The sequence below is a fragment of the Bradyrhizobium sp. I71 genome, from assembly GCF_022354745.1.
Classification (GTDB): Bacteria; Pseudomonadota; Alphaproteobacteria; order Rhizobiales; family Xanthobacteraceae; genus Bradyrhizobium; species Bradyrhizobium liaoningense.
In genome coordinates this window covers 6,863,416-6,918,807 of the sequence record NZ_CP059398.1, presented here as the reverse complement: position 1 = coordinate 6,918,807, position 55,392 = coordinate 6,863,416, and the positions used below count along the sequence as shown (strand labels likewise).

Annotated in this window: 54 protein-coding genes and 1 tRNA gene (2 of these 55 cut by a window edge); 15 read left to right on the top strand and 40 right to left on the bottom strand. The window is 64.5% G+C overall.

Features of this window, described 5'->3' with window-relative positions; translation table 11 throughout:
• A protein-coding gene (locus FJV43_RS32770; RefSeq protein ID WP_194387847.1) for a multidrug efflux RND transporter permease subunit crosses the window boundary here: on the top strand, positions 1-78 show its end. Its footprint begins 3,069 nt before the window's first position; only the last 78 of its 3,147 coding nucleotides appear in the window; its start codon lies off the left edge, out of view; the stop codon is at positions 76-78.
• 64 nt (positions 79-142) lie between these two features.
• Positions 143-712 carry an invasion associated locus B family protein gene (locus FJV43_RS32765; RefSeq protein WP_239623107.1) on the top strand — a complete coding sequence of 190 codons (570 nt, stop codon included), beginning with the start codon at positions 143-145 and terminating at the stop codon, positions 710-712.
• Between the two features lie 13 nt (positions 713-725).
• Here the strand turns inward: FJV43_RS32765 and FJV43_RS32760 are convergent, their stop codons facing one another.
• Positions 726-3,014 carry an arylsulfatase gene (locus tag FJV43_RS32760; protein ID WP_239623106.1) on the bottom strand — a complete coding sequence of 763 codons (2,289 nt, stop codon included), beginning with the start codon at positions 3,012-3,014 and terminating at the stop codon, positions 726-728.
• 108 nt (positions 3,015-3,122) lie between these two features.
• On the opposite strand from FJV43_RS32760, the gene FJV43_RS32755 reads away from it, so the two are divergent.
• Positions 3,123-3,794: a TetR/AcrR family transcriptional regulator gene (locus FJV43_RS32755; protein ID WP_239623105.1), complete on the top strand. Its 672-nt coding sequence runs from the start codon at positions 3,123-3,125 to the stop codon at positions 3,792-3,794.
• A gap of 17 nt (positions 3,795-3,811) precedes the next feature.
• Here FJV43_RS32755 and FJV43_RS32750 read toward each other — a convergent pair whose 3' ends face one another.
• The 7 genes from FJV43_RS32750 to FJV43_RS32720 form a co-directional block, all read right to left on the bottom strand.
• On the bottom strand, positions 3,812-4,174 hold the full coding sequence (locus FJV43_RS32750; protein ID WP_239623104.1) for a DUF1428 domain-containing protein: 363 nt from the start codon (positions 4,172-4,174) through the stop codon (positions 3,812-3,814).
• Positions 4,175-4,343: 169 nt separating this feature from the next.
• Positions 4,344-4,417: transfer RNA gene (locus FJV43_RS32745), tRNA-Gln, on the bottom strand.
• A 231-nt stretch (positions 4,418-4,648) separates the two neighbouring features.
• Positions 4,649-5,551 (bottom strand): ribonuclease Z, encoded by a 903-nt coding sequence (gene rnz / locus FJV43_RS32740; RefSeq protein ID WP_239623103.1) that lies wholly within the window; start codon positions 5,549-5,551, stop codon positions 4,649-4,651.
• A 46-nt stretch (positions 5,552-5,597) separates the two neighbouring features.
• A complete protein-coding gene (locus FJV43_RS32735) occupies positions 5,598-6,581 on the bottom strand; it encodes an antibiotic biosynthesis monooxygenase (RefSeq protein WP_239623102.1) in 984 nt (327 codons plus the stop codon).
• Between the two features lie 15 nt (positions 6,582-6,596).
• Entirely contained in the window at positions 6,597-7,994 is a 1,398-nt protein-coding gene (guaD, locus tag FJV43_RS32730) for a guanine deaminase (RefSeq protein ID WP_239623101.1), read from the bottom strand.
• Between the two features lie 14 nt (positions 7,995-8,008).
• Positions 8,009-9,226, bottom strand: coding sequence for a multidrug effflux MFS transporter (locus FJV43_RS32725; RefSeq protein ID WP_239623100.1), 1,218 nt, complete (start codon positions 9,224-9,226; stop codon positions 8,009-8,011).
• Positions 9,227-9,618: 392 nt separating this feature from the next.
• A complete protein-coding gene (locus FJV43_RS32720; RefSeq protein WP_239623099.1) occupies positions 9,619-10,392 on the bottom strand; it encodes an alpha/beta fold hydrolase in 774 nt (257 codons plus the stop codon).
• 155 nt (positions 10,393-10,547) lie between these two features.
• Between FJV43_RS32720 and FJV43_RS32715 the strand changes: the two genes are divergently transcribed.
• From FJV43_RS32715 to FJV43_RS32705, 3 genes are all read left to right on the top strand, one after another.
• Positions 10,548-11,198 (top strand): GntR family transcriptional regulator, encoded by a 651-nt coding sequence (locus FJV43_RS32715; protein WP_239623098.1) that lies wholly within the window; start codon positions 10,548-10,550, stop codon positions 11,196-11,198.
• Positions 11,195-12,724 (top strand): aldehyde dehydrogenase, encoded by a 1,530-nt coding sequence (locus tag FJV43_RS32710; RefSeq protein WP_239623097.1) that lies wholly within the window; start codon positions 11,195-11,197, stop codon positions 12,722-12,724. Before FJV43_RS32715 ends, FJV43_RS32710 begins: the two co-directional genes overlap by 4 nt.
• Before the next feature lie 74 nt (positions 12,725-12,798).
• A complete protein-coding gene (locus tag FJV43_RS32705; protein ID WP_239623096.1) occupies positions 12,799-14,166 on the top strand; it encodes an MFS transporter in 1,368 nt (455 codons plus the stop codon).
• 190 nt (positions 14,167-14,356) lie between these two features.
• Here the strand turns inward: FJV43_RS32705 and FJV43_RS32700 are convergent, their stop codons facing one another.
• A complete protein-coding gene (locus tag FJV43_RS32700) occupies positions 14,357-14,962 on the bottom strand; it encodes a TetR/AcrR family transcriptional regulator (RefSeq protein WP_239623095.1) in 606 nt (201 codons plus the stop codon).
• A gap of 200 nt (positions 14,963-15,162) precedes the next feature.
• Between FJV43_RS32700 and FJV43_RS32695 the strand changes: the two genes are divergently transcribed.
• Together FJV43_RS32695 and FJV43_RS32690 are read left to right on the top strand one after the other, a co-directional pair.
• Entirely contained in the window at positions 15,163-16,407 is a 1,245-nt protein-coding gene (locus FJV43_RS32695) for an efflux RND transporter periplasmic adaptor subunit (RefSeq protein WP_239623094.1), read from the top strand.
• A 165-nt stretch (positions 16,408-16,572) separates the two neighbouring features.
• Positions 16,573-19,761, top strand: coding sequence for a multidrug efflux RND transporter permease subunit (locus tag FJV43_RS32690; protein WP_239623093.1), 3,189 nt, complete (start codon positions 16,573-16,575; stop codon positions 19,759-19,761).
• A 52-nt stretch (positions 19,762-19,813) separates the two neighbouring features.
• Here FJV43_RS32690 and FJV43_RS32685 read toward each other — a convergent pair whose 3' ends face one another.
• From FJV43_RS32685 to FJV43_RS32660, 6 genes are all read right to left on the bottom strand, one after another.
• Complete coding sequence (locus tag FJV43_RS32685; protein WP_239623092.1) at positions 19,814-20,311, bottom strand: hypothetical protein; 498 nt, start codon at positions 20,309-20,311, stop codon at positions 19,814-19,816.
• A 92-nt stretch (positions 20,312-20,403) separates the two neighbouring features.
• Positions 20,404-20,850 (bottom strand): MaoC family dehydratase, encoded by a 447-nt coding sequence (locus FJV43_RS32680; protein ID WP_239623091.1) that lies wholly within the window; start codon positions 20,848-20,850, stop codon positions 20,404-20,406.
• A gap of 388 nt (positions 20,851-21,238) precedes the next feature.
• Positions 21,239-21,661, bottom strand: coding sequence for a hypothetical protein (locus FJV43_RS32675; protein WP_239623090.1), 423 nt, complete (start codon positions 21,659-21,661; stop codon positions 21,239-21,241).
• Between the two features lie 12 nt (positions 21,662-21,673).
• Positions 21,674-21,895, bottom strand: coding sequence for a hypothetical protein (locus FJV43_RS32670; protein ID WP_007592399.1), 222 nt, complete (start codon positions 21,893-21,895; stop codon positions 21,674-21,676).
• A gap of 201 nt (positions 21,896-22,096) precedes the next feature.
• Entirely contained in the window at positions 22,097-22,915 is an 819-nt protein-coding gene (locus FJV43_RS32665) for a lytic murein transglycosylase (protein ID WP_239623089.1), read from the bottom strand.
• 37 nt (positions 22,916-22,952) lie between these two features.
• Positions 22,953-24,806, bottom strand: a complete 1,854-nt coding sequence (locus tag FJV43_RS32660; RefSeq protein ID WP_239623088.1) for an NAD(P)/FAD-dependent oxidoreductase — start codon at positions 24,804-24,806, stop codon at positions 22,953-22,955.
• Between the two features lie 179 nt (positions 24,807-24,985).
• Between FJV43_RS32660 and FJV43_RS32655 the strand changes: the two genes are divergently transcribed.
• Positions 24,986-26,611, top strand: a complete 1,626-nt coding sequence (locus FJV43_RS32655; RefSeq protein ID WP_239623087.1) for a long-chain fatty acid--CoA ligase — start codon at positions 24,986-24,988, stop codon at positions 26,609-26,611.
• Between the two features lie 54 nt (positions 26,612-26,665).
• Positions 26,666-27,877 carry an acyl-CoA dehydrogenase family protein gene (locus tag FJV43_RS32650; protein ID WP_239623086.1) on the top strand — a complete coding sequence of 404 codons (1,212 nt, stop codon included), beginning with the start codon at positions 26,666-26,668 and terminating at the stop codon, positions 27,875-27,877.
• 273 nt (positions 27,878-28,150) lie between these two features.
• Here FJV43_RS32650 and FJV43_RS32645 read toward each other — a convergent pair whose 3' ends face one another.
• From FJV43_RS32645 to FJV43_RS32625, 5 genes are all read right to left on the bottom strand, one after another.
• Positions 28,151-29,059 (bottom strand): amino acid ABC transporter substrate-binding protein, encoded by a 909-nt coding sequence (locus FJV43_RS32645; protein ID WP_239623085.1) that lies wholly within the window; start codon positions 29,057-29,059, stop codon positions 28,151-28,153.
• 137 nt (positions 29,060-29,196) lie between these two features.
• A complete protein-coding gene (locus FJV43_RS32640; RefSeq protein ID WP_239623084.1) occupies positions 29,197-30,630 on the bottom strand; it encodes an amidohydrolase family protein in 1,434 nt (477 codons plus the stop codon).
• A 16-nt stretch (positions 30,631-30,646) separates the two neighbouring features.
• Complete coding sequence (locus FJV43_RS32635; protein ID WP_028179218.1) at positions 30,647-31,672, bottom strand: ABC transporter substrate-binding protein; 1,026 nt, start codon at positions 31,670-31,672, stop codon at positions 30,647-30,649.
• A 38-nt stretch (positions 31,673-31,710) separates the two neighbouring features.
• The gene (locus FJV43_RS32630; protein ID WP_194387869.1) at positions 31,711-32,487 is read right to left on the bottom strand and encodes an ABC transporter permease; all 777 of its coding nucleotides are present in this window, start codon (positions 32,485-32,487) and stop codon (positions 31,711-31,713) included.
• Entirely contained in the window at positions 32,487-33,344 is an 858-nt protein-coding gene (locus FJV43_RS32625; RefSeq protein ID WP_239623083.1) for an ABC transporter ATP-binding protein, read from the bottom strand. The genes FJV43_RS32630 and FJV43_RS32625 overlap by 1 nt, the downstream gene beginning before the upstream one ends.
• A gap of 190 nt (positions 33,345-33,534) precedes the next feature.
• Here FJV43_RS32625 and FJV43_RS32620 point away from each other — a divergent pair, with 190 nt between their 5' ends.
• Positions 33,535-34,293, top strand: coding sequence for a GntR family transcriptional regulator (locus tag FJV43_RS32620; RefSeq protein ID WP_239623082.1), 759 nt, complete (start codon positions 33,535-33,537; stop codon positions 34,291-34,293).
• Here the strand turns inward: FJV43_RS32620 and FJV43_RS32615 are convergent.
• Positions 34,290-34,706, bottom strand: coding sequence for a nuclear transport factor 2 family protein (locus FJV43_RS32615; RefSeq protein ID WP_239623081.1), 417 nt, complete (start codon positions 34,704-34,706; stop codon positions 34,290-34,292). The genes FJV43_RS32620 and FJV43_RS32615 overlap by 4 nt on opposite strands.
• Before the next feature lie 150 nt (positions 34,707-34,856).
• Between FJV43_RS32615 and FJV43_RS32610 the strand changes: the two genes are divergently transcribed.
• The gene (locus FJV43_RS32610; RefSeq protein WP_239623080.1) at positions 34,857-36,113 is read left to right on the top strand and encodes an amidohydrolase family protein; all 1,257 of its coding nucleotides are present in this window, start codon (positions 34,857-34,859) and stop codon (positions 36,111-36,113) included.
• An 80-nt stretch (positions 36,114-36,193) separates the two neighbouring features.
• Here FJV43_RS32610 and FJV43_RS32605 read toward each other — a convergent pair whose 3' ends face one another.
• From FJV43_RS32605 to FJV43_RS32580, 6 genes are all read right to left on the bottom strand, one after another.
• Positions 36,194-37,117 carry an NAD(P)-dependent oxidoreductase gene (locus FJV43_RS32605; RefSeq protein ID WP_239623079.1) on the bottom strand — a complete coding sequence of 308 codons (924 nt, stop codon included), beginning with the start codon at positions 37,115-37,117 and terminating at the stop codon, positions 36,194-36,196.
• Positions 37,117-37,986, bottom strand: a complete 870-nt coding sequence (locus FJV43_RS32600) for a hypothetical protein (RefSeq protein ID WP_239623078.1) — start codon at positions 37,984-37,986, stop codon at positions 37,117-37,119. Before FJV43_RS32600 ends, FJV43_RS32605 begins: the two co-directional genes overlap by 1 nt.
• Before the next feature lie 84 nt (positions 37,987-38,070).
• Positions 38,071-38,754, bottom strand: a complete 684-nt coding sequence (locus FJV43_RS32595; RefSeq protein WP_239623077.1) for a 4-carboxy-4-hydroxy-2-oxoadipate aldolase/oxaloacetate decarboxylase — start codon at positions 38,752-38,754, stop codon at positions 38,071-38,073.
• Positions 38,751-39,464, bottom strand: a complete 714-nt coding sequence (locus FJV43_RS32590) for a PIG-L deacetylase family protein (protein WP_008552603.1) — start codon at positions 39,462-39,464, stop codon at positions 38,751-38,753. Before FJV43_RS32590 ends, FJV43_RS32595 begins: the two co-directional genes overlap by 4 nt.
• A gap of 51 nt (positions 39,465-39,515) precedes the next feature.
• A complete protein-coding gene (locus FJV43_RS32585; protein ID WP_239629715.1) occupies positions 39,516-40,400 on the bottom strand; it encodes an amidohydrolase family protein in 885 nt (294 codons plus the stop codon).
• Between the two features lie 32 nt (positions 40,401-40,432).
• A complete protein-coding gene (locus FJV43_RS32580) occupies positions 40,433-41,143 on the bottom strand; it encodes a TetR/AcrR family transcriptional regulator (protein WP_239623076.1) in 711 nt (236 codons plus the stop codon).
• Between the two features lie 117 nt (positions 41,144-41,260).
• On the opposite strand from FJV43_RS32580, the gene FJV43_RS32575 reads away from it, so the two are divergent.
• A complete protein-coding gene (locus tag FJV43_RS32575; protein WP_239623075.1) occupies positions 41,261-42,238 on the top strand; it encodes a tripartite tricarboxylate transporter substrate binding protein in 978 nt (325 codons plus the stop codon).
• Positions 42,239-42,463: 225 nt separating this feature from the next.
• Here FJV43_RS32575 and FJV43_RS32570 read toward each other — a convergent pair whose 3' ends face one another.
• A complete protein-coding gene (locus FJV43_RS32570) occupies positions 42,464-43,606 on the bottom strand; it encodes a mechanosensitive ion channel family protein (RefSeq protein WP_061877668.1) in 1,143 nt (380 codons plus the stop codon).
• 126 nt (positions 43,607-43,732) lie between these two features.
• On the opposite strand from FJV43_RS32570, the gene FJV43_RS32565 reads away from it, so the two are divergent.
• Complete coding sequence (locus FJV43_RS32565) at positions 43,733-44,983, top strand: DUF763 domain-containing protein (protein WP_239623074.1); 1,251 nt, start codon at positions 43,733-43,735, stop codon at positions 44,981-44,983.
• A 33-nt stretch (positions 44,984-45,016) separates the two neighbouring features.
• On the opposite strand, the gene FJV43_RS32560 is transcribed toward FJV43_RS32565, so the two are convergent.
• From FJV43_RS32560 to FJV43_RS32535, 6 genes are all read right to left on the bottom strand, one after another.
• Positions 45,017-45,259 (bottom strand): hypothetical protein, encoded by a 243-nt coding sequence (locus FJV43_RS32560; protein WP_239623073.1) that lies wholly within the window; start codon positions 45,257-45,259, stop codon positions 45,017-45,019.
• Positions 45,260-45,408: 149 nt separating this feature from the next.
• Positions 45,409-45,609: a hypothetical protein gene (locus tag FJV43_RS32555; protein WP_061877671.1), complete on the bottom strand. Its 201-nt coding sequence runs from the start codon at positions 45,607-45,609 to the stop codon at positions 45,409-45,411.
• Between the two features lie 15 nt (positions 45,610-45,624).
• Complete coding sequence (locus FJV43_RS32550; RefSeq protein WP_061877672.1) at positions 45,625-45,810, bottom strand: hypothetical protein; 186 nt, start codon at positions 45,808-45,810, stop codon at positions 45,625-45,627.
• A gap of 143 nt (positions 45,811-45,953) precedes the next feature.
• The gene (locus tag FJV43_RS32545) at positions 45,954-47,219 is read right to left on the bottom strand and encodes a cytochrome P450 (RefSeq protein ID WP_239623072.1); all 1,266 of its coding nucleotides are present in this window, start codon (positions 47,217-47,219) and stop codon (positions 45,954-45,956) included.
• 92 nt (positions 47,220-47,311) lie between these two features.
• On the bottom strand, positions 47,312-47,632 hold the full coding sequence (locus FJV43_RS32540; RefSeq protein WP_061877674.1) for a hypothetical protein: 321 nt from the start codon (positions 47,630-47,632) through the stop codon (positions 47,312-47,314).
• 106 nt (positions 47,633-47,738) lie between these two features.
• Positions 47,739-48,512, bottom strand: a complete 774-nt coding sequence (locus FJV43_RS32535) for a ferredoxin--NADP reductase (protein WP_061877675.1) — start codon at positions 48,510-48,512, stop codon at positions 47,739-47,741.
• Positions 48,513-48,669: 157 nt separating this feature from the next.
• On the opposite strand from FJV43_RS32535, the gene FJV43_RS32530 reads away from it, so the two are divergent.
• Positions 48,670-49,866 (top strand): amidohydrolase family protein, encoded by a 1,197-nt coding sequence (locus FJV43_RS32530; protein WP_197965871.1) that lies wholly within the window; start codon positions 48,670-48,672, stop codon positions 49,864-49,866.
• A 167-nt stretch (positions 49,867-50,033) separates the two neighbouring features.
• Here FJV43_RS32530 and FJV43_RS32525 read toward each other — a convergent pair whose 3' ends face one another.
• From FJV43_RS32525 to FJV43_RS32500, 6 genes are all read right to left on the bottom strand, one after another.
• Entirely contained in the window at positions 50,034-50,489 is a 456-nt protein-coding gene (locus FJV43_RS32525) for a MarR family transcriptional regulator (protein WP_239623071.1), read from the bottom strand.
• A gap of 13 nt (positions 50,490-50,502) precedes the next feature.
• A complete protein-coding gene (locus tag FJV43_RS32520) occupies positions 50,503-51,207 on the bottom strand; it encodes an ABC transporter ATP-binding protein (protein ID WP_239623070.1) in 705 nt (234 codons plus the stop codon).
• Positions 51,204-51,995, bottom strand: coding sequence for an ABC transporter ATP-binding protein (locus tag FJV43_RS32515; RefSeq protein WP_061877678.1), 792 nt, complete (start codon positions 51,993-51,995; stop codon positions 51,204-51,206). The genes FJV43_RS32520 and FJV43_RS32515 overlap by 4 nt, the downstream gene beginning before the upstream one ends.
• Positions 51,992-53,881, bottom strand: a complete 1,890-nt coding sequence (locus FJV43_RS32510) for an ABC transporter permease (protein WP_239623069.1) — start codon at positions 53,879-53,881, stop codon at positions 51,992-51,994. The genes FJV43_RS32515 and FJV43_RS32510 overlap by 4 nt, the downstream gene beginning before the upstream one ends.
• 150 nt (positions 53,882-54,031) lie before the next feature.
• The gene (locus tag FJV43_RS32505; protein WP_239623068.1) at positions 54,032-55,234 is read right to left on the bottom strand and encodes an ABC transporter substrate-binding protein; all 1,203 of its coding nucleotides are present in this window, start codon (positions 55,232-55,234) and stop codon (positions 54,032-54,034) included.
• 77 nt (positions 55,235-55,311) lie between these two features.
• Positions 55,312-55,392: the 3' portion of an amino acid synthesis family protein gene (locus FJV43_RS32500; RefSeq protein WP_024338309.1), read on the bottom strand. Its footprint extends 504 nt past the window's final position; the window shows 81 of its 585 coding nt (coding positions 505-585); its start codon lies beyond the right edge, outside the window; it ends in the stop codon at positions 55,312-55,314.

Genomic DNA, 55,392 nt, shown 5'->3' with positions numbered 1-55,392 from the left:
GCCACCTGGGGCCGTTCGGGCGACGGCGAAGGCGACGAGGCCCCCGAGCACGGCAGCGTCAAGGAAGCCGCCGAGTAAGCTTGCGCTGCGGCTTCCGCGACGCTACAGCGAGGCCCCCGTTTCACGCCAGCGCAGTTTCGCCATGCTCATGCAATCCAGACTTGTCGCCCTTGCCGCAGCTGTCTTGTTGTCAATTGGCGCGGCGCATGCCCAGCAGGGCGCCAAGAGGAACACCGCGCCCCCTGCCCCGGCCACACAGCCTTCGCCTGCCCCGACGCAATCACAGGCGGACGGCACTCCCGGGCAGTCCGGCTGGATCGTCCGCTGCACCAGCGCCAGCCGCGATGCGCCGCTCGAATGCGCGATGGAGCAGAACGCGGTGCTGACCAAGACCGGCCAGACCGTCCTCCTCGTCAACATCCGCATCGCGCCCGACACCCGCACGCCGGTGGCGCTGCTGCAATTGCCGCTTGGCCTCAACCTTCCCATCGGCGCCAAGCTCCAGGTCGACGAGGGCAAGACGGTCGATCTCCAGATCCAGACCTGCGAGAACCGAGGCTGCTACGCCTCGACCCCGGTCACGCCGGACCTGCTCGCCGCCTTGCGGTCAGGCAAGCAGCTGAAGGTCTCCTTCCAGAACATGGCCAAGGAGACGATCGCGATCCCGATGCCGCTGGGCGATTTCTCGGCCGCTTACGACAAGATCAAGTAACGGGCTCCTTCCGTTATTGCCGCGCCATCTGCGCGTTGCCGACCGCATCGCCATCGAGCTTCTGGTCGTCGTGCATGGTGACCGTGACGCGCAGCAGACGTCCCTCGTACTCGAACGGCGCCTCGTAATCCGACACGGGGCTGCCACGGTCGCGCCCGATGTCGAGCCCGGACCACGAGATCAAGGTGTGGAAGCCGAGCTGGGTCTGGAGCGAACCTGCCGGCTCGCCGTCGATCAGCAGCGTGTATTCCGAGACACCCGTGCGCGCGCCCTTCGCGGGCGCCTCCTTGCGCACGAGCCGTTCGACGTGAACGCCGAGACGCCGCGCGCCCGGCGGCACCTTGCGGTCCGAACGCACGATCTGGTGGCTGCCGCCGATGTTGAGATCGTGCACGAGATGGCCGCCCTTGACGAAGAGGCTGTAGCCCGACGTCGCATCGCCGTGTGAGAGCAGCACGCCGTCTGCGCCTGCCTCGCCCACCTCGACATGCGCCTCGATCGCGTAGCTGCGGCTGCGCACATCGGGCGCCACGTCGGTCGGCACATGCCCCATCCCGGCGTGGAAGACGAAGCGGCGGCGCGCGCCGTGGAAGCGCGCGGCATTCTCCGCAAAGCGCGGCCCGAAGCGATCGTCGAGCGGCAGGACCTTGTGCTTCTCGGCTTCTTCCCACCATGCCGCAACCATCCGGGCAAGGCGCTCCGGCTCCTTGGCCGCGAGGTCGTTGGTCTCGGAGAAATCCGCATCGAGATGGAACAGCTCCCATTTGTCGTTCTCGAACGGCGTGCCCGAGGGATGAAAGGCGACGGCCTTCCATCCGCCGTGCCAGAGCCCGCGATGGCCGAACATCTCGAAATATTGCGGCGAGCTCTTCGAGGGGGCCGACGCTTCCGTGATTGAGCGCGCAAAGCTCTCGCCTTCCAGCGGCATTTGCTGGCAGCCCGCGATGGTCGCGGGGGCCTCGATGCCGATCAGCTCCAGCAGCGTCGGCGTAAGGTCGCAGGCATGGACGAACTGGTGCCGCAGCTCGCCTCGGCTTGCGATCTTCTTCGGCCAGCTGATCACGAAGGGATCGCGGATGCCGCCGCCATGGGTGTTCTGCTTGTAGCGGCGCAGCGGCGTGTTCGAGGCCATCGCCCAGCCATGCGGGAAATTGCTGTGCGTGTCGGGCCCGCCGATGTCGTCGATGCGGCTGAGCTTTTCAGCGACCGGCTCCGGCTTGAAGTTGAACGGTCCCATTGCGTTGACGAAGCCGAGCGGCCCGCCCTCCTGGCTGGCGCCATTGTCGGACATCACGATGATCATGGTGTTGTCGCGGATACCGGCCGTCTCCAGGAACGAGACGAGACGGGCGAGATGCCGATCGGAATGGTCGAGCATGCCTGCGAAGGCCGCTTGCAACCGCGTGAAGACCCGGCGCTCGTCGGCGGAATGCTCCTCCCAGGCCTTGACGCCGTCATTGCGCGCCGGCATCCGCGTTGCTTCCGGCACCAGCCCCATGGCTTTCTGGCGCGCCATCCGCTGCGCGCGCTCGACGTCCCAGCCGTGCGCGAAGGCGGCGTCGTAGCTCATGATGATCTCGGCCGGCGCCTGGTGCGGCGCGTGGCAGGCGCCGAGCGCGACCCAGGTGAGCCAGGGGACATCCGGACGGTCGGCATGGTGATCGCCGATGAAGCGGATGGTCTGGTCGATCAGATCCTCGGTCAGATGATAACCCTCGGCATAGGTGCCCGGCGGATCGATATGCGTGTTGTCGGAGACGAGCTCCGGCGCATACTGGTCGGTCTCGGCATCGAGGAAGCCGTAGAAGCGGTCGAAGCCGCGCCCGAGCGGCCAGCCGTCGAATGGACCGGTGGCGCCGCTCTCGGTCAGCGGCGTGACATGCCATTTGCCGACCATGTAGTTGCGATAGCCGTGCACACGCAGCATCTCGGCGAGCGTCCCCGCCTCGCGCGCGATCTTGCCGCGATAGCCGGGATAACCGGAATCGAAATTGGCAAGACAGCCAACGCCGACCGAATGGTGGTTGCGCCCGGTGAGCAGCGCCGCGCGCGTGGTCGAGCACATGGCCGTGGTGTGGAAGCCGCTGTAACGCAGGCCCTCCGCCGCGAGCTTGTCGATGGTCGGCGTCCTGATCGCTGAGCCATAGCAGCCGAAATCGGAGAAGCCGACATCGTCGAACAGCACCACCAGGATGTTCGGCGCGCCCTCGGGCGGTTTCACGGCCTCCGGCCACCAGGGTTTCGAGTCCGCGACCGTCTTGCCGACGGTGCCGCGGAACGGCGCGGTGCTGCCTGCGCTCATTTGCTCCTCCCTGTTCGACGCCCGGCGGACGCGGTTGACCCGCAGCTTGCCCGGACCTAAAATTATAATCAGAATTATGATTATGAACCAAGCCCGATGCAAGCACGGATGAGGCCACGTCCAGAGCCCGAGCTTCGCGACTTCGACCTGCCCGGCGTCACCCCATCGCGGCAGAAGCGCAGCCGCGAGACGACGCTGGCGCTGCTGCGCGCCGGTGCCGACATGCTGCGGACGCGCAGTCTTGCCGAGCTCTCGATCGAGGGGCTCTGCACCGCGGTCGGCGCCACCGTCGGCGCCTTCTACAGCCGTTTCGAGAGCAAGGAGGCCTATTTCAACGCCCTGATGGCGCTGGCCGCGCGCGACGGCGAGCAGCGACTCGGCGAGATCAGGCGACCGTCGCCGGATTCAAGCCTCGACCAGCTCTGCCAGATCATCGTCAGCGGCATCGTGTCCTGGATGCGCAGCCACGAGGGCGTGCTGCGCGCCGCGCTTCAACATGACGACACCCGCCCGGACAAATGGACGCCGTTCAAGGCGCTCGCCCAGGCAACCACGATGCGCGCCACCCCTCTCCTGCTGCCGGCCATGGACAGGGGCCGCAAAGCGGCAAAAACCCGCGCCATCGCCTTCGGCTTCCAGGTCGTGCTGGGCACGCTGGTGAACGCGATTCTCAACGATCCCGGGCCGGTGTCGCTTGCGTCGAAAGAGATGGACACGCGGCTCGCCGGCTGCCTGTCGCTGTTGCTCCAGGCGGAGGTCGGTCATCCTGCCGCGAGATAGGCCTTCCGCACCTGCTGTCAGCCAACGATGTCGTTCGCCCGGAGCAGCGTGGTGAAGCCGCCATAGATCATGCGCTTGCCATCGAACGGCATGCCCTCGAACTTCATCCGCGGGTCCTCCATCACCTTCTTGTTGATGGCATCGCGGGTCTCCCGGTCGCGGTAGACGATCCAGGCGAACACCACGACCTCGTCCTCTTTCGCCATCACGGCGCGCGGAAACGAGGTGAGCTCTCCGTAGGGAACGTCGTCACCGATGCATTCGACATAGTCGAGCGCGCCGTGCTCCATCCAAATCGCGCAGGCAGTCGCCGCGAGCGCCTTGTAGGCCTCGAGCTTGTCCTTCGGCACGGCGAGAATGAAACCATCGACATAGGGCATCAGGGATCTCCTTGGGTTGTACGGCCCAAGGACGATACTGCGCGCGGCGATCCGACCCGGAAATGCGAATGCGAGTGAGGCAAAGCGTCGCGAGCGCGACGCGGCCGATCAACTGGGCAAATCCTGGTCGGGAGGACAGGGAACTTCACATTGGAAGAGGGCCGGGAACTGGCTGGGGAACCTGGATTCGAACCAAGACAAACAGAGTCAGAGTCTGTTGTGCTACCGTTACACCATTCCCCACCGAAGCGCTTGAAATCGCTAAGCTTTCTTCGGAAGTTCCGCAAGGCCGGCTGACGTTCTGCAAATCAGCGCTCGCAGGCCGCTCATATAGCCGCGCTGACCTTCGGGGTCCAGTCCTTCTGTGAATATCGTCGCGTGTTCTCGCTGCGTTCGCGCCCGAGCGAAACGTCTCGCTGCTCCTCCTCAGCCTGTCTTGGCGTCAACCGTGGCCAAGCCCTCGCGACGGGTTGATCAGACGACGATGCGGTCGAAGTCCGCGGCGATCCGGGTGCTCGGGAAGATCTTTGCGGCTTCGGCGAGAATCTCCTCGTCTTCGTAGCGTCCCGACAGATGCGTCAGCATGAGCTGCCCGACGTTGTTCGTGGCTGCAAAGGAAGCTGCTTCTGCCGCGGTGAGGTGGCCATAATTCCGCGCGGTCGGCGCGTCGCGATCGAGAAACGTCGCCTCGATCACCAGCATGTCGGCGTCGGCAACGTATTGCGACAGCCCCTCGGTGGTTTCGGTGTCGCCGATCACGACGAGCTTCGTGCCGCCGCTCGGCGGGCCCAGGACGTCTTCCGGGTCGACGGTTCGGTTGGCAAGCACGATCGGCCGGCCCGCGGCCAATTCGCCGCGCAAGGGACCGTCGGGGACACCAAGCGCTTTGAGGCGATCAGGCCGAAGACGACGGCGCGCGGGGCTCTGGAACACGAAAGCAAAACTGTCGGTGTCGCGATGGCGAACCGGAAAACAGTCGATGGTGAATTCACCGGCGTCGATGACCTGTCCTTCGGTCAGCGGCGCGAACTCGACCGGGATCGGTGCCCTGCCCGCGCCCCACAGGCCTGCGAGCATCCGGATGACGATGTCGAGCGTTCCTTCCCCGCCGTGAATTGTCATCACGTCGGAGGTCTGCCGCAAGCCCAGCGTCGAGAAGAGGCCGGGGATGCCGAGCATGTGATCGAGATGCGCGTGCGTCAGCAGCATGCGGTCGAGCCGCCGAAAGCCGGCGCCGCTGCGCAACAACTGGCGCTGCGTGCCCTCGCCGCAATCAATCAGGACACGCTTGCCCGCGGCCTCCACGAGGAGCGCCGGATGGTTGCGCTCCACTGAAGGAACGCTTGCCGATGTCCCGAGAAATGTCAGGGCGAACATTTATCATGAGCCGAGAAGGTGGTCGAGGCCGCCCGTCCGGCCGGCCTCACCGTCCCCAATGCCACGTGAGCAGCAGCGCGTACAGGGCCATCGACGCGACGTAGAGCGCGGCAAGCAGTGCGTAGCCCGCGATCTGGCGACCGAGCGTCGCCGTCGGCCTCACCCACCAGTCGAGCGCCCTGAAGGCGGCTGGCACCAGCCACCAGCCGAGCAGCTGCGTGCTGACGAGATTGCCGACAAAAAGCGACAGCCAGACCGGCACGCCGTTTCTGTCGATCAAGGGTGCGCTGATGAAGTAGCCCCAGAGATAGACCACGGGATAGAGCACCAGGAGGACGATCAGGTTGCTCTTCCAGATGAATGCCGGCCCTTGCTCGGGAGCCGGCGTCTTGCCGGTCGGGAACCAGAAATTGAAGCCATAGCTCGCCCGCTTCACGTTCATGCCGGCGTTGAAGCGCTCGCCTTCCTTGAGAAGGGTCTGTCGCAACGGCGAGTCGAGCCACGCATTGAGGTTGGCATCAGAGTCGAACGACAGGATGATGATCCATTCGTCGTGCAGGCCCGGAATCGGCCGCTCGATCTTGTGCCGCAAGAACCCCTTGAACTCGGCCTCCGCCGCCTGGATGCGCTGCTGCCATTTCAGGAACGCATCCTCGAGCCCATCAGGGACTTTGAACGAGATGACGGCCGAGACCGCGCTGTCGCGCTGAACGCCGGTGTCGGGCAGGATATGGACGTCCTCCGAACCGACGAAGAAGCGCTGCACTTCCACGATGAGTCGTGCCCGCACGTCGCTCTGGAGCCACGCGCGTGCTGCGGAGGGGCTGGCGAAACGCAGGATCGTCACCCAGTCCACATGCGCCGGCGGTTGCGGCGGCACCACCTCTTGGCCGAGAAAGCCGGGCCATGCCTTGAGCACCTCGCCGACCTCGCCGTTCCACCGTGCGAACGCAGCAAAGCCATCGTCGGCAATGCGCCGTTGGATGACGAGGGCGACCGGCTGGCCGGCCGCGTCAGGAGTTGCGCTCATTGGCAGCCGTCCATTTCAGCTCTTCTTGTAGAGACGCTTGCCCATCACCCAGGTCTCGTCGACGCAGCGATCGTCGCCGACCATCATGACGGCAAACAGCATGCTGGCGGCCTCATCCATCGTACGCGGGCCGGCGCCTTCGGCGATCAGCGACTGGTGCCAGGGCTGCGCCATCTGCCCGCCGTTGGGATCGAGTGCCACGAAATCGGCCTCCTTGCCGGGCTCGAAATTGCCGAGCTTGTCGTCGATGTAGAGGCCTTCGGCACCGCCGAGCGTAATCGACCAGAACGCCCGATAGGGCGAGAGCTTGTTGCGCTCGGCCTCGGCGAGGTCCTTGCGTACCGGATCGATGCTGCCGTCGAGCAGCGTGTTGTTGCACATGCCGACCTTGTAGGCGTCGTCCAGTACGGAGATCATCGAAAAGCGGTTGCCGCCGCCGACGTCGGTGCCGAACGACATCTTCACGCGATGCTCGGGATCGGTGGCGCGGCCGAGGCGAAACAGGCCGCTGCCGAGGAACAGGTTCGAACACGGACAGAACACCACTGCGGCGCCCTTCTTCGACATGCGGCGGAACTCGTTGTTCGAGAGATACACGCCGTGGCCGCCGGAGAACTTTGGACCGACCAGGTCGAACTTTTCGTAGACGCCGAGATAGTCCTGACAGTCCGGATGCTCGACCAGCACGCCGCTGCATTCGGCCGGGTTCTCGGAGATGTGGGTGTTGACCCAGCAATCCGGGTGCTCGTGCTTGAGGCGCTGACACGCTCTCAGCAATTCCGGCGAGGCACCGAAGGCGAAGCGCGGCGTGATGGCATAGAGGTTGCGGCCCTTGTTGTGGTACTGCGCAATCAGCCGTTTGCTGTCGCGATAGAAATTGTCGGGGGTATCGACGAAATCGGCTGGCGCGTTGCGATCGATCCCGGTGAGGCCCGCGATGACGCGCATGTTGCGTCTGCTCGCTTCCTCGAACAGCTCTTCGGTCGAGACCGGCGAGGAGCTGGTAAAGGCTTGGCATGTGGTGGTTCCGCCGGCCAGCAATGCGTCAAGAAAACGCTTCACGCCCTCGCGCGCGTAGTTGCGATCCCGGTATTTGAGCTCTTCCGGATAGACCCACTTCTGGAGCCACGGCAGCAACTGCTCGCCATAAGCCCCCAACACGCGGGTCTGCGGCAGATGAATGTGGCCGTCGATGAAGCCCGGGACGATGATGCGGTCCGTGATATGGGTGATCTCGACGCCCGGATGCGTGGCGGAGATCTTGTCATAAGGGCCGAACGCCTTGATCACGCCGTCGGTGACGACCATGAGGCCATCCTGGTGAAAGCGCGCCGCGGCCTGCTCGTCGCCGACGTGCTTCCAGGGATCGTCGACGAAGTCGAAGAACGTGCCGCGAACAGCAACGGTGGTCATGATTGGTTCCTCCCTTAGGTCTGTGTCGAGTGGCGCGCCGATGGCAGCGAGATCGCGAGCAACGTTCCGGCGACGGCGCAGAGGCCGAGATAGAGCCATCCGATCGGCGCCGGCGTCGCTTCAGGCAGGACCGCCGCGATCGCCATGGCGCCGCTCACCGCGAGATAGCAGAGTGCGCTGATCAGGCCGCCGATCAGGCCGTGGTCGCGTTCGAACAGGCCGAGCGCCATGCCGTACATCATCGGGCACAGCACGCCGCAGCCGCCGAGCACCAGCGCGCCGCCGATCGTGATCGAGGCAAAATCGAGGCCGAAGAGCGTGCCGGTCGCGGTCATGACCACGGCGCCGGCGAGAAACAGCGCGAAGGCGCCGAACCCCAGCATGCGCGCGGGCACGAAACGCGCGAAATGTGCGCAGCCGAGCTCGCCGGCGAGATTGACGCCGCCAAGCCCGAGCGCGACGAGGCCGTAGATGGCCGCCGAATAGCCGAGGCCGGTCTGGTAGAAGAACGGCGCGACGACGCCGAACGCCAGCTGCGCGCTCGCCGCCGCGGCAAAGACCAGCACGAAAGCCAGGAAGCCCGGACGAACGAGTGCCTCGCGCAAGATGCCGGCAGTGCGGCGCGGATCGAACGGCGCACGCCGTTCCGCTGGCAACGTTTCAGGCAGAAGAAATACGACGACCGTGGCAACGATTGCCGCGGCGATGGCAATGACCGCGAAGACACCGCGCCAGGACGTCAGCTCGACGATGAAGCCGCCGGCTGCCGGCGCGAGCACGGGCGCCAATCCCCACGCGGCTCCTAGCAGTCCCGAAATTGCGGTGAGCTCACGTCCACGAAAGCAGTCTGCGGCGACCGCATAGGCGACGACGAGACAAGTGCAGCCGCCGATGCCTTGCAGGAAGCGCAGCGCGAGCAGCAGCGAGGCGCTGGTCGCCAGCGCACAGGCGATGCTCATCGCGATCAGCACCGACAGGCCTGCAAGCAGGACGTTGCGGCGGCCGAGCATATCGGAGGCGATGCCGACCGGCACCAGCGCGAGACTCATGCCAAGCATGTAGGCGGTGACGGTGTTCTGCATCGACGCTGCGTCAGCGGCGAGATCCACCACCATCTGCGGCAGGCCCGGCGTATAGGCATCGAGCGGAATCTGGCTGAACGGCACGACGCACAACAGGATCGGCACGATCCCGCCCCTCGCGCGACCGGCGTCCGAAGCAAGTGCAGTCATGGCTTACGCCCCTCCGATGCCCGCGGCCCGGTCTTTTCGTGCGCGCAATGAGACGCGCCGATGCAGGGTGCAGGTGTTGACGCGCCAAAGTGCCAGAACTGTATGTAGAAACCCTTAGGACGCTCCGTATCGATACGGTCTCCGGCGGACGACGCTCAGGTCTTCGCTGCAAGCGGGGCGCTCAAAACAAAAATCGCGAAAACAACCCCATGCACAGTACAAATCATTGAAGAATTTCGCGCCGCCTGGTGCGAGCCCCGTCGGCAGGCACGCTTGACACGTCGGGCAAAACAGGCGCCGAATTGCGTGATCACCGACTTTGGATTTACCCTCGCTCCGACGCCAATAACCGCCAGTAAGGCGTCGAGTTCAGACGCACGCCCGAACGGCGATCAAGGCAAGAAGCCCTTGAGAGCGCCAAGAAACAGTTGCGGCGCTTGCAGCTGTGGCACGTGCGCGCATCCTGGAATGATCTTGAGTTCGGCGCGCGGCAATCCCGCGGCCAACTCATGCGACATCGGCGGCGGCGTCGCCTCGTCCTGTTCGCCGACCATGACGAGCACCGGCACGTTCACGCCGGCGAGCTCGGCACGAAGATCAAGGCTTGCCAGCGCATCGCACGCGGCGCGAAACACATCGGGGTCTGTCCGCAGAAAGGCTTCCCGACGCCCGCGCATCAGGCCGGGGTGCTGCGCCTGAAAGTCGGGTGCGAACAGGCGCCGCATCGCGACGTCACTGATTGCCTCCAGCCCCTTCTCTCGCGATATCTTCGCCATGTTGCGGAACGCTTCGCGGCCCGGCTCGGAGAAAGCCGCGCCGCAATCAGCCAAAATGAGCCGGCTGGCAATTCCCGGATGGCTGATCGCCATCTGCAGGGCGACGAAGCCGCCATAGCCATTGCCGAGCACGATCGACGGCGCGCCGCCCGCGGCATCCCGCACAGCCTCTGCCATCCGGTCCGCGACAGCAGCAAGTCCGCCCGCGACCGGGCGTGAACGGCCGAACCCGGGCAACTCCGGCACGATGGTCTGAAACGATCCCGCAAGCTCCGGCACGATCGCATCGAAGCTGGCCCGATCCGATAGCAGCGAATGGAAAAGAAAGAGCGGCGGCCCCTCGCCCGCCTGCGCGGCGTTGACGGTCTCATTGGCAAGAAGCCTGTCCATGTCCGGCCTGTCCCAAACTGCATCGATCGGATCACGCCCTCTCGCGTGCCCTGGAAGCTCCGATTGATAAATCAATTGACAGGGAATTCAAGCATTCGGAACTTGACGTGAAATATCACTAGTAGGATATTAGCTGGCAGGAGACACCAATTCCCATGCTTTTACGCGAGAATATCTACGATCTTCTTCGGTCTGATATTTTAGCCTGTCGCTTTGCGCCGGGCGATGAAATGCGAGAGCAAGATCTGGCCGAACGCTATTCGGTGAGCCGGCAACCGGTCCGGGACGCGCTTTTGCGGCTCCAGCGCGAGCACCTCGTCACGGTCCAGCCCCGTCAGGGCTATCGAGTCACGCCGATCTCGCTCTCGGACGCCCGCGATCTCCTGCGCTTCCGCCTCGCGCTGGAGCCGGCCTGCGTCACCGAGGCGATCGAGAGCGCTCCGGACAGCGTTTTGAAATCGCTCGACGAATTTCGCCGGTTCTCGGGCAGCCACGAAGACTTCATCGCCTACAATCGCGGCTTCCACACTGCGCTGGCCCATGCCTCCGGCAATCGCCGCATGGCGACGGCGCTGTGCGACCTGATCGGCCAGGCCGACCGGCTGGTCCGCGTCAGTATTTCCAACCTGAAGGGCCACGACCCCGCAAAGCTCGTCGCAGAGCACGTCGCCCTGATCGACGCCATGCAGAGCCGCGAAACGCGCACCGCGGCGCGCATCATCAAGGCCCACATCGGGGACACCGAAAAACGCGTTCTGCCGGCGCTCAAGCGCAACGCCGTCATCGTCGAAGAGAGGTCATCATGAACGTTCCCTCGAAACCCGCGTCAATCGACGTCGAAACCCACGGCAACTTCATCGATGGACGGGAAGTCGAAGCCGGAGATGGCGCGATGCTGGACGTCCGCAATCCCGCGACCGGCGATGTCATTGCCCGCATTCCCAATTCAACCGCTGAGGATATCGACCGCGCCATGAAAAGCGCGCGCACCGCGTTCGACGGCAAGGCCTGGGGCGGCATGGACACCCGCGCCAGGGCCAGGCTGGTCAACAAGCTCGCCGATGCGTTCGAGGCCAATCTCGACAGCCTGTATCGGCTCGAGACTCTCAACAACGGCCGCCCGGTCAACGAGACCCGCGCCCAGCTCTCCCGCCTGCCCGATTTCTTCCGCTACTTCGCAGGCCTCGCTTTGTCGCGCCGCGATTCCGTGATCCCCGTCGAAGGCGCCTATCTGAACTACACGCTCCGCACCCCCATCGGCATCGTCGCCAATTGCACGCCGTTCAATCACCCCCTGATGATCCTGTGCAAGTCGCTCGCCGTTGTGCTGGCGACCGGATGCGTGACCGTCGTCAAGCCGTCCGAATACACGCCGCTGACGACCCTGAAGCTGGCGCAGATCTTCACGGATGCGGGCCTGCCGCCCGGCGTCTTCAATATCGTGCTGGGCCTCGGCCCGAGCGCCGGCAAGATGCTGGCCGAGCATGGCGACATCAACAAGCTGGTCCTGACCGGCGGCACCGAGGCGGGCCGCATCGCCGGCAGCGCAGCCGCAAAAGTGTTTGCGCATCAGACCATGGAGCTTGGCGGCAAGACGCCGGTGATGGTGTTCGACGATTTCGACGTCGACCGCGCCGTCAACTATGCCGCCTTCGGCGCTTTCATCGGCGCCGGGCAGACCTGCGTCTGCGCCTCGCGCCATCTCGTCCAGGCCTCGATCTACGACGAGTTCGTCGAGAAGCTGCAGGCCAAGACCCGCACGATCCGCGTCGGCGATCCCTTCGATCCCAGCACCCAGATGGGCCCCGTGATCTCGGCCAAGCAGCGCGACCGCGTTCTCGCCTATGCGGGCTATGGTCACGCCGACGGTGCGCGTCTCCTCACCGGCGGTGTCGCCGCGAAGGTACCGGGCCACGACAACGGCTATTTCGTCGAGCCGACGGTGTTCGCCGACGTCAAATCCGATATGCGCATCTTCCAGGAGGAAGTGTTCGGTCCCTTCACCTCGGTGACGCCGTTCAAGGACGAGGCCGATGCGCTTCGGCTCGCCAACGACTCGCCGTTCGGCCTTGCCGCAGCAATCCGCACCCGCGACGTCGCCCGCGCTCACCGTGTCGCCGCCGCGGTCAAGGCCGGCATCGTCTGGATCAACGATCATCACCGGCTCGATCCGGCCTCGCCCTGGGGCGGCGTCGACGATTCCGGCATCGGCCGGGAATGCGGCACCGAAAGCTTCAACGACCACTTCAACACCAAGAGCGTGATGGTCGCGACGCACGAGCAGCCGTTCGACTGGTATCGCGACACGGCCAATCAGAAGCGACTGAACTAGCAGAACTGCACCCGGCCGACCGCCCATAGAAGGCGGGCCGCATCAATCAGAATGACAGTCAAGGGAGAGCGTCAATGTCGACATCGGTGAACGCGGGCAGCCGTCTCGATCGGCTTCCGATCGGTCCATTCCACCGCCGCATCATGCTGCTGATCGGCATCGGAATGTTCTTCGACGGTTTCGACATCTACATTGCCGGGACGGTGCTCAGCGTCACCCTGAAATCAGGCTTTTCGACGCTCGCTCAGAACGCGGCCTTCATCTCCTCGACGTTCGTCGGCATGATGCTGGGATCGTTCGGCACCGGCTTCCTCGGCGACCGCCATGGGCGCCGCTTCACCTATCAGTTCAATTTGCTCCTTTTCGGCATCGCTTCCCTTGCCGCGGCATTCGCGCCGAACATGGCCTTCCTGATCGCCTGCCGCTTCGTGATGGGCGTCGGGCTCGGCGCGGAGAACGTCGTCGGCTATTCGACGATGACGGAGTTCGTGCCCGCCCGCACCCGCGGCAAATGGCTCGGCCTCACCGCCGTATGCGTCGTGACGGGCTTGCCAGCGGCACTTTTGATCGCATCCGTGCTCGTTCCGCAATTCGGCTGGCGCTCGATGTTCGTGCTCGGCGGCATCGGCGCGCTCGTCGTCTGGTACATGCGCAAGTCGCTGCCGGAATCCCCGCGCTGGCTCGAAGCCGTGGGACGCACCGCCGAGGCGGAAGCGTTGATGCAGGCGATCGAGAAGGAAGCGGCGCAAGGACAGCCCTTGCCTGCTCCAGCGCCCACGACACCCGCTCCGGTCGCTCCCAATCTCGGCACGTTGTTCACTGCGCCCTTGCTGTCGCGGATGATCGTCGGCGCCATCTGCCTGATCACGATCAACACCCTGCTCTATGGCTTCGTGACCTGGCTGCCCGTGTTCTTCGTCAAGCAGGGCCTGTCGGTCGCGACATCGTTCGGCTATTCGCTGCTGATGGCGCTCGGCGCGCCGATCGGCGCGGCCATCGGCGCATTGACCGCCGACCGCTGGGGCCGCAAGCCAACGATCATCGGCGCGTCGCTGATCTCGGTGGCGCTGGGCATGCTCTATCCCATGATCTCGGATCCGATCCTGCTGCCGGCCGTGGGCTTCGCGCTGACGGTGCCGATTTACGTCCTGGTCGCGCTCTTGTTCGGCATCTACATTCCAGAGCTGTTTCCAACCGAGGTCCGGCTGCGTGCGTCAGGCATCGTCAATACGATGGGGCGCGGCGCCACGATCGTCACGCCGTTCCTGGTCGTGTCGCTGTTCGAGTCGCGCGGCGTTGCGGGCGTCATGGCCCTGATGATCGGCTTGCTCGTGGTGCAGATCGTCACGGTCTGGGTACTCGGCATCGAGCCCCGGCATCGCAGTCTCGAAGAGCTCAAGGCCGAAGAGACTGCCGCGCCGGTCCTCAAGGAAGCGTCCTGAGAGGCCGCCAGAGGCGCAGGACCTGCAATATTCGGGACGCCCGCTTCGGCGGGCTCCTCACCACGAGGGTCGATCGTGCCGCAAATCGCCACCTCACCTCAGGCCCTCCGTAGGCGTGCGTCGCGAAGGACAGGACCGCAGGCAAGCTTGCCACCCCGACCGATGGGCAGATCTGCGATCCGCGAGATAGCTACGTCTTGTCAGTCGATTGCGCTTCCACCGCCTGCACCGCGACGCTCGCGACCTGCCGCAGCGCTTCGCGATCCGCGCCTGAGGACGCCATCACGCCCATGCCGACCGACACCGCGGAGACATAGCGCGCAAGCGCGGCTGGATCGGACGTTGGCTTGAGATCACCTTCGGCCTTGGCGCGAATGAAACGGTCGCGGAGCTGCTCCTCGTTCTGGGCGCGGCGCGCAGCCAATTCGAAGGGAACATTCTCGGAGCCGGTGCCGCAGGCGATGCCACCTTGCACCAGCAGGCAGCCGGGCGGATTGGCAGGATCGGTCTGCTTGTCGGCGATGCCCATCAACATCCGCTCGGCGACGGCGCGGGCGGTGGGGGCTGCTACCACCTCCTCCATCCAGATGTTGCGCAGCTTGGTGTAGCGGTCGAGCGCGGCCTTCAGCAGGCCCTCCTTGTTGCCGAAGCAGGCGTAGAGGCTGGGCGGGTTGATGCCCATGGCCTCGGTGAGCTGGGCAATGGTCGCGCCCTCATAGCCATGGCGCCAAAACACTTCCATCGCCTGGTCCAACGCCATTTCGGCGTCGAATTCGCGGGGGCGTCCCATGCCCATATGCCTGTCTCCTCGGAATTCGCGTTCTGCAGAAGGCTTAACGTCGAATCCTAACTATTTGTTCTAATTCTACTTTCCCAGGGCCTTCCAATTCTTGCGGTATGCCGCTACAATTTTCTTAGTGAATGGTACATAAGTATCTTGCACTGCGGTATCCAGCTCCACATCTGTAGTGAACACTACATATCTGGAGCGCGCAAATGCCCCCCTCCCAAAACACTTCCCGCACCGGCCGTTTCCGCCGCCTTCTGGGTGGCGTCGCCATCGTGGGCGCCCTCGCCGTGGCCGGCTCGATTGCGACCGGCCGCTACTTTCACGCGGCGCAAGCGACGGCACCGGCCGCCGCGGCCGAACAAGCCGTTTCCGTCACCGTCGCGATGATCGAGCCACGGCAGACCGTGCTGTGGGACGACTTCTCCGGCCGGCTGGAGGCCATCCACCGCGTCGAGCTCCGCCCGCGCGTTGCGGGTGCGATCCTGTCGGCGAACTTCACCGAAGGGGCGCTGGTTAAGGCCGGCGACGTGCTGTTCAAGATTGATCCCGCCCCTTATGCGGCCGAGGTCGACAAGGCTGCAGCCCAGCTCGAAGCTGCGAAAGCGCGCGTCGTCTTCACCCAGAGCGAGCTCGAGCGCGGTGCGCAGCTCGTCGGCAACGCCGTGGTGACGCGCCGCGACTATGACCAGCGCGACAACGCCAACCGCGAAGCCATCGCCAATGTGAAGGCGGCCGAGGCGACGCTCCAGACCGCAAAGCTCAATCTCGACTACACCGAGGTGCGCGCCCCCGTGGACGGCCGCGTCGGCAAGATCGAGGTCACCGTCGGCAATCTCGTCGCCGCCGGTACCGCGTCCCCGGTCTTGACCTCGCTGGTCTCGGTCAATCCGATCTACGCCTCGTTCGATGCGGATGAGGAGCTCGTGCTGCGCGCGCTGAACTCGATCGCGGATGCCTCCGGCAGGCGCGGCGAGCTCGACCAGATCCCGGTCGAGATGACCACGTCGGGCGGCCTGTCCGCGAAGGGCCACATCCAGCTCATCGATAACCAGGTCAACGGCCAGAGCGGCACCATCCGTGTCCGCGCGGTATTCCGCAACGAGGACGGGCGCCTCATCCCCGGCCAGTTCGCCCGCGTGCGCATGGGCCAGCCGAAGCAGCAGGCAGTCGTGATGATCGACGAGCGCGCGATCGGCACCGACCAGGACAAGAAGTTCGTGATGGCGGTCGGCGACGACAACCGCGCCGTCTACCGGCCAGTCACGCTCGGCGGCACCGTCGATGGGCTTCGTATCGTCACCTCGGGCCTGAAGTCCGGCGAGCGCATCGTCGTGAACGGACTACAGCGTGTGCGGCCCGGTGCCCTGCTCAAGACGGAGATCGCGGCAATGGGTGCGCGCGGGCAGCAAGCGGCCTCCAACCAAAGCAACCAGGACGTGGTGCAACGCTAGTGCATTCCGTCATCCCGGGGCGCGCGTAGCGCGACCCGGGATCCAGCAGTTACGAGACTCCGATCGCTTCACCTCCAGATTCCGGGTTCGCGGGCTTCGCCCACGCCCCGGAATGACGGTGGAGCGATCTCGAGACGCGCAAGATATTGCGCAGGGGCAAAACCAATGAATCTCTCGAAGTTTTTCATCGACCGTCCGATCTTCGCCGGCGTGCTGTCGGTGCTGATCTTCCTGGCGGGGCTGATCTCGCTGTTCGCGATGCCGATCTCGGAATACCCGGACGTGGTGCCGCCCTCGGTCGTGGTGCGCGCGACCTATCCCGGCGCCAATCCCAAGGTGATCGCGGAGACGGTGGCAACCCCGATCGAGGAGCAGATCAACGGCGTCGAGAACATGCTCTACATGTCGAGCCAGGCGACCACCGACGGCGCGATGACGCTGACGGTGACGTTCCGGCTCGGCACCGATCCCGACAAGGCGACGCAGCTGGTGCAGAACCGCGTGCAGCAGGCCGAGCCGCGCCTGCCGTCCGTGGTGCGCCAGCTCGGCATCATCACCAAGAAGTCGTCGCCCGACCTCACCATGGTCGTGCACCTGCTGTCCCCGAACGGCCGCTACGACATGACGTATCTGCGCAATTATGCGGTGCTCAACGTCAAGGACCGGCTGGCGCGGATCGACGGCGTCGGCGACGTCCAGCTTTATGGCGCCGGCGACTATTCGATGCGGGTCTGGGTCGATCCTCAGAAGGCCGCCGAGCACGGCCTGACCGCGAGCGACATCGTGCGCGCGATCCAGGCGCAGAACGTCGAGGCCGCCGCCGGCGTGGTCGGCTCCTCCCCGAACGTCAAGGGGATCGACCTGCAATTGTCGATCAATGCGGAAGGCCGGCTCGCGAATGAAGAGCAGTTCGGCGACATCGTGGTCAAAACCGGCGCACGCGGCGAGGTCGTACGCTTGCGCGACGTCGCGCGCGTCGAGCTTGGCGCCTCCGAATATGGCCTGCGCTCGCTGCTCGACAACAAGCAGGCGGTGGCGATCCCGATCTTCCAGGCGCCCGGCTCCAACGCGCTGCAGATTTCCGACAACGTTCGCGCCACCATGGCCGAGATCAAGAAGAACATGCCCGAGGGCGTGTCCTACCAGATCGTCTACGACCCCACCCAGTTCGTGCGTTCCTCGATCGAAGCCGTCATCCACACGCTGCTGGAGGCCATCGCCCTTGTCGTGCTGGTGGTGATCCTGTTCCTCCAGACCTGGCGCGCCTCGATCATCCCGCTCCTGGCCGTGCCGGTGTCGATCGTCGGCACGTTCGCGGTGATGCACGTGTTCGGCTTTTCCATCAACGCGCTGAGCCTGTTCGGCCTGGTGCTCGCGATCGGCATCGTCGTCGACGATGCCATCGTCGTGGTCGAGAATGTCGAGCGCAACATCGAGTCCGGCCTGTCGCCGCGCGATGCCACGTACCAGGCGATGCGCGAGGTGTCGGGTCCGATCATCGCAATCGCCATGGTGCTGATCGCAGTGTTCGTGCCGCTGGCCTTCATCTCCGGCCTCACCGGGCAGTTCTACAAGCAGTTCGCGCTGACGATCGCGATCTCGACCGTGATCTCGGCCGTCAACTCGCTGACGCTGTCGCCGGCGCTGTCGGCGCTGCTGCTCAAGGGCCACAACGAGCCGAAGGACAAGCTGACGCTGGTCATGGAAAAGAGCCTCGGCTGGTTCTTCCGCGGCTTCAACAAGGCCTTCACGCGCTCCTCCGAGAACTACAGCGGCAGCGTTGGCAAGGTGATCTCGGGCAAGGCCGCCGTGATGGGCCTCTACGTGGTCCTCGTCGGTATCACCGCGCTCTTGTTCCAGCAGGTGCCGAGCGGCTTCGTGCCGGGACAGGACAAGCAGTACCTCGTCGGCTTCGCCCGCCTGCCCGATGGCGCGACGCTCGACCGGACGGAAGAAGTCATCCGCAAGATGAGTGACATCGCGCTGACCCAGCCCGGCGTCGAGAGCTCGGTGGCATTCCCGGGCCTGTCGATCTCCGGCTTCACCAACTCGTCCAACGCCGGCATCGTGTTCTCGACGCTGAAGCCGTTCGACGAACGCAAGGATCCCTCGCTCAGCGGTCCCGCCCTCGCGGCCGAGCTGAACAAGAAGTACGCGGGCATCCAGGAAGCCTTCATCGCCATGTTCCCGCCGCCGCCGGTCAACGGCCTCGGCACCATCGGCGGCTTCAAGCTGCAGATCGAGGACCGCGCCGGTCTCGGCTATGACGCCTTGAACGAGGCGACGAACGCATTCATGGCTGCGATGCAGAAGGCGCCGGAGATCGCCGGCGTGTTCTCGAGCTTCCAGGTCAACGTGCCCCAGCTGTTCGCCGACATCGACCGCACCAAGGCGCTGCAGCTTGGCGTACCCGTCACGGAAGTGTTCAACACGCTCCAGATTTACCTGGGCTCCTATTACGTCAACGACTTCAACAAGTTCGGCCGCACCTATTCCGTCCGGGTTCAAGCCGACGCGCCGTTCCGCGCGCGCGCCGACGACATCAGGCAGTTGAAAGTGCGCTCGTCCTCGGGCGACATGGTGCCGTTGTCCGCGCTGCTCACGATCCGCCAGAGCGCGGGTCCGGAGCGCGCGATCCGCTACAACGGCTTCCTGTCCTCGGACATCAACGCGGCGGCCGCGCCGGGCTTTTCATCAGGCCAGGCGCAGGAGGCGGCGACGCGGATCGCCGCAGAGGTGCTGCCGCCAGGCTTTGCCTTCGAATGGACCGACCTGACCTATCAGGAGTTCATCGCCGGCAATTCCGGCATGTGGGTGTTCCCGCTGGCGATCCTGTTGGTGTTCCTGGTGCTGGCCGCGCTCTATGAGAGCCTGACCCTGCCGCTCTCGATCATCATGATCGTGCCGATGGGACTCCTGGCAGCGATGTTCGGCGTCTGGATCTCCAAGGGCGACAACAACGTCTTCACCCAGATCGGCTTGATCGTGCTGGTCGGCCTCTCCGCCAAGAACGCGATCCTGATCGTCGAATTCGCGCGGGAGCTCGAATTCGCAGGCCGCACGCCGATCCGGGCCGCGATCGAGGCGAGCCGGCTGCGGCTGCGTCCGATCCTGATGACGTCGATGGCGTTCATCATGGGCGTCCTGCCGCTGGTGCTCTCGACCGGCGCCGGTTCGGAAATGCGGCGAGCCATGGGCGTTGCCGTGTTCTCCGGCATGATCGGCGTCACGGTGTTCGGCCTGTTCCTGACGCCGGTGTTCTACGTGCTGCTGCGGACCGTCACTGGCATGAAGCCGCTGACGCACCACGGCAGCGACATCAGCGCGGCTCCGGTCCAGGGGCCTGCCGAGTGAACCGCGTCCCGCCGCGGCACGCCCCCCGGCGGGACCAACAAGATCGGATCGATTATTTCCGATTCTCTTCGCAGAATTTCAGCGCCGCCAGCGCCTCGCCGGCACGCGGAATCTGCATCTCGATGCTGTCGTCGTCGTCGTCCTCGAAATCGAGCGTGAGGCGCTTGGCCTTCGCGAGCCGATCCATGATCGATTGGTCGTAAGCGAAAATGCCGCGCACGGTGGTCTTGTCCATGACCTCCCATTTGGCCTTCTTCATGATATCGGCGTCATCGGTGCCGAGGTCGGCCCGGAGGACCTCGCCGGCCTTATCCCATTCCCAACCATCGTAGATCATCACGATCACGATCGCCTGCTCGGAATAGGTGATCACGACGACGTAGTCGCGGTTCTCGTCATCCTTGTCCTTGTAGCCGCGGCTCGCATTGCAATGCGTGTCCTGCGCGCGCCTCTCGATGGTCCAGTCGCCGACTTTGGATTGTTGCGCAAGGGAGGGCCCGGCGCTCGAGATGCCTGCAAGCAATGCAGCGCCGAGACTGAATCGATTCATATCGGCCTCCAGCACGCTGCCCCTGCTGAGATGACCACCTCTGCCGGCGGCCCGCAAGGATTTCAGTCGCACGCATGGAACGCGGCTGTGCCCTACCCTCGCCGCGGCACGATCGCGATCGGAGTAAAGGTGTAAACCTCCTCGCCGTTCTGGTTGAACATGGTCCATTTCACCAGCGCTATACCCTGCGGCTTCGACTTGGACGGCGTCAGGCTCATGACCTCGCCGACCAGATGCAGCCGGTCGTCGGGGCGCACCGGCATCGTCCAGCGCAGGCCGTCGACACCGGCGCCAATCAGCGGATGCGGCCCGAACGGGCGGGTCTGGATTGCGAGGTTCATGGCGATCGCGGCGGTGTGCCATCCTGAGGCGGCAAGCCCCTTGAACAGGGTCGTCTTGGCGGCCTCGTGATCGAGGTGCATCGGCTGCGGATCGAACTCGGCGGCAAAGCGCTTGATGTCGGCCTCGGTGACCACAACTTCGGGGGACTTGAACCGCATTCCGACGGTGAGATCGTCGAACCACTCGACCTGCGCCATGATTTTGCCTCGCAGTATGATGCGCCGCCCCGAAGAGGCGGCCTGAAGGGCTTGGGCAATGACGGGATATAGCGGGCCCGCAGCGCGTTAACCAGCGCCGGGTTCCGCGCGAAACCCCTTTCCCGGTGCGACGAAACACGCCTGAAACAGATGGCCGGTTAAGTGGTTGTCAAAATAAGTACAGGGACGGCCACCATGCAATTCATCCTCGACCTGATCTACGAATACTCCTGCTGCCAAAACCTCGTCGCCCAGCCGATACGGGAGGATGAGCTATGATCGAGTTGATCTCAGCCGTGCTCGCCCTTTGCAGCATCGGCGTCTTCGCGGCGCATGCGCTGGACGCCTACCGCTCCACGCATTACTGACGGCCTCGGCGTTTCCGGCGCTAGAAGGGCCGACGGTAGAAATGCTCGGAATGCGTGGCCGGCGGAAACCGGTTGGCAAGCGCCAGCGCTCCCTTCTCGTCCGTCTCGAGCGCGATCTTCTGCGCCAGCATCACGTCGCCTGGCACCAGGAAGCCGGACGGGACGAAGCACCAACCCATCATCGCGCGCCCATCGCCGTCGATCTCGTGCACATTGGCGGCCGTGCCATAGTGGATGCGATAGGTTCTGCCGGTGTCGCAGCCGACGACGTCGAAATACCGGTGCTGTTCGAACTGCGCACGCTGCGCCGGCGACAGCCATTCGGCCAGAAGCCGGCGGCCGCGCGCGTCCGGTGTGTTCTCGCCGAAGAAGCGGCGGTAGAGTTCACGCAGCGCATGCAGACGCGCACGCGCCGGCGCGCGGAGCCAAACTGCCGCGATCATGGGCAGCTCAGATCAACCGCCGACCAGGCGGGGATAGAACAACGTTTCCTGCGCGGTCGGGTCGAACGATCGGATCCGGGTAACTTCGCCGGGTCCGGTTCGAAGAGCGGCGGTGAAGCCGGCTCCGGTCAGCTCCCGAAAGCGCCGTTCGGCTCGCGCCAGCGCTTCGGCATTGCCAGGATCAAACTCGTGGCGCGTGTCGCCAGTTTGGTCCATCACGATCTGGGTAGCCATGTTGAGTCTCCTCATGCCCAGCCCTGAACTCGATCAAAGCAAACGTCGTGCCGTCAGTTCCAGTTGGCAACAACTTTCTCGCGCCGGCGCATCACTCCTTGCTGAGCAGCCCAAAACGAGACGAGACTGTCATCGCGTTCTAGGCTCTTGTTTAAGCATGATCTTTTCGGAAAACCGCTGCACACTCCTCCGGATCATGCTTTAGCGCAAGGCCGCGGCGCCTCCGCCCTCGTCGATCTGCCGGCCCATCAGCGCGATTGCCTTCTGATAGACGCCTGCAGCATTCCAAGCCTCGATCGCGGCAAAATTCGGCTCGCCGGGCTGGTACCCGGCTCCCGCGCGCCAGCCATGGGCCTTGAGGAAATTCGCGGTCGAGTTCAGCGCATTGGCGGCAACTTCGAGGTTGCCGGTGCCATAGGCCAGAATGCTCTTGGGCATGAACTGGGTCTGACCGACCTCGCCATGCATGGAGCCGCGGGTTGATCCCGACAGCGTACCGCGGTCGATCAGCTTCAAGGCTGCATAGAGCTGGTCAGTGAAGAATTCAGGCCGGCGGCAGTCATAGGCAAGGGTCGCGATCGACGACAGCATGTTCTGATTGCCGCGCTGGCTGCCGAAGCCGGTCTCCATGCCCCAGATCGCGATCAAGGGTCCCGGCGGGACGCCATAGCGCTGCTCGATCGAGGCGAACAAGGCGGCATGCGACTGCTTGAGCTGCCGTCCCTTGGCAACGATGGTGGTGGCGCCGCGCTTGGCGAGGAACTGGTCGAGCGTCAGCGAAAAGCTGCGCTGGCCGCGGTCGGCCGCGATGGTGGCGCTGGCATAGTTCGTCTGCATCAGGGCCGAGAGTGCGGTGGGGCCGACGCCCTTGCCCTGCGCCTCCGCGCTGAATTCGCGTTTCCAGGCCTCGAAACCCGCCGGCGAGCTGCCGCATTGCGCAGCCTCAGCCGAGGAGACCAGGCAGCCGAGCAGCGTCATTGCGCCAAAAACCGCTCCCGCAACAGCCCTGCCCCTGATCATACCCAATCTCCGTCCTGTACCGCTCGGCGGCGCCATCTTAACCGGTGGAACGCGCCGACTCCATGGCCGGATCATAGGACAATTCGAGGCCTTCCAGACTGCCTTCCTTGCGCCATTTGTCGAGCAGCCGCAGGAATGCCATCGGCCCGCGCCAATATTGGCTGTTTCTTGCCGCGATCGGATCGAACACGCCTTCGTTGTTGTAGTAGCCCGGCGTGCATTCGGCGAGATAGGTCTGCCGGCCGAGTGCGGCCCTGACGATCTCGTCGACCCAGGCGTTCTCGGCGGCAAGCGTCGGCTCCAGGGCACGCGCCTTACGGTCTCGGGCCTCCTTGATGACATAGGCGATGTGCTGCGATTGTTCGTCGATAATGTGCGGAAAATTGGCGCTCTGTCCGGCCTGCACCGTGACGATCAGGAAGCAGTTCGGGAAACCGCGGCTGTAGAAGCCGTGCAGCGTCTTGACGCCGTCGCGCCACCGCTCGGACAGGCTCATGCCGTCGCGGCCATAGACCTCGAAGCCCATGCGGCGCGCGTAGTCGGTGCCGACTTCAAAGCCACTGGCATAGATCAGGCAGTCGAGCTCGTAGGCCTTGCCGTCGACGACGACGGCATACTCCGTGATGCGCTCGACGCCCTGCCCTTTGGTGTCGACGAGATGCACGTTGGGGCGATTGAAGGTATCGAGATATTCGTCGTGGAAGCACGGCCGCTTGCAGAATGCCTTGTACCAGGGCTTGAGCGCAGCCGCGGTCGCCTCGTCCTCGACCACCGCGTCGACGCGGGCGCGGATCTCCTCCATCTTGCGGTAATCGGCCTGCTCGATCACCTTCAGCGCCTCGTCCATCGAGGTCACCGGCTGGGGCTGACGGCGCGGCGCCAGCAGGATCTCGCCGAGCAGGCCGGTCCAGCCGTCCTGCACCAGATCCTGTTCGAACGGCTCGCCTGAAATCACGGCCGTAAAATTGTCCATGCGTTCGCGCTGCCAGCCCGGCTTGAGGCTCTGCGCCCAGTCCCGATCCGTCGGACGGTCGTCGCGAACGCCGATCGCAGACGGCGTGCGCTGGAAGACATAGAGCTCCTTCGCCGAACGGCCGAGATGCGGCACACATTGCACGGCGGTGGCGCCGGTGCCGATGATGCCGACGCGCTTGTCGGCGAGACCGGTCAGGCCACCGTCCGCGTTGCCACCAGTGTAGCCGTAGTCCCAGCGGCTGGTATGAAAGCTGTGGCCCTTGAACGTCTCGATGCCGGGAATGCCAGGCAGCTTCGGGCGGCTCAGCGGACCGCCGGCCAAGATGACGAAGCGCGCGCGGATGCGATCGCCCCGATCGGTCTCGACCAGCCAGCGCGCCTCCTGCTCCTGCCATGTCATCCGCGAGATGACGGTCTGAAACAGCGCGCGCTCGTAGAGCCCGAAATGACGGCCGATGCGGCGCGAATGCTCGTAGATCTCTGGCGCCCGCGCGTATTTGCGCACCGGCATGTAGCCGGTCTCTTCCAGCAGCGGCAGATAGATGTAGCTCTCGGTATCGCAGGCGGCGCCGGGATAACGATTCCAGTACCAGGTGCCGCCGAAGTCGGCGGCCTTTTCCACGATGCGAAAATCCTCGATGCCGGCATCGCGCAACCGCGCGCCACACAACAGGCCGCCGAAGCCACCACCGACGATGAGCACTTCGGTCGCTTCGCTGACGGCGGAGCGCGCAAATCCGGGATCGGCCCAGGGATCGTCGAGATAGCGGCCGAATTCGCCCGTAACCTCGACATACTGCGCCTTGCCCTCGGCGCGCAGACGACGGTCGCGCTCGTCGCGATAGCGGGCACGGAGCGCGGAAACATCGACCGTAGATGCGCCGGTTGTGCCGGTCTTGTGTCTTTCCGCTGACATTCATCTCCTCCACCGCGAACGCTGCTTCGCCGGCAGCTCACCTCACGTTAGCTCTGAAAAAGTGCCGCATGCAATCATGCTCGCTGTTTTTTGCGTGAACGCCGCGTGGCGTTCCGCTAACCTCGCGCGCAAAATCACAGGCCTGCGCCGTGCAACGACGCGGCGATCCGGAGGAGACCATGCAGGGATTGATGATGGACATGCCGCTTCTGATCAGCGGCCTGATCCAATACGCAGCCGACTATCACGGCGAAGCGGAGATCGTCGCGCGCGAGATCGAAGGCGACATCCATCGCTACACCTATGCGGACGCCCATCCCCGCATCAAGCGCATGGCGCTGGCGCTCAAGAGGCTCGGCATGAATCCCGGCGACCGCGTCGGCACGCTGGCCTGGAACACCCATCGCCATTTCGAGATGTTCTACGCCGCGCCGGGCATGGGCTACGTGCTGCACACCGTCAACCCGCGGCTGTTTCCCGAACAGCTCGTCTACATCATCAATCATGCCGAAGACCGTCTCCTGTTCATCGACCGTGCCACGCTGCCGCTCGTCGAGGCGATCGCGCCGCAGCTCAAGACGGTCGAGGCCTATGTCGTGATGTCCTCGCGCGAGCGCATGCCCGAGACGAAGCTCGCGAACGTCCATTGTTACGAAGAGCTTCTGGAGAAGGAGAACGAGGCCGGCTTCGCCTGGCCGGAATTCGACGAGAAGTCCGCCTCGACCATCTGCTACACGTCGGGCACGACCGGCAATCCCAAGGGCGTGATCTATTCGCACCGCGCCGCGATCCTGCAGACCATGACCTGCTGCAATTTCGACTTCCTGCCGGGCCATGTCGAGGGCGTGCGCGAGGTGATGATGCCGATGGCGCCCCTCTTCCACGGCAATGGCTGGAACATGCCGTTCACGGCTCCCTATACCGGCTCGAAGCTGGTGCTGCCCGGCCGCAACTACGAGCCCGACAAGCTCTATGAATTGCTCGAGGGCGAGAAGGTGACGCTCTCGGCGGGCGTGCCCAGCTTCTGGCTGATCCTGCTCGACTGGCTCGGCCGCACCGGCAACAAATTCTCCACGCTGCGCGCAACGTTGTCGTCCGGCTCGGCGCCGCCGCGCGTGATGGTCGAGAAGCTGAAGCGCGACTATGGCATCGACTATATCCAGGCCTGGGGCATGACCGAGGCCCTGGGTTGCTCGATGCCGGGTTTGCGGCCCGGCTCGGAGCACCTCAGCGAGACGGAGAAATTCGACCGACGCCGAGTCTCGGGGCGCGCCTGTTTCGGCACCGCCTTGCGCATCGTCGACGATGCCGGCAACGAGCTGCCGCGCGACGGCAAGACCGTCGGTCATCTGCGCGCCCGTGGCCCCTGGGTCGCTTCCGGCTACATGAAGCTGGAGGAGGGCCTCGATCGCGACGGCTGGCTGATCACCGGCGACATGGCGGTGATCGACGCGCAGGGTCACGTCACGTTGACCGACCGCTCAAAGGACGTGATCAAGTCCGGCGGCGAATGGATCTCGTCGATCCAGCTCGAGGACATCGCCTTGTCTCACCCCGATGTGCTGCAAGCCGCCGTGGTCGCGATCGCACACGAGAAATGGCAGGAGCGTCCCCTGCTCCTCGTCGTCCGCAAGAAGGGCGCGACCGTCGACGGCAAGACGCTGCTCGACCATATGCGCCCAAAGATCGCGAGCTGGTGGATGCCGGACGCGGTGGAATTCCTGGACGAATTCCCGATGACCGGCACCGGCAAGGTGCTGAAGTCCGCTCTGCGCGAGAAGTTCAGGGAATACCGCGTCGCGTGACGCGACGCATCATCGCGCGGAAGTAAGCGCCGCCCTCGATCCAGGAGACGAACGATGCTCTACCCGATGTCACCCAAAGTCGTGGAGCTCAAGCGCAAGCTCGAGAGCTTCATGGACCGGCACATCTATCCGAACGAGGAGCGCTTCTATCGCGAGGCCGAGGAGCTCGGGCCATGGAAGGTCTATCCCGTCGTCGAGGAGCTGAAGCCGCTGGCGCGCGCCGAGGGGCTCTGGAATCTGTTCCTGCCCGAAAGTAGTCACGGCGCCGGCCTCACCAATCTCGAATATGCCCCGCTCTGCGAGGTGATGGGCCGCTCGCATCTCGCCCCCGAAGTGTTCAATTGCTCGGCGCCCGACACCGGCAACATGGAGGTGCTGGAGCGCTACGGCACCGAGAAGGACAAGGAGCGCTGGCTGAAGCCGCTGCTCGCAGGCGAGATCCGCTCCTGCTTCGCCATGACCGAGCCGGCGGTCGCCTCGTCGGATGCGACCAACATCGAGAGCTCGATCGTGCGCGACGGCGACCATTACGTCGTCAACGGCCGCAAATGGTACACGACGAATGCGACCGACCCGCGCTGCAAGATCTGCATCTTCATGGGCAAGACCGACCCCGACAATCCCGACCGCCACAAGCAGCAATCGATGATTTTGGTGCCGATGGACACGCAAGGCATCGAGGTGAAACGTCCCCTGCCCGTGTTCGGCTTCTACGGCGTACCCGACCGCGCCTCCGAAGTCGTGTTCACCAATGTGCGCGTTCCCAAGGAGAACATGCTGCTCGGCGAGGGCCGCGGCTTCGAAATCGCGCAGGGCCGCCTCGGGCCCGGCCGCATCCATCACTGCATGCGCCTGATCGGCCTGGCCGAACGCACGCTGGAGAAAATGTGCCGCCGCGTGCGCAGCCGGGTCGCCTTCGGCAAGCCGGTCTCGGAGCAGACGGTGACGCAGGAGCGCATCGCGGAAGCCCGCATCATGATCGAGCAGGCCCGGCTGCTGACGCTGAATGCGGCCCACGCGATGGACACGGTCGGCAACAAGGTGGCGAAGGCCGAGATCGCCATGATCAAGGTTGCCGTGCCCAACATGGCCTGTCAGATCATCGACTGGGCGATCCAGGCGCACGGTGGTGGCGGCACCTCGAATGATTTCGGTTTGACCCAGGCCTATGCGACCGCGCGCTTGCTGCGACTTGCAGATGGCCCCGATGAGGTCCACCGCAACCAGATCGCGCGGCTCGAGTTGAGGAAGTATTCGAATGCCTAGCTGGGCATTGTCTGTTTCGCTAACCGGCGGCGGTGACTTTCTTCCTTCTCCCCTTGTGGGAGAAGGTGGCATAGGCGGCCTGTGGCCGCCGTTCTTGAGAACGCCGAAGCAGAGCTTCGGCTATGGCGCCGGATGAGGGGTATCCATCCGCACGCACGAATTTAGAGTTTCGCGCGCGGAGACATACCCCTCACCCGAGCTAGCTTTTGTCTACGAGCGGAGTTGCCCTCTCCCACAAGGGGAGAGGGCGCAATAATGCGCAGCGTCTCAGCCTCAGTTCACCACATAGACATCAGGGTCGGCGCTCGAACTCGGCTTCTTGAAGGCGTTGCGCAAGGCCGAAGACATCGGGACGTTGTAGTTGAGGCCGTTCGGCGGGGTCGGCGATTGCAGCCACTTCTTGTAGAGCACCTCGATCTCCGGGCTTGCATAGAGCTCCGCTGTTGCACGGTCGGCGAGCGCCTTGAATGGCGCATCCTCCCGCCGCAGCATGATGCCGTACGGCTCCGGCTTGGAGAACGCCTCCTCGCTGATCATGTAAGCTTGCGGCTCCTTCGACCGCGCAATGGCGACCGCGAGCTGCACGTCGTCGAGCGCGTAGGCCTGGGCGCGGTCAGTTTCCAGCAACAGGAAGGCCTCGGCCTGGTCCTTGGCCGGCATCACATTGATGCCGAGATTGCGCTCGGTGTTGACCTTGGCAAGCTGCGTCAGGTTGACCGATCCCGCCACCGCCGTGACCGCCTTGCCCTTGAGATCGTCGATGGCGTTGATCTTGGCGGCCTTCTTGGCCGCGAACCGCGTCGCGCTGAGGAAATGCGTGTTGGTGAAGGCGACCTGCTTCTGGCGGTCGGCGTTGTTGGTGGTCGCCGAGCAATGCAGATCGAGCGTGCCGTTGACCATCAAGGGGATCCGGTTCGACGAGGTCACGGCGAGCGTGTCGACGGCGATGTCGGGCATGCCGAGCTGCTTCTTCACGGCCTCGACGATCTTGAGGCAGATGTCCATGGCAAAGCCGACCGGCTTCTGGTTGCCGTCCAGATAGCTGAACGGGACCGAGGCCTCCTGGTAGCCCATCGTGATCTTCTTGCTCTCCTTCACCTTCTGGAGCGTGCCCGTGAGGTCCTCGGCTGACGCTGCGCCCGCAAGATATGTCAGGGCCAGAATAAGGGTGGGTAGACGCATCGGCTGCTCCTGGATGGGTCATCGACCGGGGTCGAGACGAGATAGCGGAGGTGATAACCCGCACAGGCAGCGCCCACCAGACGGGACAGCGACTACCAGCTATCGCGCTTTTCGATCCTGCCCGAACGGGAGGCGCTTCACTGACATGTCAGCTGCTGTTCGAACCAGCCGTTCAAGCGCTCCGACAGGGGTGGCCAGATCCGCTGGAAGCTCGCGAGCTTGCCCGCGCCGGTCCGATACAGCGCCCGCAATTCCTGCTCGATGGCCGGCAGATCAACGCCGGAACAGACCCCGTCCCTCACGATCGTCTTGCCGGCGACGACGACCTCCTTCACGAGGGACGCATTGCCGCGCGCGAACAGCAGCGCCATGGGGTCGACCGGCATGATCCGGTCGCGGTCGAGCCGGTCGAGATCGATCACGACGTAGTCGGCGGGATTTCCGATACCGAGCTCGCCGCTCCCGGGCGCGCCGGTGGTGCGGCGCCCGTTGCGGATGGCGAGCGAGAACATCTCGGCCGGCGTCCACGTCTGCCTGAAGCCGAGGCCGCCATGGGCCATCTGCACCAGCCGCATCTCGCGCAGGATGTCGTCGTCCTCGTCCAGCGCCAGCCCGTCGACGCCGACAGCGATGGCGCAGCCGCATTCGTGCGCGGCGGCAATCGGAGCGAGCCCCGAGCGCAGATGCATGTTCGAGCTGAAATTGGTGACGATGCGCGTACCGGAGGCCGCGATCATCTCCAGCTCGTCCGGGCGGGCGTGGATGCAGTGCGCCAGCGTCAGCCGCTCGGAGAGGAAGCCAACGTCGCGAAGCCAGCGCACCATGTCGGGAAAATTCTGATCGGCCCAGGCACGCTGGTACACGGTCTCCAGCAGATGCATGTGGATCCGGCGGCCGGTCCGCGCCGAACTCTCCGCCACTGCTTCCAGCAGCGGCTTCGAGCACCATTGCACGCCCGCAGGCCCGAGCTGCACGTCCACCATCGGACCGGCGATGGCCGCGGCCATGGCGTCCGTGAGTTCAATATACGCCTTTGGCGACATCGGCGCGCGGACGAACAGCTCCTCGACGGTCTTGCGATCAGGGCCGGAGAGACCCGAGAGCACAGGCTCGGCATCACCGTAGACGATCGGATTCTGGTCACGCACGGCCATCGCAAACGCGATGCGGATGCCGACGTCGGACGCAGCCTTCGCGATGGCCTTCGCCTCGTCGACCAGGGGCATCGTCCCGCTCGGGCGCGTGTAGTGCACCATCATCGCCGCGCAGCCGGCCCTTGCGGAACGCGCCAATGCGGAGGCCGCGGTCAGATAGGGATCGACAGGCGTGCCCAGCGCGGTGCGCAGGATCCAGCTTTCCAGGGGCATGCCGACCGCGCCGAAGGACGATGCGGTGGCACGGGCGTGGTCATGGGCGTTGACGAAGGCCGGGATGACGAAGGAACGTGGCCCCGGCCCCGCTCCTTCCGCGATATCGGTGATGACGCCGCCATCGTGCCGCAGCACGACATTGTCGCTGACACCGAGGTCAGGGCCGCGGAACAGGCTCGTTGCCGAAATCTCCGTGGCCATCGCCGTCGCTCCGGGATCAGTTGGCCGTATACACCAGCTCCCGCTCCGCGCGCGGCGGCAGGAACTCTCGCGAGAACACCTCCGCCGGCGTCGGCGTCCGGGCGAGCTGATAGCCCTCGACCACGATGCCGATGGCGCGTGCCATGCGGTCATCCTTGATGTCGCCGATGCCGATCTCTTTCATCTCCGGCGAGACGATCAGCTTCTCGAAGGAATATTGCAGCCGGCGCTTCTCGACGTCGGCGTTGATGAGGTTGTCGTAGTTCGTGGCCGCCTTCATGCCGGCATTCTGGTCCTTGGCGACCGCGATCGCGCCCTTGTTGATGGCGCGGACCAGGCCCGCGACGGCCTTCGGGTTCGAGGCGATCAGCTTGCGCGAGACCATCACGCCATTCGAATAGAGATCGAGGCCGTACTCACCGAACGAGAACCATTTGAAATCCTTGTCCGGATCCTGGCGGTTCAGCACCAGGTTGAAATAGCTGGTGATGTTGAAGACGAGGGCCGCATCGATGTCGCCCTTGATCAGCATCGGCTCCTGCAGGTTCGGCGCCATGTTGGAGATCTTGATCTTCTCGCCGTCGAGACCGTTCTTGCGCGTGAACACCGGCAGGAGGCGCGTCGTCGGCGTGCCCTGCGCGCCGCCGAGTGTGTGGCCTTCGAAATCCTTGATGGTGTTGATGCCGCTGGTCTTCTTGGCGACGATCGCGAACGGCGGCTGATTCCACATCATGTAGACCATGACGGGCGCCTCCTGCGGCTTGCTCGAGGCATTCTGGATAATGGCATTGACGTCGCCGAAGCCCGCGTCATAGGCGCCAGACATCACGCGCGTGACGGTGGCGCCGGAGCCCTCGCCCTGGTCGATGATGACGTTGAGGCCTTCTTCCTTGAAGAAGCCGTTGTCCTTGGCATAGAAGAACGCCGCGTCGCTGCCCTGGGTCTTCCAGCCCAGCGTGAACTTGATCGTGGTTTCTTCCGCCGTGGCGGCTCCTGCGGACAGCGCCAATCCCACCAGCGCCGCACTTAACTTCCTCAACATCGAGACCTCCTCAGCTTCGTTGCGTACGGTTCAAGAATTCAGGTTGCGATTACGTCGTTCTTGCGCGTCGCCCAGCCGGTGACCCGCCCCTCGATCAGCGAGAACACGACATAGAGTGCGACGCCGAGCCCGGCGAGCACGAACAGGCCGGCGAACACCAGCGGCACGTTGAAATTGGAGGACGCGGTCATCATGACGTTGCCGATGCCGCGGTTGGAGGCGACGGTCTCCGACAGCACCGCGCCGACGAAAGCGTATGAGATCGCAACCTTCAGCGAGGCGAAGAAGAAGGGCATGGTCCTGGGCAGGCCGACATTCCAGAGGATGTCGAGCTTGCTGGCGCCGAGCGCCTTCAACACGTCTTCGAGCTCGGGCTCGGTGGTCGCAAGGCCCGTGGCGATATTCACGACGATCGGGAAGAAGCAGATCGACAGCGCAGTCAGCACCGCCGGCACCGTGCCGGAACCGAACCACAGCACGAAGATCGGCACCACCGCGACCTTGGGGATGGAGGAGAAGCCGATCAACAGCGGATAGCAGGTGTCATAGGCCGTCTTCGAGACGCCGATGATCGCGCCGAGGGCGACGCCGAGCGCGACACCGAGGACGAAGCCGAACATGGTGGTCGCCAGCGTCTGCACGATGTGCGGCCACAGCACCGGGAAGCGTTGGTACAACGTCAAGAACACCTGCGAGGGTCGCGGCAGCACGAGATCCGACATGCCGGTCATCAGGCAGAACAGCTCCCAGGCGACGAAGAACAACACGATCAGCCCCGCCGACCACGCTTTCTGCCTGATATCGATCCCGAACATCAGCCTGTCCCCTGCTCAGCCGCGCTGCGCGCATCCTCGATGAAGGTCCGCAGCTTCTGGTTCAGCGCGACGAATTCCGGCTCGAAGGTCATGGCGACGGTGCGCGGCCGGGCGAATTCGACACGGCTGTCGTCGAGGATGCGGCCGGGACGCGCGCTCATCACGCAGATGCGGCTGGCGAGAAAGCCGGCCTCGCGCAGATCGTGGGTGACCAGCAGCACAGTCGGCTTGTGCGTCATCCAGAGGTTCTGCAGGATCGCCCATAGCTCTTCGCGGGTGAACTGGTCGAGCGCGCCGAACGGCTCATCCAGCAGCAGCATGCGCGGTTCGTGGATCAAGGCGCGGCAGAGATTGGCGCGCTGGAGCATGCCGCCGGAGAGCTGCCAGGGGTAACGACTGCCAAAACCCTTGAGGCCGACCTGCTCCAGCAGCGCGTTGGCCTTGTCGCGGAATTCGGTCTTGCGCAGCTTCCGGAAATTCGAGCGGAACGGCTCGACGATCTTCAGCGGCAACATGATGTTCCGCTCGATGGTCATCCACGGCAGCATGGTCGGATTCTGGAAGGCCATGCCGACCCGCATTGCGCGCGCCGCGACTTCGCGGCCGCCCACGATGACGACGCCGCTGGTCGGCTGCACGAGGCCGCTGACGAGACGCAGAATGGTCGATTTGCCGCATCCTGATGGGCCAACCAGTGCGACAAACTCGCCGTCGGCGATCTTCAAGGTGGTCTTCGACAGGGCGGGCACGGCGCGGTCGCCGCGCCCGAAGGTCACGGAGGCCTCGGACAGCTCGATGGCCGTGGCGCCTTCGGGAACGGGCTGGCCGTCAAACTGGGCGTTGGGTTGCATGCGCATCACAGCCAAAGTGCATGCAAGCTGGGTGCCAGTCCGCGCCCCCCGCAAATTCAATGATTTGCCAAATCCCCGCGGCGGCCGGTCGGATTCGATTTAGGCAATCTCGACATCAAACTGCATGCAATTGGAGCGCCGGATCACTGCAGGACTGTGCTAAAGAGAGGCTTCGACCCATCCCAAGGATTCGCCGATGGCGGCGCGCCCCAGCAGCAAGACTTCTGAATCGTCGGACAAGGTCAGCGTGATCTGCCGCGCGCTCAGGCGCGCGATCATCGAGCAGGCGCTGGAGCCCGGCGCAAAGCTGCCGGAGGATGCGCTCGGCGAGCGTTTCGGCGTCAGCCGCACCATTGCCCGCCACGCGCTTGGGCAACTCGCCGCGGAGGGCCTCGTCGAGCTGCGCCGCAACCGGATCGCGGTGGTGGCAACGCCGAGCTGGCAGGAGGCGCGCGACGCCTTCGACATCCGCATCGAGCTCGAACGGCTCGTCGTGCGCCAGCTCGCGGGCAAGCTGACTAAGGCGCAGATCGCCGAGCTGAACGCCCATGTCGACGCCGAGGATCGCGCGCGCGGCGGCACGGATGCGGTCTCGATCCGGCTCGCCACCGAATTCCACATCCTGCTCGCACACATGACGAACAGCCCGATCCTGGTGCGCTATGTGAGCGAGGTCGCCTATCGCTGCTGCCTGACGCTGTCGCTCTACAGCCGGCCCCATTCCAGCGAATGTGCCATCAACGAGCACCGCGCCATCATCGCCGCGCTCGCCAGGGGCGACGAGGTCAAGGTGATGGAATTGATGCATCATCACCTGGATTCCGTGGCCAGTCGTGCATTGGTGGCCCCTGCTCCGCAGCGCGGCCGCGACCTCCTCGATATCCTCGCGCCCTACGCCGACGAGGTGACGAGCGATCGCGTCGTCAAGCTGACGAAAATCGCACGAAGGGGCTAAGCCTCGATGCCGCGCTGAACGAGGATGCGCTCCGCGCTGTCGTTCCACACGTCCATCTTCACGATCTGGCCGCCCCGGACGACGAAGCGATCGACATAGCGATTGCCCTCGAATGGCGTGCCGTCCATCCACTCGCCGTAGAGCGTGCCGACGCTGTAGACCACAGTCTCGTCCGCACCGGGGCAGACATCAAAGCGGTCCATCTTCTTCTTCACCCAGCGATAGCGCCTGGCGTTGAAGCCGGTCGGCCCGCGCGGATGATCGAACTCGCGCCCGCCGGTGAACGTAATCACGGTGCCCGGCTTCATATAGGCCGCCGCGGCATCGGGATCGGGGATCATCGACGCCGTGAGATAGGCTTCGACGATCTCGGCGTCGGTCATCGGACGTTCGGCTTTTGCGGGGACGGACATGGCGGGGGCTCTCCAGGTGGGAGATATCTTACGATCCGTGGGCCAAAGTGCATGCATATTTTTTAGACAATGGAGCGGCATAAGTGCACACAATCTGGAGCTGCCTGCTCCTCCAGCTTCGGCTAGGTTGCCGAAGCTGAATCCGACGCCATGGCCACCGAAACCGCCTTCGACCTGATCTTCCGCAACGCGCTGTTGCGCTCATCCGCCGCACCCGTCGATATCGGCGTGAAGGGCGGCCGCATCGCCGCGATCGAGCCGAAGCTGACCTGCGAAGGGCTTGGCTGCGAGGCCGTCGAGGTGGAGGTCGGTGGCCGCCTCGCCCTGCCCGGCTTCGTCGATACCCACATCCATCTCGACAAGGCCTGCCTGCTCGGCCGCTGCGGGCACGATCACGGCAGCGTCTCGGAAGCAATCCGTGCCGTCGCCGGGATGAAGAAGGATTTCACCGTCGAGGACGTCTACGCGCGCGGCGCAAGAGTGCTCGAACGCGCCATCGTGCATGGCACCACGCGCATGCGCACGCATGTCGAGATCGATCCGCGCATCGGCTTGCGCGGCTTCGAGGCGATCAAGTCGCTCAAGCGCGACTACGCCTGGGCGGTCGATCTCGAACTCTGTGTCTTTCCGCAGGAGGGCCTGACCAACGATCCCGGAGCCGAGGAACTGCTGATCCAGGCGCTGCGCAACGGCGGCGAGGCCATCGGCGGCTGTCCCTATATGGACACCGACCCGAACGCGCATCTCGCGCGCATCTTCGATCTAGCTGAGGAATTCGACGTCGACGTCGACCTTCATCTCGATTTCGATCTCGACCCCTCCTGGTGGCACCTCGATGAGGTCTGCCGTCAGACCGAGCGGCGAAACTACGGGGGACGCGTGGCGATCGGCCACGCTACGAAGCTGTCGGCTTTGCCGCCGGAGCCGCTCAAAGCCGCCACCGCGCAACTGGCAAGAGCCGGCGTTGCCGTCACCGTGCTGCCCGCGACCGATCTCTATCTGATGGGCCGCGAAGCCACCCACAACGCGCCGCGCGGACTGACACTCGCCCACAAGCTTGCGGGCGACGGCATCGTGTGCTCGGTCGCAACCAACAACGTGCTCAATCCCTTCACGCCGTTCGGCGACGCCTCGCTGCTGCGGATGGCAAATTTCTACGCCAATGTCGCACACGCCTCGGTGAGCGATTTCGACACCTGCCTCGATCTGGTGACCGAGCTGTCGGCCCGGCTGATGAACCTTGGCGATTACGGTATCAAGGTCGGCAATCCCGCCGACCTCATCGTGCTCGATACGCAAGACAGCCGCTTCGCTATCGCCGAGTTGCCCGATGTCCTGATGGGTTTCAAGGATGGCCGGCAGACATTTGCGCGGCAGCGGCCCACCCTGTTCACTCCCAGGAGCTGAGAGCGGTCCGCTCATGTCCCGGACATCTTGCGAAGGTGCACGCGGAGAGTTTTCAGACCAGCGGCGCGGTCTTGAGCTGATTACGTGGTGCGCTTGATCTTCGCGAGGATCCGGTCGGCCTCGGTCCGCCAATCCGCGCTGCGGGCGAAGTCCTCCGTGCCCCTGGGGCCGAACAGCCCTTCATCTGCGAGATCAGCCACCCAGGCCTGCCGTTCGGCCGTGCCTTGCGCGGACCATGGCGTCAAACCCGCCTCGCGCACGGTTTCAGCGACCTCGCGCACCTCCTCGGCGCGGCGACGGCCGTGCTCGATCACGCGCTGGAAGCAATAGGCGCCCTGTTTCTCCCAATTGATGTCCGGGAACGTCTCCGCGAGCGAGGCCAGCACCGCGTCCTCGACACCATAGGCGCGGGCGGTGGTGAAGCTTTCGATGACCATGGCCTCCAGGCCCTTGATCATGATGCTGCGGCACATCTTCACCGCAGAGGATACGCCGAGCTTGTCGCTCGCAACCTTCGCGGCAAAGCCGATCGCGTTCAGCAGCGGCTCCAGCTCCCTCGCACCGGGCCCGCCGAGCAGCAGTGGCACCTTGATGCGATAGGGCGGCACCGAGGTCATCACGGCACCCTCGACATAGCGCCCGGCAGCGCCGTCGATCAGGGCGGCGGCGCGCTGCTTGGCACCCGGCGATGCCGAATTGAAATCGAGAAACCAGGTGCCCTGATTGATCGCCGCCGCGCAGGCCTTTGCGACCGGAACGGCCTGGCTGGCGGTGACCGCGGAGACGATGAAATCGCATTTCGCGGTCAGCTCGGCGTGAGACGCTGCGAGCACCACGCCGAACCTCGCCGCATGCTCCTCCAGCGGTGCAGCCTGCTCGCCACCGAGCTTGATGTCATAAGCGGAGACCCTGATGTCCTGCTGACGCAAATCCTCGGCCAGAATCCTGCCGACCTCGCCATAGCCGACCAGTCCGATCTGCCAGCGCCTGGGATCACCTGCCATCAGTTCAATCCTCGTATTGTCTCGTCGAAGAGTTCCTCGACCGCATAGCGGCGCGGAATCAGCGCCTGCTGGAATGCATAGTCGATGATCAGCTCGAGCGGCTTCCTGTTCGCTTCGATCCCGAACGGAACGAGATCGGGCGTTGCCGCAGGCCCTGCCTGCTCCTTGCTCTGCTTGAGCAGATCATAAACGCCCGCGACCACGTCGGGCCGCGATCCGGCAAGTTGCTTGGTCACGACCACGAGATGGTTGACCGGCACGACGCCGCGACGGGCGTACCATTTGGCGGCCTCGGCGGCGGGATCAGGGAATAGCGGCTTCAGCTTGGGATTGTCGGAGGTCTCGCCGAGCACGGCATCGAGCTCGCTGTCGATCAGCATCTGGAGAATCTTCTTGTCCTTCGGCGCGCGCTCGGCGGTGTCGACATATTCGGCCACGTGCGGATCCTCGAAGGTCACCCAGTGGATCCTGTCGAGATTGACGCCGTAGTCGTTGGCGAGGATACCCCTGATCCAGGCGCCCGTCGTGGTCGTGAAGGAGCGGATACCGACACGCTTGCCTTCGAGATCGGTCGGCCCCAACGTTCCCCGGGCGCGATTGTAGAGCGCGTAGGCATGCTGGAAGCGTCCGAGCATGGTCGCCGGCAGCAGCACCAGCGGCTTGCCGTGCGCTTTCGCCATCAGGTAGGTGACGATCGCCATCTCGCAGACGTCGAAGGCCTGCTCGCGCACCATCGGCTTGAACGCCGTGTTGGTCGGCGTGTACGTGATGAAGTCGAGATCGAAGAGATCAGAGCGGAGCTCGCCGCTCTTCACCGCCCGGACATGAGGGTGGCTGCCGAGAACGGTTTTCAGCTTGAGACGATCCATCCGCCCGCTCCGCTTCTCTAGAGCATGATCCGGAAAAGTGTGCAGCGGTTTTCCGGAAAGATCATGCTCAAACAATATTGCCGCTCAGACGTCCTCGGGATTGTCGACATACACCAGTCCGGCCTTCGTCAGCGCCTCGCGCATGCCGTACATGTCGAGACCGAGCTCGCCGGAGGCAAGCCGCTTGCGCTTGCCGCCCTCGTCCGCGTTGCGCTTCTTCGCCTTCTCGGCGACCTCCGCGGCGTAGCGTTTCGGCACCACCACCACGCCGTCGTCATCGGCCACGACGATGTCGCCGGGATCGACATTGACGCCGGCGCAGACCACGGGAACGTTGACCGAGCCGAGCGTGGCCTTGACCGTGCCCTTGGCTGAGACCGCGCGTGACCACACCGGAAAGCGCATCTCGTGCAGCGCTTTGACGTCGCGGCATCCGGCGTCGATGATCAATCCCTGGACGCCGCGCGCCTGCAGCGACGTCGCAAGCAGCTCGCCGAACATCCCGTCGGTGTTGTCGGTGGTGCAGCCGACGACGAGGACGTCGCCCTTCCTGCACTGCTCGACCGCGACATGGATCATCCAGTTGTCGCCGGGCTGCGCCAGCACCGTGACCGCCGGTCCGGCGATCGCCGCGCCCGGCCAGACCGGACGCAGATACGGCTTCATCAAACCGATGCGGCCATAGGCCTCGTGCACGGTTGAGACACCGTATTCTGCCATCCCGGCGGGATCGGCGCGCTTGATGTTGCGAACGACGACCGGCTTCATGCCAATTCCTCGGCCACGGTCGGAAACAGGCGCTGATAGGCCTCGCCATAGGTCATGGGCACGCCGGTGTTGCGGCTGCCCTGGATGCCGCGGTTGAGCGCAACGCGCTCGTAGTAGCCCCAGAGATGCTTTTGCGCGGCCAGAATCTGGAACGCCTCGTACTTCTCCTTCCAGACCTCGTCGATCTTGAGGAGGAGGTCCGGCTTGTAGTTGCATTGCTCCGGCTGGTGCGGCTCGAACAGAAACACCGGCGGCGCGGAGTATTTGTACTGCGCGCCGGGCTTATGGCCCATCGCCTGCGCGACCACGCGCGTCTCCTGCGCGAAATGCGCCGCATTCGGATGGTCGAAATTATAGGGATCTTCCAGCGCGTGCGTCAGCACGAAGCTCGGATTGAGCTCGCGGTAGATGTCGACCATGCGGTCGAAATGCGCCTCGGTGAGCTTCAGCGGATAATCACCGCAGTCGAAGAACTCGATCTCGGCACCCAGCAGCTTTGCCGCCCGCTCCGCCTCGTCCTTGCGGCCGGCCTTGACCGATTCAAGCGTCGCGCCTTTCTCCTTCCAGGCGAACTGGCTCTCGCCGCGCTCGCCGAACGACAGGCAGACGATCTTCATGCGATAGCCCTTTTTCGCATGCAGCGCGATGGCGCCGCCGGCGCGCCAGACGAAATCGCCGGGATGGGCGGTGATCACGAGACCTGTTTTCATGGGACGAACTCCCTTCTTTCGTTTGTAGGCATCATATTGATCGCGGCCCCTTCATTGATCGAAGCCAAACAGGCGCGCGGGATTGTCGACCAGAATCTTCTGCTGAAACTCCGGCTCCGGCGCGAACAGCGGGATCAGATCGACGAGGTCGCCATCATTCGGCATCACCTTGACGTTTGGATGCGGCCAGTCCGTTCCCCAGATGACGCGATCCGGCGCGGTCTCGACGATCTTTCGCGCGAACGGCACCGCATCCGTGAACGGCGGACCGGCCGAGGACACCCGCTCCGAGCCGCAGATCTTGACCCAGCACTTCTCATCGCGCTGCATCAGCTCGATCAGGATCCTGAACGGCAGCTGATCGAGCCCGTCGGCAGCCTTCACCCGCCCCATATGGTCGATGGTGTAGGTCAGCGGCAGCTTTGTCAGCATGTCGGCGTATTCCGGCAGGTCGATCGCATCGAAGTGCAGATCGATGTGCCAGCCGAGCGGCGAGACCATCGCGACGATGCGATCGAACACACGTCTGTCGGGCACGCCGCCGAGATGGCGAACGAAATTGAAGCGGCAGCCGCGGAAGCCGCCGTCATGCAGCACGCGGAGCCCGCGTTCGGTGATGGTGTCGTCGATATTGGCGACGGCACGGTAGGCGCCGCCGCTCTGCGCGATGGCATCCAGCGCGACCGTGTTGTCAGTGCCGTGCACGCTGGCATTGACGATGACGGCGCGCTCGACGCCGAGCTTGGCGTGCAGCGCGCGAAAATCCTCCAGCGGCGCGTCAGGCGGCGTGTAGGAGCGATCCGGCGCGTACGGATATTTCGCGCCGGGCCCGAAGATGTGGCAATGCGCATCGCAGGACAGCTTCGGCAGCTTGAACTTCGGCGTGCGCGTGTTTGGATCGGGCGGCGGAATGGTCGGCGTGTACATCATCGTCATCAGGTGAACCGGCCGAAGCGAGACCGCTTGTTTCAAGGCTTGCTGCTGATGACCGGCCGCCGCCGCGCCGGCGCGGCTTGATCGAGCGCGGGTGCCTGGAATGCGGCGACCGTGGCCTGCACCAATTGCTCGATGGCCCCTGCGGCATCGCTGCCGTCGGCCTCGCCGCGCGACAAGCGCGAAACGCGCTCCGGCGTCACCAGCGAATAATAGAGCGCACCGAGCAGAAAGTGGCTGCGCCAGACGATGTCCGTACGCGGAATATGCGGCAGGCTCTCGTGGATCGCATCGATGAAGGCGTGGCTGGTGTCGTCGAAGGTCTGCGCGATGATTTTTCGCGCGACCTCGTTGCCCTCCGCCGACATCACCGCGCGAAGCCGCGTGAAGCGCGCCCCGCCGCCCGCGAGATCGCTGCCGGAGGTGAAGGCCGGCACCACATAAGCGCGCACGATCGCCTCCAGTCGGTCCTGGAGATCGCGCACACGCCTGGCAGCGGCAAGCAGCTCGGAACGGCGCAGGTTCATCGGCCCGCAATGGCGCCGGTAGATCTCCAGCAGCAACCCGTCCTTGGTTCTGAAATGATATGTCACACTCCCGGGATTGGCCCCGGCGGCATGCGCGATATCTCGCACCGACACGGCATTGAAGCCGTTGGTGGCGAACAGCTCCTCGGCCGCGGCGAGGATCGCCTCGCGCATGTTCGGCTTGCGGGCTGTTTCCCTGCTGGTGGGCTTGCGTATCATGTGATTTGTACTATCGTACAAAAGATCAGGTCTCGTCAACAAAAACGATGGTAGGGTTCAGTCGGCGTGGAAAGAGCGCCGCTGGAACGCGAACGCCGCCTATGGAGTGCTGGGAATATGTTGGATTTGAACAGGAAGATCGGCCGCCTGCTGCTGGGCGCCACATTGCTGCTGGCAGCGGGCGCAGCTCAAGCCGACAACTATCCGAGCAAGCCGGTCCACATCCTGGTGCCCTATGCAGCGGGTGGAGCAGTCGACGTGCTCGCGCGCACGTTGGGCCAGGCGCTGGCGAAGACCTGGGGGCAGCAGCCCGTGATCGACAATCGTCCCGGCGCGGGCGGCATCGTCGCCTCGCAAACGCTGACCAAGTCCGCACCTGACGGTTACACGCTGATCCTGGTCGCGAGCGGCCATCCGCTCAACCAGTTCATCTATCCAAGCGTCCCTTACGACACATTCAAGGATTTCACCGCGATCACCGAAGTCGCTTCGTCCCCGCTCGCGATCGTGGTGGCCAAGGACAGCCCTTACAGGACGCTCGGCGATCTCCTTGCCGCCGCCAAGAAGGAGCCGGACAAGCTCTCCTACGGCATGTCCGGTAACGGCACCTCGGCGCATCTTGCGGGCGAGTTGCTGAAATACATGTCCGGCACCAAGATCGTCGCGATCCCCTACAAGGGCGGCGCACCGGCGCTGACAGCCGTGATCGCCGGCGAGATCCCGCTCAGCATCAATCCGCTTGCCGAAGCGATCGGCCAGCTCGAGGGCGGCCCGGTGCGCGCGCTGGCGGTGACCTCCGCCGAACGCTCGAAGGCGCTGCCGGATGTTCCGACCATCGCCGAGGCCGGCGTGCCCGGCTACGACGTCTCGGTCTGGTGGGGCGTTCTTGGACCGGCAAACATGCCGCCGGAGATCGTGTCCAAGCTCGAAGCCGATCTGAAGGCCGCGCTGCAGGATTCCGGCGTGCTATCGACGCTCAGCAAGATCGGCGCAGCGCCGGTCGGCTCCTCCGCAAAGGAGTTCGACGCCTACATGCACGCCGAGGCGACCAAATGGGAGCCGGTGCTGAAGGCCGCCAACATCCGCGCGCAGTAAAGCGCCCTCCAGGTGCATCGCGCACCGCACTGCTTGCATCCGCGGTCATTGCTTCGCTGACGGCGCCCGCCCGCGCCGACGGCGAAGCAAGGCTACTGGCGCCGGACAGCAAGCCGCTTCGCCAAGGCAGGACGCGCAAGGCAGAACGCGAATGGGTCGCATTCGCTGTCGGCGCACGGATCGGCCAGCCGACGCAGCCGTGGTCGGCGCCGGCTGATCGCGGAGTCAATTGCGCCCGCCTGCCCGCATCTTCTCCGGCGGCGTGACGCGCCGCACGAAATCAGCATCATCGTCGCCAGACGGGATCAGGATCGCGCGTTCGCGCGGCAGCGCCTCCGGCATCTCGTCGCGGATGAAGGCCACGAGCTTCTCCCTGATCTCGCAACGGAGGTCCCAGGACTGCGGTGCATTCCTGGCGCTGACCAGCGCCCGAAGCTCGATGGTGCGCGCATCGGCATCGATCACCTGGAGATTGACCACCTCGCCGTCCCACAGCTTTGACTGCTTTACCGCCTGCTCCAGCCAGCTCCTGATGCGTTGGACGTCGGCACGATAGTCGACATGGAGCGCGATCACGCCGATGAGGGATGCGGTGTCGCGCGTCCAGTTCTGGAACGGCTTTTCGATGAAATAGGACAGCGGCACCACCATGCGACGCCAGTCCCACAGCCGGATCACGACATAGGTCGAGGCGATGTCCTCGACCCAGCCCCATTCGTTCTCGATGATCACGGCGTCCTCGATGCGGATCGGCTGGGTGATCGCGATCTGCAGGCCCGCGATTAGATTGCTCAGCAGCGGGCGCGCGGCGAGACCGACGATGATACCGGCCGCGCCGGCGGAGGCGAACAGGCTGACGCCGTATTGCCGGACCGAATCGAACGTCATCAGCGCGGCAGAGATCGTGATGACGACGATGATGGTGTCGGTGACGCGCTTGAACACGCGCACTTGCGTGACGTGCTTGCGTGCGACGAAATTCTCGGTGACATCGCGAAAGTTCTGGAGATAGCGCGCAGCACTCATGTCGACGATCCGGATCGAGATCCAGCCGATCAGCGCGATGAAGGCCACGACGAACAGCCGCATCAGCGGCGTGCGGATCGCGTCGTCCAGCGGCGCGAGCGGCAGCACCAGCGCGACGGCGGCGAGACAGAGAGCGAGTTGGGCGGGGCCCGCGGTCCGATCGATGAACACGCTCAGAAGGGGAAAGCGGGTGCCGAATGCGCGGCCAAGCAGCCATATGGCGACCCGATAGACCAACAAGGCGAGCAGGATCGCGGCGGCAACGAGGCTGAGGCCAATGAACCATGAGGGTATCCAGCCGAACATCCCGTCGATGTCGGCCATGAGGGCCTGCCAATTCATTGCCGTCCCCGTCATTGCATGCGCACCAGCGCGCTCAACGCGCTCCGGCCGGCTTGGCTCCCCCCGTTCAGTGCAACGCAGCATTCCGCTGATGCAACCGTCGCCGAGTTGCACTAAGTTGACCGCATGACTCGACGAACCGGCAGCGCCGATCTCCCTCTTCACACCGGACGGGTTCCGCCGTGGCTGGCAAGTCGCATGTCGTCGCTGGGAGCGATCGTCACCCAGGCGATCGTGCATCATTACGGCCGCGATGCGTTCCTCCAACGGCTGTCGCATCCGTTCTGGTTCCAGTCGTTCGGCGCCGTGATGGGGATGGACTGGCACTCTTCCGGCATCACCACCTCCGTGATCGGCGCGCTGAAGCGCGGGCTCGGACCGCTTCAGGACGAGCTCGGAATTTATGTCTGTGGCGGCAGGGGCCAACATTCGCGCAAGACGCCGGACGAGTTGTTGCAGCTCGGCGACCGCGTCGGATTCGACGGCCCCAGACTGACCCGCGCCAGCCGCCTGGTGGCCAAGGTCGACAGCGCCGCGGTCCAGGACGGTTTCGACCTTTACCTGCACGGCTTCTTCGTGACGGCCGACGGCAAATGGACGGTGGTGCAGCAGGGCATGAACGGCGACAAGCGGCAGGCGCGACGCTATCACTGGCATTCCGAGGCGCTGAAGAGCTTTGTCGATGCGCCGCACAGCGCAATCGACGGGCCGCAGCAGGGGGAGATCGTCAATCTCACCGATCATCGCGCCGACATTTCTCGGACGGCGCAGCTCGAACTGCTCTGCGATCTCGGCCCCGATCGCATCGTCTCCGAATTCGAACGGCTCATCGGGACCGAGTCCACGCCGGCACAAGGCACGCTGCCGCATCTGATCATGCCTTCCCATCACGACGTCCGTCCCAAGGACGTGTTCGCGCGCCGCCTGCACGGCACGCTGGCCGCCGCAGCCGAGCGGGGCCCGGTCGATTTCCCGGAACTGCTGCTGACGCCGGGCGTCGGCGCGCGCACCGTGCGTTCGCTCGCGATGGTCGCGGAGGTCGTTCACGGCGCACCCTATCGCTTCAGGGATCCCGCGCGTTTCTCGCTCGCCCATGGCGGCAAGGACCGACATCCCTACCCCGTTCCGATCAAGGTCTATGACGAGACCATCCGGGTGCTGAAGGGCGCGATCCAGAACGCGAAGCTCGGACGCGAGGAAGAGATGCATGCGATCAAGCGTCTGGACGACCAGGCGCGGCGGCTGGAGCGGACCGCGCGCGGCCCATCGGTTGAGGCTTTCATCGCCACTGAGCGTGCGGCCTCCCCGGATCTCGATGGCCGTTCGGTGTTCGGCTGGGAGCGCGATCTTGCGCCCACACGAAAACGGACCGGCTGAACACCGGTCCGCAAGTTGGCGGGAGGAACGATCTCAGGTCTCGTCGGTCTCCGGCTCCTCCTCAAGCCGGTTGGCTGCGTGGTCCTGATACTGTTCAGTCTGGATGGCCTTGCCGTCCATGCCACGAATGTCCGAATGCTGTTTCTTGTCACGGTTGGACAGCACCATGTTGTCGCCGATCATATCCTTGGGTACGTCGGTCAGTCCGCCGGTGCCGTCGCCCTTGCCGTGCATGCCCGATCTGAAATGCGTCTTGCTGCCGTGCCCACCTGGCATTTGTCTCTCCTCTTGCAGTGACCTTCCGAAGACTTAGCGCTTCATGGTGGTCCCCTTCGATCCCCCGATCAGGGGATTTTCACGAATGTCCTTCTCGCTCGGCGCGTCCAGTTTGGGTTGCCTGCTGCTCATGAGTCACCCGCCTCCAGTCACCTGCCTCCGCCCTTTCCGGCCTCGTCGTGCCTGTGATGGGAATCGTGCTCTCCACCGCCGCCGGAAATCCGGCTGTGGCTGCGCTGCGGATCGTCCGCCGGTGGCTTCTTGATCTCCAGCGGCGCCTTCGCGTTCTCGTGCGATGCGCCGGGTCCGCCCTGACGGATGCTGTTCGGGGTCTTGGTGGATGTCGACATGGGATGTCGTCCTCCTCAACGATCTTGCTGGTAGCCTTGATTGGTCGTGTTCTGCTTGATGTTGCCCTGCTGTCCCTGCTGGTCCGGATTTTGCGCACGTTGCTGGCCGTGTGGCGCCTGATCGGCGGACGTTTGCTTGCTGTCGCCAGTTCCCTTGCGGCTCTGATTGTCCGGCGGAACAGGTGGCATCCTGCTGGTCATGATCTTGTCTCCCGTTAGGACGTCGATCTGCGACATGCACGGCCAAGGAATTCGTAGCCGCGCATCCAAGAGACAACAGGTCGGGCGCCACACCGTTCCTGACTGATCACGCGCGGCAAAGATTTTCCGAAGGGACGCTGATCTCAGCTCGCCGCGGTGAGGGAATTCTCAAGGCTCGCTCCTGCCCGCCCCAGTGTTCCACGGCTCTCAGCCGTGGCGGGAAGTTTCGCGATCGCGCGCAAGCCCGGCCGCCTGCGCCAATGGACCTCGGCGGGATCGACGGCCAGACCGAGTTTCGGCCATCGCACGAACAGCGCTTCCAGCGCGCAGGCCGCCTCGATGCGCGCAAGCTGATGGCCGAGGCAGAAATGGATTCCGGTGCCGAATGAAATATGGCGGTTCGGCTTGCGCTCGAGATCGAGGCGCTCGGGACGATCGTGCACCGCCGGATCCATGTTCGCAGCGGCAAGCATCACCATGACGCGGTCGCCCTTCTTCAAGCGCACGCCTTCGACCTCGACGTCGCGGCGCACATAGCGAGGCTTGGAGAATTGCACCGGCGACACGAAGCGCAGGAACTCCTCCACCGCAAGCCCGACGCGGCTCCAGTCCTGCTCCAGCCAGTCACGCAATCCGGGATTCCTGAGAAGCTCATACACCGAGCCGCTAATGAGATGAGTGGTCGTCTCGGATCCCGCCGCGAGCAGCAGAAACACCATCGAGACCATCTCGCCCGGCGCGATCTGACCGCCTTCGCGCTCGACCTGGACCAGTTCGGCAATCAGGCCCTCTCCGCCTTGCACGCGTGCAATCTGCAATTGCCGTTCGAGGTAGACTCGCATCTTGCGGAACGCGAACAGCAAGCGGAAGAAGCTGACGACATTCGTCAGCGAGGACATCTCGTTGGCCCAGGCGATGAACTTCGGGCGATCGGCCGGCGGCAGGCCCAGGAGTTCCGAGATCACCGCGAGCGGCAGGATGCGCGCGTAGCGCTGGACGAGATCGGCCGGGCTTCCCGCTGCGAACAGTTCGTCCGCAAGCGTGTCGGCGATGGCACGGATGCGCGGCTCCATCGCAACGATCGCGCGGCGGCGAAACGCCTCGTCCACGATGCTGCGCAGCCGGGTGTGATCCGGCTCGTCCATCGTCAGCATGTTGTTGGCGATGGTCCTGACGTATCTCGGCATCCACCAGCGCAGACCCGCGACGTCGCCGTCCTCCTTGCGCAGCGTGAAGGTCGCGCCGTCCTTCAGCACCTGCGCTGTCGCATCATGGGTCGTGGTGATCCAGACGTCGCCGACGATTGGGAATCGCGTCGCAACCACCGGGCCGGACATGCGCAACGTCGCGATGGCCTTGGGCGGATCGCGGAAAAAAACCTCACTGGTAAAATCGAGGCGCACAGTCATGGAATCACCGGACTGATTGCTGACGTTTCACCCAGATGGTGCGCGGCGCGGCCCGTGCAAGGGTCGCCTCGTCGATCGTCAACGAGAGGCGTCTATCCGCGCCCGGGCGAACGCTGGCCGGTCTTGCGCTGCTGGGTGTAGGCGTCCCAATGGCTCCAGCTGCCGTTGCTGAGGCTCTGCAGGTCGGTTGCGAGCGGACGGCGCGTGCGCTTGTCGTGATCGGCGATCACGCGCTCCGACTGTGCGATCTTCCGCTTGAGTTCCGCGATCGACTTTTGGGTCTGGCCATCCCGCTTCGATGAGGCGATCTCGCCCATCGTGAAGCGCGCGGTCTCCAGCGCCTTCAACTCGGCGCGGTTCTTCTTCAACTGAACCCGGTGCCAGGCGATGTTGCTGTCGCTGTCCGCAACCATGTGGGAACTCCGCTGATTCGCTCCCACATAGTATCAAGCGCCGAATCGGCGCCGCAACGGGCCCCACGCGGCGAAAATACGGTCTTATCGCGCAGGAATTGCGGGATTACCGCTCGGCGAAGGCCTTTTCGACCACGAACTGGGCCGGCTCGCCATGATTGCCCTCGGCGAAGCCGCGTTCGCCCAGGAGCACGCGGGTGTCCGCGACCAGCGCCGGGCTGCCGCAGATCATGACGCGGTCATGCGCGGCTTCCAGCACCGGCAGGCCGATATCGGTGAACAGCTTGCCTGACGTGATGAGGTCCGTGATGCGGCCACGGTTGCGGAAGGGATCGCGGGTCACGGTCGGGTAGTAGATCAGCTGATTGCGAATGTATTCGCCGAGCAGTTCGTCCTTCGGCAGATGCTCGGTGATCATCTCGCCATAGGCGAGCTCCTTCACGTGGCGGCAGCCGTGCAGCAGCACGACCTTCTCGAACCGCTCATAGGTCTCGGGGTCCTTGATCACGCTCAGGAAAGGCGCAAGGCCGGTGCCGGTGCCGATCAGGTAGAGGTTGCGTCCCTCTTCCAGATTGTCGATCACCAGCGTGCCGGTGGCCTTGCGGCTGACGATGATCTCGTCGCCCTCCTTCAAATGCTGGAGACGCGAGGTCAGCGGGCCGTCCGGGACCTTGATCGAGAAGAACTCCAGCGTGTCCTCGTAGTTGGCACTGGCGACGCTGTAGGCCCGCAGCAGCGGCTTCTCGCCGACCTTGAGCCCGATCATGGTGAATTCGCCGTTGCGGAAGCGGAAGGTCGGGCTGCGGGTGGTCTTGAACGAGAACAGCGTGTCGGTCCAGTGGTGGACGCTCAAAACGCTTTCCTGATTGAAATTGCTCATCTCACCCTTCCGTGTCGCTTGCTTGCGGTCCCGAGGCGGTCAGCTATGCGTCGTTTGTACACGATCATTCGTATACTAATGAATAATCCTGCTTGATCCCGCGGTCAAGGCTGCCCAAGATCGAAAGCGTTGCAGTTAGGAATAAGGAGCCCCTTCCATGGCGCATGACGCACCCCAGGCCACCGGACCCTCCAAGCTCGTGATCCGGAATATCGGCCTGATCCTGTCCGGCGCCCTGGAAAAGCCGATCCTGGACGGCGACACCATCGTCGCCGAGAACGGCAAGATCACCGCGATCGGCCGCTTCAAGGACGTCAACACCGAGGGCGCGACCACCATCGTCGATGCCCAGGGCACCACGGTGGCGCCGGGCCTGATCGACAGCCACGTCCACCCCGTCGCGGGCGACTGGACGCCGCGCCAGAACCAGATCAACTGGATCGACAGCTACCTCCATGGCGGCGTCACCACCATGATCTCCGCCGGCGAGGTGCACATGCCCGGCCGGCCCCGCGACGTCGTCGGCCTGAAGGCCATGGCGGTGTTCGCCCAGCGCGCGTTCTGGACCTTGCGTCCCGGTGGCGTGAAGGTTCACGCCGGCGCGCCGGTGATCGAATGCGAGATGGTCGAGGAGGATTTCAAGGAGATGGCTGCCAACGGCGTCAAGCTGCTCGGCGAAGTCGGCCTCGGCGGCGTCAAGGACGGCCCGACAGCACGCAAGATGGTCGGCTGGGCGCGCAAATACGGCATCCAGAGCACGATCCACACCGGCGGCCCGTCGATCCCCGGCTCCGGCCTGATCGACAAGGACGTGGTGCTGGAGGCCGACACCGACGTGGTCGGCCATATCAATGGCGGCCACACCGCCCTGCCCGATGACCAGATCCGCTGCATCTGCGAGGGCTGCAAGCGCGGCCTCGAGCTCGTGCACAACGGCAATGAGCGCTCGGCCTTGTTCACGCTGCGCACCGCGCGCGAGATGGGCGATCTGCATCGCGTCATCCTCGGCACCGATGCGCCCGCCGGCTCCGGCGTGCAGCCGCTCGGCATCCTGCGCATGGTCTCGATGCTGTCCTCGCTCGGCGATCTGCCGGCCGAGATCGCGTTCTGTCTTGCCACCGGCAACACTGCGCGGATGCGGCAGCTCGATTGCGGCCTGATCGAGGTCGGCCGTTCCGCCGATTTCGTCATCATGGACAAGGCGCAGCACTCGCCCGGCAAGAACATCCTGGAGAGCGTGCAGCTCGGCGACCTCCCCGGCATCGGCATGACCATCATCGACGGCATCGTGCGAACGCAACGCAGCCGCAACACCCCGCCGGCCGGGAAGGTGCCGGAGGTGGTGGCGAAGTAGCAAGGGCTACACAAGTACGTATCCCGTCATCCTGAGGTGCAAGTGCACGGCGCGATAGCGCTGTGCGCGAGCCTCGAAGGATGAACGGCCGAGATGTAGCCGGGCCGTCGCCCTTCGAGGGCCGCTGAAGAAGCGGCCACCTCAGGGTGACGGTTAGGAAGCGGAATTCACCTCAGCTTGTTGAGCAGCGCCATCAGCAGCTCACGCTCTTTCGCGTCAAGCGGTGCCAGCGTCTCGCGCGTGATCGCCAGCGCATTGGGCGCCAGCTTCTCCGCAAGCTGCTGACCCGCCCGCGTCAGGCTGACCAGGAGCCGCCGCCCGTCGTCGGGATCCTGGCTGGTCTCGGTCAGGCCGCGCGCGGTGAGACGATCGATCACGCCCTTGATGGTGGCGACGTCCATCGCCGTCAGCCGCCCGAGCTGGTTCTGCGAGCACGGCCCGGTCTCGGCCAGTTTCGACAATGCCGCCCATTGTGTCGGCGTCAAATTGGTGCCGATGTCGCGGGCGAAGATCGAGCTATGGCGCTGCCAGACCTGGCGCAGGATGAAACCGACCTGCTCGTCGAGCACGTAAGGCGGCTTCGCCGGTTTGACGTTCTTCTTCGCCGTCACGCTTCTCGCCATCCGTTCCCCGCTCTCACAACGACAGATGCGCGTCGCGGATATCTGGACGCGCGTCGAGCTCGGCCATGGTGCCGCCGAAGCAGATCCGGCCGCGCTCGATGATGTAGGCGCGGTCGGAGATCAAGCGCGCGAAATGCAGGTTCTGCTCGGAAACGACGATGCTGACGCCCTCCTTCTTCATCGTCAGGATGGCATCGACCATCTGCTCCACGATCTTCGGTGACAGGCCCTCCGAAGGCTCGTCGAGCAGCACCAGCGAGGGATTGCCCATCAGCGTGCGGGCGATGGTGAGCATCTGCTGCTCGCCCCCGCTCATGCGGCCGCCCGGACGGTTCTTCATCTCGCCCAGATTGGGAAACAGCGCGAACAGCTTTTCGCGCGTCCAGTATGGCGCGTTCGCACGCTTCGGCTGCTTGCCGACTTCGAGATTCTCTTCAACCGTCAAATCGGTGAAGATGCGCCGCTCCTCCGGAACGTAGCCGAGCCCCTCGCGCACGATCTCATGCGTCGGCTTCGCCGAGACGTCCTTGCCCTCGAATGTGATGCGGCCGGTGCGCTGCGCGACGAGGCCGACGATCGAGCGGAAGGTCGTCGACTTGCCCGCGCCGTTGCGCCCAAGCAATGCCACGACCTCGCCCTCACCGACCTCGAAGCCGATGTCGAACAGGATATGGGCCGGACCGTAATGGCTGTTGAGGTCTTGCACCGTGAGCTTCATGCCGAGGTTCCCTCGCGGTGGCGGGCATCGTAGACGAGGCCCTCGCCGAGATAGACTGCCTGCACCTGCGGATTGCCGCGCACCTCCGCCGGCGAGCCCTCGGCGATCAACGTCCCGCGGTTGAGCACGATGATGCGGTCGGCATGCTCGAACACCACGTCCATGTCGTGCTCGGTGAAGAGCACGCCGATGGATTTCTCCCGCGCGATGCTCGCGGTCAGCCGCATCAGATCGACGCGCTCGCGCGGCGCCATGCCCGCGGTCGGCTCGTCCATCAACAGCAGCTTCGGCTGGTTGGCGAGCGCAACCGCAAGCTCGAGCCGCTTGAGATCGCCATAGGCCAGCTCCCCGCAGGGACGGTCCGCATAGCCGCCCATGCCGACCAGCTCCAGCAGGCGGCCGGCCTCGCCGCGGTCGAACTTCGGCGCCGAGCCCCAGAGGTTGTAGAGCTGCTTCTCATGCGAAATCAGCGCGACCTGAACGTTCTCACGCACGGTCATGGTGGCGAAGGTCGCGGTGATCTGGAACGTGCGCCCGACGCCGAGCCGCCAGACTTCACGCGGCTTCCTGCCCGTGATCTCTTCGCCGAGCAGGCGGACATGGCCGCTATCGGGCTTGTTCTGGCCGTTGAGCATGTCGAAGCAGGTGCTCTTGCCGGCACCGTTCGGACCGATCAACGCCAGGATCTCGCCCGCGCGCAGCGAGAACGACACGCCGCGCACCGCATGGATGCCGCCATAGGATTTGGTCAGGCCTTCGACCGCGAGAAGTGGGGGTGCAACACTCATTCGGCAGACTCGATCGGCTTGGCAAGCAAGGGAGAGCCCGGCGGCGAAGACTTTCGCCGGCGCTGCGCCAGCATCTCGAGCATGCCGACGATGCCCTTCGGGAAGACGACGACGATCAGCATGATGAAGCCGCCGAGCACGAGCTTCGACAGATCGGTCTGGCTCACCAGCCAGATGTTCAAGGCCTTGTAGACGATGGCGCCGATCACGGCGCCGGACACCGTCTCGACACCGCCGAGCAGCACCATGACGAGTGCGTCGACCGACAGCGAGATGCCGAGATTGTCGGGGAACACGCTGCCCTTGAGGTAGGCGAACAGCGCGCCGCCGATGCCGGCGGTCGTGCCGGCAATCACGAAAGCGGTCCACTGGATCCGCTTGGCATCGATGCCGATCGCTTCGCTGCGAAGAAGCGAGTCGCGCGTCGCGCGCAGCGCGTAACCGAACGGCGAGAACACCATGGCCCGCAACGCGACGGTCACCAGCGCGGCGACGCCGAGCGCAAGCCAGTAGAAATGCGACGGGCTCGCCGCCCAGCTCGACGGCCAGAGACCCAGAATGCCGTTGTCGCCACCGGTCACGCTCACCCATTGGAATGCGATCGACCACACGATCTGCGCAAAGGCGAGCGTCAGCATCGCGAAATAGACGCCGGAGAGTTGCACCGCGAAGAAGCCGAACACGGCGGCGCCCATGCAGCCGAGCAGCGGGCCGAGCAACAGACACACGATCATCGGCAGCCCCGCCATCTTGGCGAGGAAGGCGATGCCATAGGCGCCGAGCCCGAAATAGGCGGCATGCCCGAAGGACGCGAGGCCGCCGACCGACATCAGGAAATGCAGGCTGACAGCGAAGATCACGAAGATCGCGATCTCCGAGCCCACGGTCAGCAGGTAGTTGCCCGCGAACAATGGCAGCATCGCTGCGACGACGAGCGCCGCAACCGCCGCCAGCCGTTCGTTCGACGTCAGCGGGCGCCAGGGATTGACGGTGAGGCCAGGCGTCTTGCGCGCGGCCGCCTCCGGCTTGCCGAACAGGCCCCAGGGCCGCACGATCAGCACCACCGCCATCACCAGGAAGACGAGAATGATGGAGATCTTCGGGAAGATCAGGATGCCGAAGGCGTTCAGCTCGGAGACCAGCACGGCAGCGACGAAGGCACCGACGATGCTGCCGAGGCCGCCGATCACGACCACGACGAACACCTCGACGATGATGCGCAGATCCATGGCGTGATGCACGGCATCGCGCGGGATCTGAAGCGCGCCGCCGAGGGCTGCGAGGAAGACGCCGACCGCGAACACTGACGTGAACAGCCATTTTTGGTTGACGCCGAGCGCCGCGACCATGTCGCGGTCCTGCGTCGCCGCGCGCACCAGGACGCCCCATCGCGTGCGCTGGAACAGCAGCCAGAGAATGCCGAGCACGACGGGTCCCAGCACGATCAGAAACAGATCATAGCTCGGAATGTTCTGGCCGAAGAAATCGATGGCGCCCCTGAAGCCCGGCGCGCGGCGGCCGACGAGATCGTCGGGTCCCCAGATCAGCACCACGAGGTCCTCGACCATCAAGGTCAGGCCGAAGGTCGCGAGCAGCTGGAACAATTCGGGTGCGTGGTAGATGCGGCGGAGCAGCACCATCTCGACGATCACGCCGATCATCGCTACGGCCAGCGCGGCCAGCACGATGCTGCCCCAGAACCCAAACGCACCCGAAAGCCGCTCGGTGAGCGTAAAGGCGATGTAGGCGCCGATCATGTAGAAGGCGCCATGCGCGAAATTCACGATCCGGGTCACGCCGAAGATGATCGACAGGCCCGAGGCCACCAGGAACAGCGACGCTGCGCTGGCGAGACCGGTCAGAAACTGTACGACATAAAAGGCCATCGACGGTCCGGGTTGGTTGGATCTCAGTGCTGGGCTTCATCCTTCGAGACGGCGCTCCGCGCCTCCTCAGGATGAGGTCCGGGACCCTCATGGTGAGGAGCGCGGCGACGCCGCGCGTCTCGAACCATGGAGGCCCCGGTCTCTCTTGCTTCAATCTTTCGGGCGCAGCTTCGCGACCTCGGCATCACCAGGCAGATAGTCCGCACCCTTCTTGTATGAAGAATCCACCATCACGCCCTTGCCGTCCTTCAGCGCAGTCTTGCCGACATAGGCACCGAGCGTCGACTGGTGGTCGATCTTGCGGAAGGTGATCTCGCCGAATGGCGACGGCATGGACAGCCCTTCCGCCGCTGCAATCAGCTTCTCCGGATCGGTCGAGCCGGCCTTCGCGAGAATGGCGGCGGCGGCCTTGATGGTCTGGTAGCCGACGATCGAGCCGAGACGCGGATAGTCGTTGTACTTGGCCTGATAGGCCTTGAGGAACGCGTCATGCTCGGGCGTCTTGATCGAGTACCAGGGATAGCCGGTGACGATCCAGCCCTCCGGCGTCTCGTCCTTGAGCGGATCGAGATATTCGGGCTCGCCCGTGAGGAACGAGACGACTTCGCGCCCCTTGAACAGGCCGCGGGTGTTGCCTTCACGCACGAGCTTGACGAGGTCGGCACCGAAGGTGACGTTGAGGATCGCTTCGGGATTGGCGGCGGCAACCGCCTGCACCACGGGACCTGCGTCGATCTTGCCCTGCGGCGGCCACTGCTCGTCGACCCACTGGATGTCGGGACGCTTCTCCGACATCAGCTTCTTGAACACGGCGACCGCCGACTGGCCGTATTCGTAGTTCGGCGCGATCGTGGCCCAGCGCTTGGCCGGCAGCTTCGCCGCTGCCTCGACCAGCATCGCCGCCTGCATGTAATTGGAGGGACGCAGGCGGAAGGTGTACTTGTTGCCCTTGGACCAGGTGATGGCGTCCGTCAGCGGCTCGGCCGCGAGGAAGAACACCTTCTTCTGGTTGGCGAAGTCGCTGACCGCAAGGCCGATGTTGGACAGGAAGGTGCCTGCGAGCATCGCAACGCCCTCGCTCGAGACGAGCTCGTTGGCCGCGGTCTGCGCGTCGGCCGGCTTGCCGCCATCATCCTTGGAAATGACGACGAGCTTCTTGCCGTTGATGCCGCCTGCCGCATTGATCTCCTCGACCGCAAGCTGCCAGCCCTTGCGATAGGGCTCGGTGAACGCCGGCAGCAGCGAGTAGCTGTTGATCTCGCCGATCTTGATGTCCTGCGCCAGGGCCGAATGAGCCATGCCGCCTGCCAGAAGCGCGAAGGCCGCGCCGACGATAGTATTTCTTGCTCGCATCCCAACCTCCAGTTTGAAATCTACTTCTTGAGCATGATCTCATCGGAAAACCGGTTTCCACTTTTCCGGATCATGCTCTATCTCAGACCGTCTTCGCCCTTGATCTCCGCGACCGTCAGCCCGCCGACCCGCGGCAGCGGACGGCCGCTGTCGGTGAC

What these genes read in the sequence shown, in the direction of transcription:
- FJV43_RS32765 (WP_239623107.1), top strand. Translation starts at nt 143, where the DNA reads ATGCTCATGCAATCCAGACTTGTCGCCCTTGCCGCAGCTGTCTTGTTG.
- FJV43_RS32760 (WP_239623106.1), bottom strand. Translation starts at nt 3,014, where the DNA reads ATGAGCGCAGGCAGCACCGCGCCGTTCCGCGGCACCGTCGGCAAGACG.
- FJV43_RS32755 (WP_239623105.1), top strand. Translation starts at nt 3,123, where the DNA reads ATGAGGCCACGTCCAGAGCCCGAGCTTCGCGACTTCGACCTGCCCGGC.
- FJV43_RS32750 (WP_239623104.1), bottom strand. Translation starts at nt 4,174, where the DNA reads ATGCCCTATGTCGATGGTTTCATTCTCGCCGTGCCGAAGGACAAGCTC.
- rnz (WP_239623103.1), bottom strand. Translation starts at nt 5,551, where the DNA reads ATGTTCGCCCTGACATTTCTCGGGACATCGGCAAGCGTTCCTTCAGTG.
- FJV43_RS32735 (WP_239623102.1), bottom strand. Translation starts at nt 6,581, where the DNA reads ATGAGCGCAACTCCTGACGCGGCCGGCCAGCCGGTCGCCCTCGTCATC.
- guaD (WP_239623101.1), bottom strand. Translation starts at nt 7,994, where the DNA reads ATGACCACCGTTGCTGTTCGCGGCACGTTCTTCGACTTCGTCGACGAT.
- FJV43_RS32725 (WP_239623100.1), bottom strand. Translation starts at nt 9,226, where the DNA reads ATGACTGCACTTGCTTCGGACGCCGGTCGCGCGAGGGGCGGGATCGTG.
- FJV43_RS32720 (WP_239623099.1), bottom strand. Translation starts at nt 10,392, where the DNA reads ATGGACAGGCTTCTTGCCAATGAGACCGTCAACGCCGCGCAGGCGGGC.
- FJV43_RS32715 (WP_239623098.1), top strand. Translation starts at nt 10,548, where the DNA reads ATGCTTTTACGCGAGAATATCTACGATCTTCTTCGGTCTGATATTTTA.
- FJV43_RS32710 (WP_239623097.1), top strand. Translation starts at nt 11,195, where the DNA reads ATGAACGTTCCCTCGAAACCCGCGTCAATCGACGTCGAAACCCACGGC.
- FJV43_RS32705 (WP_239623096.1), top strand. Translation starts at nt 12,799, where the DNA reads ATGTCGACATCGGTGAACGCGGGCAGCCGTCTCGATCGGCTTCCGATC.
- FJV43_RS32700 (WP_239623095.1), bottom strand. Translation starts at nt 14,962, where the DNA reads ATGGGCATGGGACGCCCCCGCGAATTCGACGCCGAAATGGCGTTGGAC.
- FJV43_RS32695 (WP_239623094.1), top strand. Translation starts at nt 15,163, where the DNA reads ATGCCCCCCTCCCAAAACACTTCCCGCACCGGCCGTTTCCGCCGCCTT.
- FJV43_RS32690 (WP_239623093.1), top strand. Translation starts at nt 16,573, where the DNA reads ATGAATCTCTCGAAGTTTTTCATCGACCGTCCGATCTTCGCCGGCGTG.
- FJV43_RS32685 (WP_239623092.1), bottom strand. Translation starts at nt 20,311, where the DNA reads ATGAATCGATTCAGTCTCGGCGCTGCATTGCTTGCAGGCATCTCGAGC.
- FJV43_RS32680 (WP_239623091.1), bottom strand. Translation starts at nt 20,850, where the DNA reads ATGGCGCAGGTCGAGTGGTTCGACGATCTCACCGTCGGAATGCGGTTC.
- FJV43_RS32675 (WP_239623090.1), bottom strand. Translation starts at nt 21,661, where the DNA reads ATGATCGCGGCAGTTTGGCTCCGCGCGCCGGCGCGTGCGCGTCTGCAT.
- FJV43_RS32670 (WP_007592399.1), bottom strand. Translation starts at nt 21,895, where the DNA reads ATGGCTACCCAGATCGTGATGGACCAAACTGGCGACACGCGCCACGAG.
- FJV43_RS32665 (WP_239623089.1), bottom strand. Translation starts at nt 22,915, where the DNA reads ATGATCAGGGGCAGGGCTGTTGCGGGAGCGGTTTTTGGCGCAATGACG.
- FJV43_RS32660 (WP_239623088.1), bottom strand. Translation starts at nt 24,806, where the DNA reads ATGTCAGCGGAAAGACACAAGACCGGCACAACCGGCGCATCTACGGTC.
- FJV43_RS32655 (WP_239623087.1), top strand. Translation starts at nt 24,986, where the DNA reads ATGCAGGGATTGATGATGGACATGCCGCTTCTGATCAGCGGCCTGATC.
- FJV43_RS32650 (WP_239623086.1), top strand. Translation starts at nt 26,666, where the DNA reads ATGCTCTACCCGATGTCACCCAAAGTCGTGGAGCTCAAGCGCAAGCTC.
- FJV43_RS32645 (WP_239623085.1), bottom strand. Translation starts at nt 29,059, where the DNA reads ATGCGTCTACCCACCCTTATTCTGGCCCTGACATATCTTGCGGGCGCA.
- FJV43_RS32640 (WP_239623084.1), bottom strand. Translation starts at nt 30,630, where the DNA reads ATGGCCACGGAGATTTCGGCAACGAGCCTGTTCCGCGGCCCTGACCTC.
- FJV43_RS32635 (WP_028179218.1), bottom strand. Translation starts at nt 31,672, where the DNA reads ATGTTGAGGAAGTTAAGTGCGGCGCTGGTGGGATTGGCGCTGTCCGCA.
- FJV43_RS32630 (WP_194387869.1), bottom strand. Translation starts at nt 32,487, where the DNA reads ATGTTCGGGATCGATATCAGGCAGAAAGCGTGGTCGGCGGGGCTGATC.
- FJV43_RS32625 (WP_239623083.1), bottom strand. Translation starts at nt 33,344, where the DNA reads ATGCGCATGCAACCCAACGCCCAGTTTGACGGCCAGCCCGTTCCCGAA.
- FJV43_RS32620 (WP_239623082.1), top strand. Translation starts at nt 33,535, where the DNA reads ATGGCGGCGCGCCCCAGCAGCAAGACTTCTGAATCGTCGGACAAGGTC.
- FJV43_RS32615 (WP_239623081.1), bottom strand. Translation starts at nt 34,706, where the DNA reads ATGTCCGTCCCCGCAAAAGCCGAACGTCCGATGACCGACGCCGAGATC.
- FJV43_RS32610 (WP_239623080.1), top strand. Translation starts at nt 34,857, where the DNA reads ATGGCCACCGAAACCGCCTTCGACCTGATCTTCCGCAACGCGCTGTTG.
- FJV43_RS32605 (WP_239623079.1), bottom strand. Translation starts at nt 37,117, where the DNA reads ATGGCAGGTGATCCCAGGCGCTGGCAGATCGGACTGGTCGGCTATGGC.
- FJV43_RS32600 (WP_239623078.1), bottom strand. Translation starts at nt 37,986, where the DNA reads ATGGATCGTCTCAAGCTGAAAACCGTTCTCGGCAGCCACCCTCATGTC.
- FJV43_RS32595 (WP_239623077.1), bottom strand. Translation starts at nt 38,754, where the DNA reads ATGAAGCCGGTCGTCGTTCGCAACATCAAGCGCGCCGATCCCGCCGGG.
- FJV43_RS32590 (WP_008552603.1), bottom strand. Translation starts at nt 39,464, where the DNA reads ATGAAAACAGGTCTCGTGATCACCGCCCATCCCGGCGATTTCGTCTGG.
- FJV43_RS32585 (WP_239629715.1), bottom strand. Translation starts at nt 40,400, where the DNA reads ATGACGATGATGTACACGCCGACCATTCCGCCGCCCGATCCAAACACG.
- FJV43_RS32580 (WP_239623076.1), bottom strand. Translation starts at nt 41,143, where the DNA reads ATGATACGCAAGCCCACCAGCAGGGAAACAGCCCGCAAGCCGAACATG.
- FJV43_RS32575 (WP_239623075.1), top strand. Translation starts at nt 41,261, where the DNA reads ATGTTGGATTTGAACAGGAAGATCGGCCGCCTGCTGCTGGGCGCCACA.
- FJV43_RS32570 (WP_061877668.1), bottom strand. Translation starts at nt 43,606, where the DNA reads ATGAATTGGCAGGCCCTCATGGCCGACATCGACGGGATGTTCGGCTGG.
- FJV43_RS32565 (WP_239623074.1), top strand. Translation starts at nt 43,733, where the DNA reads ATGACTCGACGAACCGGCAGCGCCGATCTCCCTCTTCACACCGGACGG.
- FJV43_RS32560 (WP_239623073.1), bottom strand. Translation starts at nt 45,259, where the DNA reads ATGCCAGGTGGGCACGGCAGCAAGACGCATTTCAGATCGGGCATGCAC.
- FJV43_RS32555 (WP_061877671.1), bottom strand. Translation starts at nt 45,609, where the DNA reads ATGTCGACATCCACCAAGACCCCGAACAGCATCCGTCAGGGCGGACCC.
- FJV43_RS32550 (WP_061877672.1), bottom strand. Translation starts at nt 45,810, where the DNA reads ATGACCAGCAGGATGCCACCTGTTCCGCCGGACAATCAGAGCCGCAAG.
- FJV43_RS32545 (WP_239623072.1), bottom strand. Translation starts at nt 47,219, where the DNA reads ATGACTGTGCGCCTCGATTTTACCAGTGAGGTTTTTTTCCGCGATCCG.
- FJV43_RS32540 (WP_061877674.1), bottom strand. Translation starts at nt 47,632, where the DNA reads ATGGTTGCGGACAGCGACAGCAACATCGCCTGGCACCGGGTTCAGTTG.
- FJV43_RS32535 (WP_061877675.1), bottom strand. Translation starts at nt 48,512, where the DNA reads ATGAGCAATTTCAATCAGGAAAGCGTTTTGAGCGTCCACCACTGGACC.
- FJV43_RS32530 (WP_197965871.1), top strand. Translation starts at nt 48,670, where the DNA reads ATGGCGCATGACGCACCCCAGGCCACCGGACCCTCCAAGCTCGTGATC.
- FJV43_RS32525 (WP_239623071.1), bottom strand. Translation starts at nt 50,489, where the DNA reads ATGGCGAGAAGCGTGACGGCGAAGAAGAACGTCAAACCGGCGAAGCCG.
- FJV43_RS32520 (WP_239623070.1), bottom strand. Translation starts at nt 51,207, where the DNA reads ATGAAGCTCACGGTGCAAGACCTCAACAGCCATTACGGTCCGGCCCAT.
- FJV43_RS32515 (WP_061877678.1), bottom strand. Translation starts at nt 51,995, where the DNA reads ATGAGTGTTGCACCCCCACTTCTCGCGGTCGAAGGCCTGACCAAATCC.
- FJV43_RS32510 (WP_239623069.1), bottom strand. Translation starts at nt 53,881, where the DNA reads ATGGCCTTTTATGTCGTACAGTTTCTGACCGGTCTCGCCAGCGCAGCG.
- FJV43_RS32505 (WP_239623068.1), bottom strand. Translation starts at nt 55,234, where the DNA reads ATGCGAGCAAGAAATACTATCGTCGGCGCGGCCTTCGCGCTTCTGGCA.